This is a genomic window from Paenibacillus sp. JT22N1 (assembly GCF_059692155.1).
This window is the reverse complement of sequence record NZ_JCAUAW010000020.1, coordinates 57,672-115,342: the sequence shown is the minus strand read 5'-3', so window position 1 is coordinate 115,342 and position 57,671 is coordinate 57,672. Positions and strand designations below refer to the sequence as shown.

Annotated in this window: 50 protein-coding genes (1 of these 50 only partly in view); 28 read left to right on the top strand and 22 right to left on the bottom strand. The window is 46.6% G+C overall.

Translation table 11 applies throughout. From position 1 onward, the window contains the following. Positions 1-123 precede the first annotated feature (123 nt). From AC58UU_RS31035 to AC58UU_RS31005, 7 genes are all read left to right on the top strand, one after another. Positions 124-1,179, top strand: coding sequence for an ABC transporter substrate-binding protein (locus AC58UU_RS31035; protein ID WP_497321312.1), 1,056 nt, complete (start codon positions 124-126; stop codon positions 1,177-1,179). 70 nt (positions 1,180-1,249) lie between these two features. Further along, positions 1,250-2,164 (top strand): ABC transporter permease, encoded by a 915-nt coding sequence (locus AC58UU_RS31030; RefSeq protein WP_497321310.1) that lies wholly within the window; start codon positions 1,250-1,252, stop codon positions 2,162-2,164. Further along, the gene (locus tag AC58UU_RS31025; protein ID WP_497321309.1) at positions 2,164-2,958 is read left to right on the top strand and encodes an ABC transporter ATP-binding protein; all 795 of its coding nucleotides are present in this window, start codon (positions 2,164-2,166) and stop codon (positions 2,956-2,958) included. The genes AC58UU_RS31030 and AC58UU_RS31025 overlap by 1 nt, the downstream gene beginning before the upstream one ends. Positions 2,959-3,286: 328 nt before the next feature. Beyond that, the gene (locus AC58UU_RS31020) at positions 3,287-4,639 is read left to right on the top strand and encodes a response regulator (RefSeq protein ID WP_497321308.1); all 1,353 of its coding nucleotides are present in this window, start codon (positions 3,287-3,289) and stop codon (positions 4,637-4,639) included. A gap of 134 nt (positions 4,640-4,773) precedes the next feature. Then, complete coding sequence (locus AC58UU_RS31015) at positions 4,774-5,727, top strand: HEAT repeat domain-containing protein (protein ID WP_497321307.1); 954 nt, start codon at positions 4,774-4,776, stop codon at positions 5,725-5,727. After that, on the top strand, positions 5,720-7,165 hold the full coding sequence (locus AC58UU_RS31010; RefSeq protein ID WP_497321305.1) for a glycosyltransferase family 2 protein: 1,446 nt from the start codon (positions 5,720-5,722) through the stop codon (positions 7,163-7,165). Before AC58UU_RS31015 ends, AC58UU_RS31010 begins: the two co-directional genes overlap by 8 nt. Beyond that, on the top strand, positions 7,057-9,555 hold the full coding sequence (locus AC58UU_RS31005; RefSeq protein ID WP_497321303.1) for a hypothetical protein: 2,499 nt from the start codon (positions 7,057-7,059) through the stop codon (positions 9,553-9,555). The genes AC58UU_RS31010 and AC58UU_RS31005 overlap by 109 nt, the downstream gene beginning before the upstream one ends. A gap of 165 nt (positions 9,556-9,720) precedes the next feature. Here AC58UU_RS31005 and AC58UU_RS31000 read toward each other — a convergent pair whose 3' ends face one another. Beyond that, positions 9,721-11,121, bottom strand: coding sequence for a DUF4832 domain-containing protein (locus tag AC58UU_RS31000; protein ID WP_497321301.1), 1,401 nt, complete (start codon positions 11,119-11,121; stop codon positions 9,721-9,723). A gap of 83 nt (positions 11,122-11,204) precedes the next feature. On the opposite strand from AC58UU_RS31000, the gene AC58UU_RS30995 reads away from it, so the two are divergent. Next, positions 11,205-11,603 carry a hypothetical protein gene (locus tag AC58UU_RS30995; protein WP_497321300.1) on the top strand — a complete coding sequence of 133 codons (399 nt, stop codon included), beginning with the start codon at positions 11,205-11,207 and terminating at the stop codon, positions 11,601-11,603. Positions 11,604-11,633: 30 nt separating this feature from the next. Here the strand turns inward: AC58UU_RS30995 and AC58UU_RS30990 are convergent, their stop codons facing one another. After that, on the bottom strand, positions 11,634-12,617 hold the full coding sequence (locus AC58UU_RS30990) for a copper amine oxidase N-terminal domain-containing protein (RefSeq protein WP_497321298.1): 984 nt from the start codon (positions 12,615-12,617) through the stop codon (positions 11,634-11,636). Positions 12,618-13,062: 445 nt separating this feature from the next. Here AC58UU_RS30990 and AC58UU_RS30985 point away from each other — a divergent pair, with 445 nt between their 5' ends. From AC58UU_RS30985 to AC58UU_RS30960, 6 genes are all read left to right on the top strand, one after another. Continuing rightward, positions 13,063-14,067, top strand: a complete 1,005-nt coding sequence (locus AC58UU_RS30985; RefSeq protein WP_497321296.1) for an asparaginase — start codon at positions 13,063-13,065, stop codon at positions 14,065-14,067. 89 nt (positions 14,068-14,156) lie between these two features. Next, positions 14,157-15,506, top strand: a complete 1,350-nt coding sequence (locus tag AC58UU_RS30980; RefSeq protein WP_497321295.1) for an ABC transporter substrate-binding protein — start codon at positions 14,157-14,159, stop codon at positions 15,504-15,506. 81 nt (positions 15,507-15,587) lie between these two features. After that, on the top strand, positions 15,588-16,481 hold the full coding sequence (locus tag AC58UU_RS30975; RefSeq protein WP_497321294.1) for a carbohydrate ABC transporter permease: 894 nt from the start codon (positions 15,588-15,590) through the stop codon (positions 16,479-16,481). Continuing rightward, the gene (locus AC58UU_RS30970) at positions 16,481-17,320 is read left to right on the top strand and encodes a carbohydrate ABC transporter permease (protein WP_497321293.1); all 840 of its coding nucleotides are present in this window, start codon (positions 16,481-16,483) and stop codon (positions 17,318-17,320) included. The genes AC58UU_RS30975 and AC58UU_RS30970 overlap by 1 nt, the downstream gene beginning before the upstream one ends. A 68-nt stretch (positions 17,321-17,388) precedes the next feature. After that, the gene (locus AC58UU_RS30965; RefSeq protein ID WP_497321292.1) at positions 17,389-18,090 is read left to right on the top strand and encodes a copper homeostasis protein CutC; all 702 of its coding nucleotides are present in this window, start codon (positions 17,389-17,391) and stop codon (positions 18,088-18,090) included. Positions 18,091-18,160: 70 nt separating this feature from the next. Next, positions 18,161-19,327: an ROK family protein gene (locus AC58UU_RS30960; protein WP_497321291.1), complete on the top strand. Its 1,167-nt coding sequence runs from the start codon at positions 18,161-18,163 to the stop codon at positions 19,325-19,327. Between the two features lie 57 nt (positions 19,328-19,384). Here AC58UU_RS30960 and AC58UU_RS30955 read toward each other — a convergent pair whose 3' ends face one another. Both AC58UU_RS30955 and AC58UU_RS30950 read right to left on the bottom strand, forming a co-directional pair. Next, positions 19,385-19,828, bottom strand: a complete 444-nt coding sequence (locus tag AC58UU_RS30955) for a PepSY-associated TM helix domain-containing protein (RefSeq protein ID WP_497321290.1) — start codon at positions 19,826-19,828, stop codon at positions 19,385-19,387. A 186-nt stretch (positions 19,829-20,014) separates the two neighbouring features. Further along, entirely contained in the window at positions 20,015-21,499 is a 1,485-nt protein-coding gene (locus AC58UU_RS30950; RefSeq protein WP_497321289.1) for a DHA2 family efflux MFS transporter permease subunit, read from the bottom strand. Between the two features lie 118 nt (positions 21,500-21,617). Between AC58UU_RS30950 and AC58UU_RS30945 the strand changes: the two genes are divergently transcribed. Beyond that, on the top strand, positions 21,618-22,157 hold the full coding sequence (locus AC58UU_RS30945) for a PadR family transcriptional regulator (protein WP_497321287.1): 540 nt from the start codon (positions 21,618-21,620) through the stop codon (positions 22,155-22,157). A 101-nt stretch (positions 22,158-22,258) separates the two neighbouring features. Beyond that, entirely contained in the window at positions 22,259-22,897 is a 639-nt protein-coding gene (locus AC58UU_RS30940; protein WP_497321286.1) for a DUF2306 domain-containing protein, read from the top strand. A gap of 43 nt (positions 22,898-22,940) precedes the next feature. On the opposite strand, the gene AC58UU_RS30935 is transcribed toward AC58UU_RS30940, so the two are convergent. Both AC58UU_RS30935 and AC58UU_RS30930 read right to left on the bottom strand, forming a co-directional pair. Then, positions 22,941-23,468 (bottom strand): AAA family ATPase, encoded by a 528-nt coding sequence (locus AC58UU_RS30935; RefSeq protein ID WP_497321285.1) that lies wholly within the window; start codon positions 23,466-23,468, stop codon positions 22,941-22,943. Positions 23,469-23,489: 21 nt separating this feature from the next. Continuing rightward, positions 23,490-23,975 (bottom strand): hypothetical protein, encoded by a 486-nt coding sequence (locus AC58UU_RS30930; RefSeq protein ID WP_497321284.1) that lies wholly within the window; start codon positions 23,973-23,975, stop codon positions 23,490-23,492. A gap of 163 nt (positions 23,976-24,138) precedes the next feature. On the opposite strand from AC58UU_RS30930, the gene AC58UU_RS30925 reads away from it, so the two are divergent. From AC58UU_RS30925 to AC58UU_RS30915, 3 genes are all read left to right on the top strand, one after another. Then, a complete protein-coding gene (locus AC58UU_RS30925) occupies positions 24,139-25,731 on the top strand; it encodes an MDR family MFS transporter (protein ID WP_497321283.1) in 1,593 nt (530 codons plus the stop codon). A gap of 87 nt (positions 25,732-25,818) precedes the next feature. After that, positions 25,819-26,496, top strand: coding sequence for a response regulator transcription factor (locus tag AC58UU_RS30920; RefSeq protein WP_497321282.1), 678 nt, complete (start codon positions 25,819-25,821; stop codon positions 26,494-26,496). Beyond that, the gene (locus AC58UU_RS30915; protein ID WP_497321280.1) at positions 26,493-27,578 is read left to right on the top strand and encodes a sensor histidine kinase; all 1,086 of its coding nucleotides are present in this window, start codon (positions 26,493-26,495) and stop codon (positions 27,576-27,578) included. Before AC58UU_RS30920 ends, AC58UU_RS30915 begins: the two co-directional genes overlap by 4 nt. A gap of 1,321 nt (positions 27,579-28,899) precedes the next feature. On the opposite strand, the gene AC58UU_RS30910 is transcribed toward AC58UU_RS30915, so the two are convergent. The 4 genes from AC58UU_RS30910 to AC58UU_RS30895 all read right to left on the bottom strand — a co-directional run bounded on the left by AC58UU_RS30910 (position 28,900) and on the right by AC58UU_RS30895 (position 31,467). Beyond that, entirely contained in the window at positions 28,900-29,286 is a 387-nt protein-coding gene (locus tag AC58UU_RS30910; protein WP_497321278.1) for an MmcQ/YjbR family DNA-binding protein, read from the bottom strand. 20 nt (positions 29,287-29,306) lie between these two features. Beyond that, positions 29,307-29,690, bottom strand: coding sequence for a DUF2500 domain-containing protein (locus AC58UU_RS30905; protein ID WP_497321277.1), 384 nt, complete (start codon positions 29,688-29,690; stop codon positions 29,307-29,309). Between the two features lie 37 nt (positions 29,691-29,727). After that, on the bottom strand, positions 29,728-30,165 hold the full coding sequence (locus AC58UU_RS30900) for a GNAT family N-acetyltransferase (RefSeq protein ID WP_497321275.1): 438 nt from the start codon (positions 30,163-30,165) through the stop codon (positions 29,728-29,730). 225 nt (positions 30,166-30,390) lie between these two features. Further along, positions 30,391-31,467: a M42 family metallopeptidase gene (locus AC58UU_RS30895; protein WP_497321274.1), complete on the bottom strand. Its 1,077-nt coding sequence runs from the start codon at positions 31,465-31,467 to the stop codon at positions 30,391-30,393. Between the two features lie 157 nt (positions 31,468-31,624). Here AC58UU_RS30895 and AC58UU_RS30890 point away from each other — a divergent pair, with 157 nt between their 5' ends. Then, a complete protein-coding gene (locus AC58UU_RS30890; RefSeq protein WP_497321272.1) occupies positions 31,625-32,350 on the top strand; it encodes an MBL fold metallo-hydrolase in 726 nt (241 codons plus the stop codon). Positions 32,351-32,371: 21 nt separating this feature from the next. Further along, complete coding sequence (locus AC58UU_RS30885) at positions 32,372-32,941, top strand: TetR/AcrR family transcriptional regulator (RefSeq protein WP_497321270.1); 570 nt, start codon at positions 32,372-32,374, stop codon at positions 32,939-32,941. A 307-nt stretch (positions 32,942-33,248) separates the two neighbouring features. Here the strand turns inward: AC58UU_RS30885 and AC58UU_RS30880 are convergent, their stop codons facing one another. Further along, entirely contained in the window at positions 33,249-33,968 is a 720-nt protein-coding gene (locus AC58UU_RS30880) for a DNA-3-methyladenine glycosylase family protein (RefSeq protein WP_497321268.1), read from the bottom strand. 167 nt (positions 33,969-34,135) lie between these two features. Here AC58UU_RS30880 and AC58UU_RS30875 point away from each other — a divergent pair, with 167 nt between their 5' ends. From AC58UU_RS30875 to AC58UU_RS30855, 5 genes are all read left to right on the top strand, one after another. After that, a complete protein-coding gene (locus tag AC58UU_RS30875; protein WP_497321340.1) occupies positions 34,136-36,139 on the top strand; it encodes a GTP-binding protein in 2,004 nt (667 codons plus the stop codon). 216 nt (positions 36,140-36,355) lie between these two features. Next, positions 36,356-36,913: a glycerol-3-phosphate responsive antiterminator gene (locus AC58UU_RS30870; RefSeq protein ID WP_307437424.1), complete on the top strand. Its 558-nt coding sequence runs from the start codon at positions 36,356-36,358 to the stop codon at positions 36,911-36,913. A gap of 24 nt (positions 36,914-36,937) precedes the next feature. After that, positions 36,938-38,446: a glycerol kinase GlpK gene (glpK, locus tag AC58UU_RS30865; protein WP_497321266.1), complete on the top strand. Its 1,509-nt coding sequence runs from the start codon at positions 36,938-36,940 to the stop codon at positions 38,444-38,446. Positions 38,447-38,579: 133 nt separating this feature from the next. Then, entirely contained in the window at positions 38,580-40,292 is a 1,713-nt protein-coding gene (locus tag AC58UU_RS30860) for a glycerol-3-phosphate dehydrogenase/oxidase (protein WP_497321264.1), read from the top strand. Positions 40,293-41,019: 727 nt separating this feature from the next. Beyond that, positions 41,020-41,607 (top strand): TVP38/TMEM64 family protein, encoded by a 588-nt coding sequence (locus AC58UU_RS30855; protein ID WP_497321262.1) that lies wholly within the window; start codon positions 41,020-41,022, stop codon positions 41,605-41,607. A 53-nt stretch (positions 41,608-41,660) separates the two neighbouring features. Here the strand turns inward: AC58UU_RS30855 and AC58UU_RS30850 are convergent, their stop codons facing one another. Next, the gene (locus AC58UU_RS30850) at positions 41,661-42,542 is read right to left on the bottom strand and encodes a LysR family transcriptional regulator (protein WP_497321260.1); all 882 of its coding nucleotides are present in this window, start codon (positions 42,540-42,542) and stop codon (positions 41,661-41,663) included. A gap of 109 nt (positions 42,543-42,651) precedes the next feature. Between AC58UU_RS30850 and aroA the strand changes: the two genes are divergently transcribed. Continuing rightward, entirely contained in the window at positions 42,652-44,007 is a 1,356-nt protein-coding gene (gene aroA, locus AC58UU_RS30845; protein WP_497321259.1) for a 3-phosphoshikimate 1-carboxyvinyltransferase, read from the top strand. Here the strand turns inward: aroA and AC58UU_RS30840 are convergent. The 9 genes from AC58UU_RS30840 to AC58UU_RS30800 all read right to left on the bottom strand — a co-directional run bounded on the left by AC58UU_RS30840 (position 44,004) and on the right by AC58UU_RS30800 (position 55,346). After that, entirely contained in the window at positions 44,004-45,056 is a 1,053-nt protein-coding gene (locus tag AC58UU_RS30840; protein WP_497321338.1) for an ATP-binding protein, read from the bottom strand. The genes aroA and AC58UU_RS30840 overlap by 4 nt on opposite strands. A 133-nt stretch (positions 45,057-45,189) precedes the next feature. Beyond that, positions 45,190-46,065, bottom strand: coding sequence for a carbohydrate ABC transporter permease (locus tag AC58UU_RS30835; RefSeq protein ID WP_497321257.1), 876 nt, complete (start codon positions 46,063-46,065; stop codon positions 45,190-45,192). A gap of 19 nt (positions 46,066-46,084) precedes the next feature. Next, on the bottom strand, positions 46,085-47,053 hold the full coding sequence (locus tag AC58UU_RS30830) for an ABC transporter permease (RefSeq protein ID WP_497321337.1): 969 nt from the start codon (positions 47,051-47,053) through the stop codon (positions 46,085-46,087). Between the two features lie 85 nt (positions 47,054-47,138). Beyond that, a complete protein-coding gene (locus AC58UU_RS30825; protein WP_497321256.1) occupies positions 47,139-48,746 on the bottom strand; it encodes a type 2 periplasmic-binding domain-containing protein in 1,608 nt (535 codons plus the stop codon). A 306-nt stretch (positions 48,747-49,052) separates the two neighbouring features. Continuing rightward, positions 49,053-51,449 carry a helix-turn-helix domain-containing protein gene (locus tag AC58UU_RS30820; RefSeq protein WP_497321255.1) on the bottom strand — a complete coding sequence of 799 codons (2,397 nt, stop codon included), beginning with the start codon at positions 51,447-51,449 and terminating at the stop codon, positions 49,053-49,055. A 194-nt stretch (positions 51,450-51,643) separates the two neighbouring features. Next, the gene (locus tag AC58UU_RS30815) at positions 51,644-52,384 is read right to left on the bottom strand and encodes a DUF421 domain-containing protein (RefSeq protein WP_497321253.1); all 741 of its coding nucleotides are present in this window, start codon (positions 52,382-52,384) and stop codon (positions 51,644-51,646) included. Between the two features lie 113 nt (positions 52,385-52,497). After that, positions 52,498-53,352, bottom strand: coding sequence for an SDR family oxidoreductase (locus AC58UU_RS30810; protein ID WP_497321251.1), 855 nt, complete (start codon positions 53,350-53,352; stop codon positions 52,498-52,500). A 394-nt stretch (positions 53,353-53,746) separates the two neighbouring features. Beyond that, the gene (locus AC58UU_RS30805) at positions 53,747-54,247 is read right to left on the bottom strand and encodes a DinB family protein (RefSeq protein ID WP_497321249.1); all 501 of its coding nucleotides are present in this window, start codon (positions 54,245-54,247) and stop codon (positions 53,747-53,749) included. Positions 54,248-54,401: 154 nt separating this feature from the next. Next, on the bottom strand, positions 54,402-55,346 hold the full coding sequence (locus AC58UU_RS30800; protein WP_497321248.1) for a helix-turn-helix transcriptional regulator: 945 nt from the start codon (positions 55,344-55,346) through the stop codon (positions 54,402-54,404). A 178-nt stretch (positions 55,347-55,524) separates the two neighbouring features. Between AC58UU_RS30800 and AC58UU_RS30795 the strand changes: the two genes are divergently transcribed. Beyond that, on the top strand, positions 55,525-56,346 hold the full coding sequence (locus AC58UU_RS30795; protein WP_497321247.1) for a YybI family spore inner coat protein: 822 nt from the start codon (positions 55,525-55,527) through the stop codon (positions 56,344-56,346). A 162-nt stretch (positions 56,347-56,508) separates the two neighbouring features. On the opposite strand, the gene AC58UU_RS30790 is transcribed toward AC58UU_RS30795, so the two are convergent. Continuing rightward, positions 56,509-57,671 carry the 3' portion of an aminopeptidase gene (locus AC58UU_RS30790; RefSeq protein ID WP_497321245.1) on the bottom strand. It continues 67 nt past the right edge of the window, so the window shows 1,163 of its 1,230 coding nt (coding positions 68-1,230); its start codon lies off the right edge, out of view — the gene reads right to left on this strand; the stop codon is at positions 56,509-56,511.

Below are 57,671 nucleotides of genomic sequence, written 5' to 3'. Positions count from 1 at the left end.
CTATGGTTAATTAATATGGAGCCTTGGGTATTTCATATCCTCAAACTTTGTCCCGCAAAAGCGTTAAAGTGGTGAGTGAGCAATGAGTCCAAGCGATAAATGGGAACTTAGAGAGGGGTAATTATGTTGAAAAAGAAAGCACTCGTATCATTCGTATTATCAGCAGCTCTTATGGTCGTAGCAGGTTGTGGGCAGAAGGCAGCTCCGGCTCCAGCAGCAAGCGCTGTGGCTTCAGCAACTCCGGCAGCAACAGCAGCCGCGCAAAAGTCTTATAAAGTAGCGATTTCACAAATTGTCGAACATCCTTCTCTGGATGCAACACGTCAAGGTTTCCTAGCAGCTCTTAAAGACGGCGGTATCGTAGAAGGTACCAACTTGAAAGTCGATTTCAACAATGCGCAAGGCGATCAACCGAATAACTTATCCATTGCTCAAAAAATTGCTTCCGCTGAATACGATTTGGTACTTGGTATCGCAACACCATCTGCACAAGCTCTTGTACAGCAAGTGAAGAAATCTCCAATTCTTTTCGCAGCTGTTACAGACCCGCTTGCAGCCAAAATTGTCAACAATGTGGACAAGCCGGGCGGTAATGTTTCCGGAGCTTCGGACACGAACCCAATGGCGGTTGCGCAATTGATGGATTTCGTTGCTGCGAACATGCCTAAAGTGAAAACGGTTGGTCTTGTTATTAACGAAGGGGAGCCTAACGCTGTAATCATGGCCAAAAATGCCGAGCAAACCTTAACGAAACATGGTATTAAGCTCATTAAAGCGCCGGTTACCAATACGTCTGAGGTCAAACAAGCTGCGCAATCCCTCGTTGGCCGCGCGGATGCTTTCTTGATTACCCTTGATAACACGGTTGTTAGCGGTGTAGATGGTATCATTCAAATCGCGAATGAAAAGCATATTCCGTTCTTCTCTAGTGATCGCGATACGGTGGAAAAAGGTGCTTTTGCAACAGTTGGCTTCAAATATTATGATCATGGCTACCAAGTTGGCCAAATGGCTGTCGACATTCTCAAGAATGGTAAAAAACCAGCAGACATGAAAGTAACTGTTCCCGAAAAAATGGATCTGATATTAAACCTGAAGGCAGCAAAAGCCCAAGGAATTGATGTAACAGACGCTATGAAAAATGCAGTAAAAGATAAAGAGAAAAACATTATTCAGTAAGGATTAAGACACAAAAGGGGTGAACGTCGCTTTCGTTCACCCCTTTTTTTCAAAGTAGGAGGTTATTCACATGATGGATTCAATGACTGGTGCCGTCGAGCTAGGTCTTCTCTATGCGCTGATGGCGCTTGGTGTTTATATCACGTTTCGCATTCTCGATTTCCCCGATCTAACGGTGGACGGGAGTTTTACAACAGGCGGTGCTATTGCAGCTATCATGATTGCTCATGGCTATTCGCCGATGCTAGCTTGTTTGGCTGCTTTAGCAGGTGGGCTTGTGGCTGGAGCTTGTACGGGACTGCTCCATACGAAGGGTAAAATTAATGGACTTTTATCAGGGATTCTCATGATGATTGCCTTGTATTCCATTAATATGCGCATTATGGGCAAGCCGAACATTTCACTTCTTGGGGTGGATACGTTGTTCACCTCCATGTCGCCGATTGCTGTTGGGCTCATTATTGTCATCGTCTTCAAATTACTGCTGGATGCGTTCCTGCATACCGACTTGGGGCTTGCTCTGCGAGCAACAGGCGATAATGCGCGAATGATTCGCAGCTTCGGAGCGAACACGGACAGAACCACGATTCTAGGCATTAGCTTATCGAACGGATTGGTAGCACTATCCGGAGCTCTCATCGCGCAGCAGTCAGGCTTTGCCGACATCACGATGGGGATCGGGATGATCGTCATTGGACTAGCTTCCGTTATTATCGGGGAAGCGATTTTTGGCGCTCGGACGGTTTTTCAAGCGACATTGGCTGCTGTACTCGGTTCCATCGTGTACCGTATTGTTGTCGCATTGGCCCTGCGAGTCGAATGGCTAAAAGCATCAGACTTGAAGCTCATTACCGCGATTATCGTTATTATCGCGCTCGTTCTTCCTTCCGTGCAGCGAGCCATTAAGCAAAAAGCAACAGCTAAAAGGCGTTCGGCTGAACTCATCGCCCTTGCTGTGAAAATGAACAAGGGAGGTGATCGTTAATGCTTCAGCTCACGAACGTTTCTAAGCTATTTAACCCCGGTTCAGCGGATGAGAAAATCGCGCTGATCGGTATTAACTTGAACCTCAAGCCCGGTGACTTCGTCACGGTCATTGGCAGTAACGGCGCCGGTAAATCGACGCTGATGAACATCATCTCCGGCGTCATGACGCCGGATGCTGGCGAAGTGCGCATAGGTGGCGAGGTGATCCACCACCTGCCGGAGTACGAGCGCAGCCGCTGGATCGGCCGCGTTTTTCAAGACCCCATGGCGGGGACCGCTCCTCGAATGACCATCGAGGAGAATCTCGCCATGGCGTATGCCCGCGGCAAGAAGCGCGGGCTAAGCTTCGGCGTCACCGCGCGTAAGCGCGCGCTGTTCCTGGAACAGCTGCAGCGCCTCGGCATCGGCCTGGAGGGCCGTCTGCGCGCGAAGGTGGGCCTGCTCTCCGGCGGAGAGCGTCAAGCCCTCAGCTTGCTGATGGCGACGTTCACCAAGCCGCAGATTCTGCTGCTTGATGAGCACACCGCCGCGCTGGATCCTTCGCGCGCGGAGCTCATCACACGATTGACCGAGGACATCGTGCGCGAAATGAAGCTGACCACCTTGATGGTCACGCACAACATGGAGCAGGCGATTCGTCTCGGCAACCGCCTGATCATGATGGATAAAGGCCGCATCATCCTTGATGTGAGCGAGGAACGGAAGAAGGACCTCACCGTGGAGCAGCTGCTCGGTGAGTTCGAACACATCAGCGGCAACAAGCTGTCGGATGACCGCGTGGTGCTGGGTTAAAGATAGAAAGCCTTCGGCGAAAGGGATGGATTCCCTGGGCCGAAGGCTTTTTCTTATGAAAAATCGAATCATACTGGTGGAAGGAACTTTCAGCACAGCAAATTTCTTTAACGTCATTTTTTTTTGCGAGACTTACGCAAAATTCACTATTTTTCGACATTTCTATAGGTTATACTAGTTCTAAAGGACTATGTTTGGGTTGACCGTGAACGAGTAGCAGCGTCGGAGAAATTTACCGCTTACCAAATTTAATTTAAAGGCATAAATTTATCGTACAGTACTTCGTATTTAGGAGAAAATTATGAGCCAGTCAAGGAGTCAATGAAACATGAATGATGTCAACCTAAATTATGAAGCAAACGACCGTAGTCATTCAACATTTGAAAACCAGCCTCTTTTACTAGTTCTTAATGATGACCCAGAATTTCTTTCCTTTTACAAAGAACATCTGGAGAAAGAAAACGGGATGGTTATTTTCGAATCGGATAACCAGCCGAAAGCTGCGGAACTCTTCTATCAGTTATACCCTGATTATGTCATTATTAACGCAAGCCTTATAGCAGATGATAGCGTTCATGTATTAAATGGATTCGTTCAACTGTGTCAAGATAACCATGTTCCGATCCTGATATCTTTGGATAAGGAAGATTTGAAGCTGCGTTACGCATGTATGGCCTTGGCAGATGATGTTATAGGTTCCCGCGTTGAACCCGTTGAATTAGTCACAAGGGTGATCAGAAACTTGAGGAAACGAAACCGAATCTTAGATCAGATTCTTATTGATCCGATGACCGGAATAAAAAATTACAATAATCTTCAACAAGAAGTCGAGCATCAACTTAATGATTTGAAACGCTCCCATGAGCCGTTCGCAATGGTCTATGTACAGGTGGATGATCTCCCTATCGTTCAGGAAACGTATGGGTATGCTATAGGGCATCAGTTGGTGAAGGAACTAGGGAAATTTATCCAAAATAGCATCCGACCTGCGGATTCCTTATATCGATTTCATAGAGAAGGATTTGTTCTTGTTCTTCCGAAAACCGTCAAAGAAGATGCTATGAAATTAATGCACCGGTTGATCGAAAGATTTGCTCAGCTCCGTTTCCTGTCAACAGCAGGAGAGATCAGCGGTACCTTCTCGGCTAGGGTGTTGGACTTTATGGATCCCTTACAGACCATAGAACAATGTTTAACACTTATGCCTTTTCCGAAGGATAAGGCTGTTGCCGACAGGAAAGCGTGGGTTATGGACGGGATGGCGACTTTCGCCTCCATCACATTGAGGAAGCTGAAAGTCGGAATTATTGATGACGACAGGTTAATTCGTGAAATGTTGAAGCATCAATTAGAGGATATCGCGGATCAAGATTTTGAGGTAGAGATTAGAGCGTATCCGGACGGAGAGGAATTTTTCAACGACCCTTGGCATCGCCAGAATGAACGATTTCTTCTCATTATTGACAGAATCATGCCTAAGATGGATGGTTTGGAGGTTCTGGAGAAGATCCGCACGCAATACGACCGACGAAGGTATTTGTGCATGATGCTAACCAGCAGGGATTCCGAAGAGGAAATCTCAATGGCGATTCAAAGAGGCGCCAATGATTATATGGTCAAGCCATTCAGCATTAAAGAGCTGCGCGCCCGAATAAGACGATTAATCCGGGGGACGCGATGATTAATCTCTTCACTGTCATGGTACTCACGGTCGTTTTCTTTCTGCTGCTATGCTTTGTTTATATATATTTGGTTTTGAGAAAAATAAGGACCAACCTGTTTCAGAAACGGAAAAAGGCATGGCTGGAACAGATCATGAACGAGCTCCAAGAATACTTTGTCGCTGGGAAGAGGAATTATTCCTTAATAAGCCGTCGGTGTCGCCCAATTGAACTTTATCAGTTTGAAGCCCTTGAAGACTTTTTCGGCGATTATCTGAGTAATTTCAAAATCGAGCCTAGTTTTAATCCGGTAAAACCGTTTGTAGAGGAATATTTTGTTCCATGGTACAGAAAAAGGCTTTTTCATTCCAAATGGAGTACCCGAATGAATACGCTGTATTTCATCGATCTTTTTAAGATTGATAGGATGCAGGACGACTTATTGAAGCTGTTGGAGAGCAAGAAGTGTTCATCGGAAGAGAGATATCAGATTTATCTCCTTTTGGCCGATTTCGGATACGTCCATCTTCAGGACCTGTTCAAGGAATCGAAGGGGCTTCCTCCTTTTCTGTTAAACGAGATGATTAGCCTGGTTATTACTACAGATAATTTCGAGAGCTATGTAGACATTTTTTATGATCTCCCTTATGAATGGCAGTTAAGTATGATAGACGTACTTAGAGATAAAAATTTCCGCTCGTTGAAACTTCAAGAATTGTTGGAAAGCTTGTTGAATGCAACCGATCAGGAGAAGAGGGTGCGGGCAACCAAAACAATTGCGAGCCTTGGTTATATTAGCTCTCCTGACGTAATTACGCAGATTATTGATGAGCAGTCCCAAAGGGGAGAATGGCAGAACCCGCAGTACACGGGGGAAAAACTGATGTATGTCAGGCTCATGGGGAATATCAAAACAGAACGTTTTTTGCAGTACCTAGAGCAGTTCATCAGCGATAGAAGCTATGTCATAAGATCAGAGGCTGCTAAAGCCATTCGAAAATACAAGAATGGAAGAGATATCCTTCTCTCTATTACCACGACACACCCTGACAGTTATGCCAGAAACATTGCTAAGGAATGGTTAGAGAGGAGCATAGATTATGAATAATTATTGGGATCTTGCTGTTTTTCTCTTCCAGATCGTGAATCAAGTGATCTTTTTTTATCTTGTATTCGTTTGTTTGTTTTATTTCATCCTTTTCTTTCTGGCTTTCAGCCGGTTAAAGCGAGAACGTGGCCTTCATAATGTGGAGCCTTATAAGAAAGTCAAAAAATCTGCGTTCACTCCCCCCTTATCAGTTCTGGTTCCGGCTTACAATGAAGAGATGGGAATTATCGGTACTGTGCTGTCACTAGTCACAGGAAGCGGACGATTGGATTATCCCGAATATGAGGTCATTGTGGTCAATGATGGATCTAAGGACCAAACTCTGCAAAAAATGATTGAACGGTTTAAAATGGTACCATTGAAAGATAAAGTATTTCAAAAACGCAACGGAATCGAAACCAAACCGATCAAAGCGGTCTATAAGTCGGAAATTTATCCTCAATTATTGCTTGTTGACAAAGCAAATGGCGGAAAGTCGGATGCGTTGAACGCGGGTATTAATCTATCTAAATATCCGTATTTTGCTTCTATTGACGGAGATACCGTATTGGAACCGGATTCTTTCCTCAAGATTATGAAGCCGATCATAGAAAATACCGAACAGGAAATTCTCGCTGCGGGAGGCAATGTGCTGATTGCGAACGGAAGCACGATCGTTCATGGGCAGATGAAGGAAATGAGGCTGTCCAGGAATCCTTGGGTCATTATGCAAACAATCGAATATATGCGCGCTTTCCTTATGGGGAGAATCGGATTGAGCAAAAATAATCTCCTTCTCATCATTTCCGGCGCATTCGGGGTATTCAAAACAGCAAGAGTCATTCAAGCGGGCGGCTATAAGCTGGGAACAGTTGGCGAGGATATGGAGCTTGTTGTTCGTCTTCACAGAATGAACATCGAGAATAAATGGGGAGCCAAAATTGAATACGTCGCGGATCCAGTGTGTTATACCGAAGCGCCTGAGGAAATAAAAATATTGAGAAACCAGCGGGTAAGGTGGCACCGGGGGTTATTCGAAAGCTTGTGGATTCACCGAAAAATGGCCCTTAATCCAAAATATGGGAGAATCGGATTAATCGCCATTCCGTATTTCCTTTTTGTAGAATTATTCGGTCCTATCATTGAAATGATAGGTTATCTTGTCGTATTAATCGGTTGGATCTTGGGGGAAGTCAATATTCAATATTCGTTGGCTTTACTTCTGTTCATGGTTATGTACGGGTCATTCCTGTCCATGGGCTCCGTGCTTCTTGAGGAGTGGAGGCTAGGAAAACATAAGCGGGTATACGAACTCAATCGCTTATTTTTCTTTGCTTTGTCGGAGGCGTTTTGGTATCGGCCGATTATGACATATTGGCGGGTAAAAGCACTCATGTCAGCGATAATGGGGAAAAAACAGAGTTGGGGCGAGATGAAGCGAAAGGGCGTTTCATCATAGTATCTGGACTTGTTGAACGATCGAAAGAGAAAGTAGGGGGAAGTTTAGGTATGGGGTTGTTTAAAGGGAAAAATGCACTGGTAGGCATCATGTGGGTTCTTGTGCTGGGGGTTCTTGCTTATATTGTGCTGCGAGGAGATAAAGATGTAGGATCAATAGTACCTGAAACATCTGTTCAGCCAATATCGACGATAGCACCAGTAACCATAGATGGAGTTAAAGTTCCCGCTAAAGTCGGGGGTTCCTACATACAGATTAACCATAATGGCGAGTGGCAGGATATGCTGATTAAAGGTGTGAACTTAGGGGCTACTAAACCGGGATTATTCCCTGGGGAAATGGGGATTGCCAAGGCTGATTACTTGCGGTGGTTCAAACAAATGGGGGATATGAATGTAAATTCTATAAGGATTTATACCTTGCATCCACCAGCATTTTACGAGGCTTTGCTAGAGTACAATTCGAAAGCGAGCCAGCCCATTTATTTGTTTCATGGCATATGGGTCGATGAAGAGGATATGGTTGCGTCGAATGATGTATTTATCGGTCATACAGCGGATGACTTTAAGAAAGAAATGCAGAATGTAGTGGATGTCATTCATGGACAAGTCAATCTGCCTGAACGGGCGGGGCATGCCGCCGGTGCATACAAAGCCGATGTCTCCCCTTATGTCGTAGGCTGGATCTTGGGTGTTGAGTGGGACCCAACAGTAGTCGACTCCACCAACAACAAGCATAAGGGCATGGAGAATTATAACGGACAATATTTTAGGACAGAAAATGCACAACCTTTTGAGATCTGGCTCGCGGATAAAATGGAGTCAATCGCCGTCTATGAATCAGATCGTTATCAGTGGCAAAGACCAATCAGCTTCACTAACTGGGTAACAACCGATTTGATGCAACACCCCACGGAACCTTTGGAAACAGAAGATATGGCTGTCATAAACCCGAATCTCATTAAAGAAAATCCGAGTTATAAAGGGGGATATTTCGCATCCTATCACGTGTATCCCTATTACCCCGATTTTCTTAATTATGAACCTAAATATACAAATTACATCGATTTTCGCGGTGAGAAGAATAATTATTCCGGTTATTTAAACGATCTGAAACAAAATCACCAAATGCCTGTTTTAATCGCAGAATTTGGGGTACCCTCTTCCAGGGGAATGGCCCACCGAAATGTAGCCGGATGGAATCAGGGGCATCATGATGAAACGGAACAAGGGAATATCGATGCGAGACTGTTTGAGGATATAAACCACGAAGGTTTGGCTGGTGGATTGCTCTTCAGTTGGCAGAATGAATGGTTTAAGCGAACATGGAATACGCAAGAACTGGATAATAGCGACCGTCGTCCATTCTGGTCAAATATGCAAACCGGAGAGCAGCATTTTGGATTGCTAAGTTTTGACCCGGGTCCAGCTGATAAGTCGATTTATGTGGATGGTGAGACTTCTGACTGGGACTCCAAGAAAATAAATCCGATCCAATTAAATGGCTCTTCCGCTAGTTCCACTAAACAAGTCGATGGGCAAGCGTCCCTGAAGCAATTTTTTGTCACAAGCGACGAAGGCTATGTTTATTTCCGCTTGGATTTCAATAGAACTGAACAACCGTTAGATTGGTCACAAATAAATACGATGCTACTGCTCAGTACAATTCCAAATCAAGGGCAGCACCGTGTTCCGGGGGATTCAGATCTCACGACGGAAGAGGGTATAGATTTCGTGATTGATTTGAAGGGAGATAAAACTTCAAGAATCTGGGTAGACAGCTACTATGATACGGATTATTTTACCTACGGACATACTTTAGGTATGATGCCTAAACTGGACTATCCCAAGAATAAGGACAATGGCATTTTCCATACCATGCGGCTGGTCTTAAACAAACCGCTGACGATTCCTAATGTAAAAGGGAAGTCTATTGTGTTGCCGTTGGAAAGCTACGAAACCGGTTTGTTGCGTTCAGGGGATGGGAATCCAAATCATCCAGGCTTTAATTCGTTAACGGATGTAGCTTTGAATGCCAAGGATCATGTGTTAGAATTACGAATTCCATGGCAATTGCTTAATTTTAGAGATCCAAGCAAACACGAGACAATCGGGGACATCTGGGGTAAAGGACTGGGTGCTTCGGAAATCATAAAAGAAATTAAGATGGCGGTAGTAACCTATAAGCAAGATGGGACGCAACAAAAAGAAAGTCCTGGAAGCGGAGCATCTGTCTATACATATCCTCAAGCAAGAGATAGTAAGATCAGTTCCTCCGATATGTATCGTTATCAATGGGCAGACTGGGATATCCCACAATATCATGAGAGATTAAAGAAATCGTACTATATTATGAAAGACCTTTTTGGGAGAATCTCTATAAAACATTAGTTATGGATCAAGCATCTGAATGAGCAGGGAGGGAGAATGGTTGAAGCAGTTAGCATTCAAGATCATGCTTCCGTCTCTCCCAACTCAAATAGTGAAAGGCGAGGCGTTGAGTATTGGAGACAGGAAATCTGCAGCTAAGCAACAGATTATTTTCTATGAATGCAATTAATCAAGTACCCTGACTGTTCCAAGCGAATAACGGCCGTCACTTCTCCTGCCGTCGTTAGCGAAGTCCACTTCCGGTTTGCCAGTTTGCAGGTTGAGGATCGCAGCGTTGACCTTGTAGTTTCCAGGCGCAAGGTTCGTAGGAATTGGCAATGTGCCTGATACCTCTTTTTCTCCTGGAAGCCATTCGCGAATATCTATTGCTGACCGCATTTGGGAGACAATGGCTCCCTGTTCATCAGTTAGTGATAGCTCCAAGGGCCAAGCAAAGTAAAAGGGGGCTACCCCTCTGTTGATCATGTTAAGTTTGATATGCAGCGAGTTTCCCGCATGAATTTCCTTTTCGTGAGACTCCTTTGCAATAACAAACCGATAACCAATGGTTTTCAAAAATCGGTCAATATTCGACTGAAGGCTGCCGCCGGGTGGCTCTTGAGAAGGAGCGCTGGGACCGATCCAGCTTACATGAGTCAGCTTCGACTGTAACAGGGTTTCCTCAATATGAGCGTCATTGAAGTAGTTTTCACCAGACGCAAACTCTCCGCCGCTGGGCGCCGATTTCCAGAAGTCCGGCATGGCTGGCTGATTATTTTGAGTAAGCCAAGACTTATAGCCGTAGGTATACCATTTCAGGAATTCGTCTATCGTTGAGCTATGTGAGCCGAAAGTGTCATTAAATAAACCAAGCCCGTTGTTCAATGCAATTTCATGAGGTCTTCTCATCATCAAACGTTTTTGTTTGAAATTTTGCAAATAATGCTCAACATATTGATCAGTAACTTCTTCTTTAGGAAATTCGATTGATGAGTTTCCTTCATTGTTGGTATGCCACTCGCCCCAGTGTCCTACGCTGCCTAGCTCGATAAAGGCAATTTGGGGATCATTATTGTATCGATTACCTAATGCTTGGATCAGGCGCTCGTGATTTTTGATCAGAACAAGATCATTATAGTCGGGACTAAATCCCTTCCCGTAGTCAGAATCGTACTGAACCCCCTTTTCGCCGATTTCTTTATATAGCCAGTCCGGAATATCTTTATGCGGTGTATGACTCGGATAATCGAGAACCACTCTGAGAATAAGGGATACTCCCTTGTCCTTCCATAATGCAAATTTAAACTTTTTTTCAATTGCATCAAATGCATACTTCCCTTTTTCTGGTTCCAGGTCAGCCCATGTCAAATTTGCATAAGCAAGCCGAAAGGGCTGCTTGGCTTCATTATTTCTTGCATCTATGACAAACCCCATAAAAGGGTTATTCAGAACTTGATTCGTTTCCGCGGGAAAGTAAGATACTCGGTTTATAACTTCAGTTGCCATAAGTTTCCGATAGCCGAATACGTAAAATATCCCCAGAATAAGGCTTATAGCAATGAGCACATGATGAAGACGGAAATGCATGAGATATACCTCCTCCATGATCTATCTTTGAAATATTATCAGACAGGGAATGACGTTACAATACAGATATTGGCAGCGCATCTGTGCGGTTCCGAACGGCGGTGAAAGACCCGCTAGATATCGTCTACATGTTCTGGGCCATATCGGTGGGTATTGCAACTGGGGCGAAGCTCTACCCGGTTTCACTACTAGGCTCTCTCGCTGTGGGGGCAGCCCTTCTGTTCCTGTCCAGGCGCAAAATAAGAGAGCAGCCCTACCTATTGATTATTCGTCATTCGGACGAATCCATAGGAGAGCTGCGCATACGATTAAGACAAATGAACTATTCAGTGAAATCGAAAACGGTCCGTAAAAACTTCACAGAATTGACCCTGGAGATGCGTCTGCGGGATGATAATACAGCTTTTGTGAATGAGCTATCTAGAATTGAAGGGGTGCAGGATGTGTCTCTAATTAACTATACAGGAGACTATGCACAATAACTTTTTGAGGCCCCTGCCTCGCATGTGTGATTAGCTGATAATCTGGATGGTTCGAGTTGCATTCTCCCATATCACGGTCGCGCCAATCGCTTCTCCAACGAAGCGCAGCGGTACGTACGTGCTTCCCTGATAGAGGACCGGAGGAGCATCAAGTTGAACCTTCTTGCCGTTTAATAGAGCCTTCTCGCTATCCAGAGTCAGGCTGATTGTCCGGTTTCCTTTTACTGCTGTTACAGTTTGAGTCTCCTGATTCCAGACTACCTTTGCATTCATAGCCTCGAAGATAGAACGAAGTGGAACGAATGTGCGATCGTTAATAATTTCTGGACGTTGTGGGAAAAAGCGCTCCTTGCCATCTATGATGAGGCGAGGGGCGTTTATTTTTTCGCGAACGGCAAGAATGCCGAGGCTTGGTGACGTGCAAAAAGCGTCTCCTGAAGGTGCCGCCTTGCAAGTAAGCTGGTTGTCCGGAGCCTGCAGAAGCAGCTTGTAGCGCTCTTTCCCGTTCCGGTCAAGCGAATACCAACTGCCGTTGTTATCCTGAAAGTATATATGCTCGGCAGCATCATATTGAAGGGTACTTGGACGAATCTGATTGGCTTCAGGAAGTGAGTAGGTCCAGAGCGCTTTTTGATCATCGATCAGGGTAAGGCTGCGCTCGGTTTCTTTCAAACTCAGCGAAACCTGTGGTTTCACGGCCTCGGGGAGCTTAGCGTTTTGCTTAACCGGCAGCCATTCTCCGCTTGGAAGGACAGATTTCCACAAACCATCGGACTGGTAATAGGCCGTGCTGTCATTAGCAATAAATAGCTTTTGAGGAGAAGAGTCCTGCAATCTCCATGTGACCTCAAATTGGTCTGCACCCTGAAGAGAGGCGTTAATAGGCTCCATGTTTGAAGTAATTTGCGAACGGAATTGCAGTAATTCTATATCTGGATTATGGGTTTCTGAAGGGGAGTCAGCCCCTAGCAGGAAAATGATAGGTAGGGATGCAATAAAGGGAATCCACCGCATGTTCTCATCCTCTTCGAAGTAAAATTGAAACGGTGGCAAAAGGTTACACCGGATTTCTACTTCTAATATAGCAAGAATCCTAGTTGATTTAAATTAATTTCACAAACTAGGCTTACTCTTATCAACACTAGAGTTAACTTAGTTGACATGAGCAGATTTTGAAATTGTCTCTCACTCTGTGAAACTTCACTACGAAAGCGCTACCTGTTAGTTTACTTAACAAAAAAGCAAAAAATGTTTGACAACAGATAGGGTGAGTTGTTAATATTTAATTATTAACATCACTGGAATAAATAAAAGATAAATAACGTGTTATTAATCATTTTTATCTGGGAATATGTTCATTTCATTGGTTTATTTCGAAAATTAATAACATCCGTGGAATAATTAGCCTCATATAACAACATTAGACCATGAAATTAAACGTAAAAGAGGGGAAGACAAAATGGATAAAACATTAGTTGAAGAATATCGTGGAGGTGCGCTGGAATGCGTGCATAGCGGGCATATTTGCGGAGTCTCCATCTCGGGTGCTGTTAAGTACGCAGTAGGGGATGTAGAATCATTAACCTATTTAAGGTCATCCGGAAAACCATTTCAAGCTATTCCTGTTATTAGGCATGGCGCGGATAGAAAGTTTGGCCTTTCTGATAAAGAAACGGCTATTATGATCGGGTCCCATCGTGCGGAGACCTTCCATGTTGAAGCATTGGAATCCATGCTTACCAAGATTGGAGTGGGAGAGGAAGCACTTGTTTGTCACCCCACTTACCCCTTAAGTGTACCTGCTTCAGAAGCCATGCTTAGAGCGCAGAAGCCTAAACGTTCAATTTATCATAATTGTTCTGGAAAGCATCTTGGCATTCTTGCTTTGTGCAAAACAATGGGATATCCGACCGAAGGCTACTTTGAACCTGATCATCCGGCTCAAATCGAGATCGTAGACACGCTCGCTTACTTATCTGAATGTCCTAGAGAACACATCCACTTAGGTACAGATGGTTGCGGATTTCCGGTGTTCGCTATTCCTCTTAAGCATTTAGCAACTGCTTTCCTGAAGTTGGCCTGTCCTGAGGTGATTGAAGATCTTGAAATTCGATCCGCTGTGATCCGAATAACCGCCCTTATGAACGAGCATTATGAGATGATTGCCGGTTCAGATAGAATTTGCTCAAGCCTACTTATGGATCCCAATATTGTTGCTAAGGGCGGTGCTAAAGGCGTGTACTGCTTTGGATTGAAAAAAGAAAAGCTAGCTTTCGCGCTTAAAGTGATGGATGGTTCTGAGGACGAGTGGCCTATCATTACGGCATCCATCCTTGAGCAGATTGGTTATAGCAACCAAGAGACGATTGATCGAATGTATCAACTTACACCAACTGACATTACTAATGATAATAAAAAGGTTATCGGAACAAACAAAGCGGTTTTCACCTTAGAAATCATATAGATACTCAGGCTTAGTTACTAAATTATGTTGAGGAAACTATCTTCAGCAAGATTTTATAACATAGATCAAATTACAGGAGGGGTTATAAAATGAAGAAAAAAGCTACGATTCTAGCCTTATGCACCAGTCTTGTACTTACTTTTGCCTTAGCAGGCTGTTCTACAAATGGCGGGCAGAATGAAGCGGCAAAAGCCACTGGAGCCGCAGGGGCCAAAGAAGCCACAGGCAAGAAAGCAAAAATCTCGTATCTCGATCCGCTTCCAAGCCCGGAAAGAACAGCGCTTATGCAGGGGCTTTTGAAGAAATTCCAAGAGAAAAACCCGAATATCGAAGTTGAATATACGTCTGTCCCTTGGGATGATGCGAATAAGAAATGGATGACCATGGGTGCAGCTGGCATTCTTCCTGACGTATTGAGTATTGATGATACTTCTTTAGTAGCCATGGCTTCAGCTGGTTATATCGAGAACTTGCAGCCCTTTTATGACAAATGGGATCAATTAAATAATTTGACGGAAGCAACCAAACAAGCGAGAAACAAATTCAAAGGTAAAGTTTATGCGATTCCAGATGGATTCTTGCTGCAGGGCTTATTCATTAGAAGTGATTGGTTTAAAGAACTGAATATGCCAGAGACAATCGCGACATGGGATGACTACTTTAATCTAGCGCAAAAATTCACAGACTCAGCGAAAAATAGATACGGTATTTCCTTTAGGGGAGGAGCTAACGGCGTTATTCGAGCAATGGAATATGTGATGGCGGCGGTTCACTCCGACAGTTGGTTTGATAAGGATGGTAAATCGATTTTGTATAAACCTGAAGGCGCTGCGGCCTTTAAGAAATTTTATGATGTTTACTTAAACGGAAATGCTCCTAAAGAGTCTGTCAATTGGGGCTTCAACGAAATGGTTCAAGGATTCTTAAACGGTCAAACGGCTATTTTAAATCAAACGCCTGAAGTCATTATTACAGCTCAGAAAAATATGAAAGAAGGCACATGGAATGTAGTTCCAATGCCAAAAGCTGATGACGGAAAACGTTATATTTTCTGGGGTTACACAGCCGCTTACGCCATGTCCTCCAAATCACAAAATAAAGAGGCTTCTTGGAAGCTAATCGAATTCTTAAGCTCTCCTGAGAACAACCTAGCATACAGCATTAAAAACTCTACGATTCCTATTTACAAAGAAAACCTGAAAGATCCGTTCTTCAGTAAAGGTGCTATTGCTGGGTATGCGGGTTCCATGGCGGATTCCAACATTGTGTTTGCAGGCCCTCCGAGCCATTTAACGAAGCTTGGTCAATTCACGGGAACGTTCGCAGTGGAAGAGACGCAAAAATATTTGACAAAAGCGCAATCGCTCGAGGATACTGTTAAGCATCTTGCAGATTTTCTAACCAAAGAACAACAAGCTTATATGAAGGAAAATCCATAAAAAAGAAGGCAGATAACCGGGGACACGAATGAATCCCCGGTTATCTATTCTGAAAGTATTGAAAAGGCGGGGAGAGAAAACATGCTAAAAGCAATTCGATGGAAATCATTCGAGCCCTATTTATTAATCACTCCTGCTGTTCTAATTATTCTAGCTTTTTTTGCTTATCCTTTACTATCAGGACTTAAGCTTGCTTTTATGCATTATGTCTTATTTGAGCCAGGTAATATCCACTTTTCAGGTTTTGAAAATTTCAGATCTTTGCTGGCAGATAAGAATCTCCCTCAAATATTAGGTAATTCTGTACTTTGGGTCATCTTAACGGTAGGTTTGCAATTCGTTCTTGGATTTATTTTAGCACTAGCGCTAAATAAACAGTTTAAAGGAAAAAACATCTACCAATCTATTGTTTTTCTTCCTTGGGCCGTGTCTGCTTTTTTAATCGGGATGATTTTTAAATGGTTGTTTAATGAACAGAATGGGCTTATTAATTACTTATTGGTGAAACTCGGAATTCTGGAAAAAGGCATCCCCTTTTTGGCTATTCCACATGTCTCTATTTTCCCAGTCATCGCTGCTATGGTTTGGTATGGAGTGCCTTTTTTCGGGATTATGATTCTTGCTGCTCTACAAAACGTACCTAAAGACATCTATGAATCAGCTGATATTGATGGGGCAGGCCGAATGACCAAGCTGTTTAAGGTTACGATTCCTTATATCAAACCGACGATTATTATTACATTGCTGCTTCGAGTGATTTGGGTATTCAATTCAGCCGATTTGATCTATATCATGACCAATGGGGGTCCAGCGAATACTTCTCATAACTTGCCATCTTATATATTTAATAAAATCTTTTATACAACGGACTATGGGCAAGCCTCTGCTTTGGGAATTATGATGTTAGTGATACTTATTCTTTATACGTTAATTTTCTTGAAAACGACTAAATATGATGATGCAGGTGATTTCTAATGGTCTCCTATGTGCGGAATGTAACCCCGACAGTTTCTCGAGTCATTGCGTTAACCTTGTTCCTTATCGGTGCTTTGTTTCCTTTTTACTGGATGCTAGTCACTTCTCTAAAGGATAGACAGGAAATTTATAGCGGGAAGCTAACGCTTTGGCCCAAAAATTTAACGTTTGCGAACTATATAGACACTTTCCAGAATTCTAACTTTCCGCAATATTTTATGAACAGCTTTATTGTAAGTATAAGTAGTTCAATCCTGGTGTTGTTTGTATCCATTCTAGGTGGCTATAGTATGGCCAGATATTCATTTCGAGGCAAGAAGCTATTTCTAATATCCTTTTTAGCTACTCAGATGATTCCTGTGATGGTCATTCTAGTTCCGCTCTTCATTACATTCAGCCAAATACACTTGTTAAATAAACTGCCTTCGTTGATCATTACCTATACCGCTATGAATATTCCTTTTTGCTTACTGACGATGTCCAGTTTCTTTCAAAGAATTCCCGTATCTCTCGAGGAAGCGGCTCTTATCGACGGGTGTAACAAATTTCAAACGATGATTAAAATTATTCTGCCCATTATGCGGCCGGGAATTGTTGCTACCCTTGTATTCGCATTTACAGGCGCTTGGAATGATTTGTTTTTCGGGGTTATGTTTACGAATAGCGAAAGCACCAAAACCGTCCCTGTAGGACTAAGCAGTTTTGTGCAAAAATTTGATATTAACTGGGGACAAATGAGCGCTGCGGGTATTTTATCTTTGATTCCGGTTGTGATTATGTTCGCTTTTGCCCAAAAATACATTGTATCAGGTCTTACAGAGGGCGCAGTCAAAGGATAACGACTTCAATTGGTGAGTCGGAGAGACTTTGAGCTACGCTCAAAGATCCCTATATTAGGAGGAGAATCATGCTGCTGGAAGTTATTGCAACAACAGTGAGGGATGCATTATTGGCCGAGCAGAGCGGTGCGGATCGTATCGAACTCATAACAGGGATTCTAGAGGGTGGGTTAACGCCTAGTTACGGCTTAATTGATGAGGTTGTGCATAGCACGAACATCCCTGTTCAAGTGATGATTCGCCCGCATAGCCAATCTTTTTGCTATGAAGAGAGAGATCTCAATGTGATGATTAAAGACATACAGACAGTGAAACGGATTGGCGCTCGTGGCATTGTGCTTGGGGCGCTTACCTCAGACCGTACGATTGATCACGAGACGCTGCGCCGATTGTTAGATGAGGCGGAAGGGTTATCTGTGACTTTTCATCGTGCATTTGACGAAGTAAGCAATCTGGAGAAGGCTCTAGAGGAACTTTTATCTTATAGCCAAATTGATCGGGTGCTCACATCTGGAGGAAAGCCAAACGTGCTTGACGCGCAAGAAGAGATAAGCCGGCTTGTTAAACAAACGGAACATTCTCACCTGCAAATTTTAGCCGGAAGTGGATTGACGGTCAGTGCAATCCCCTCCTTCCTTCAATCGACAGGTGTTAAAGAGATTCATTTCGGTAGAGGGGTACGAGTGGATAATAATCCGATAAATGAGATTGATACGGAAAAAATTAAAGATATTAAAAATATAGGTAGGGATCATGTTGCTAATGGTTGACTGCGGTGTATAGGATGGTTAACATTAGATTTATTAACATGGGTGGAATAAAGAAGAGGAATCCAAGTAAATGAAAAAAATTGAGAAGCATGACCAAGATGTGATCAGACTGCACAATAAGCAGATGATTTTGGAAATCATTAAAAAGAGTCGACCCATCTCCCGTGCGGAAATCACCAAAATCACCAAGTTGAGTCCTACATCCGTTGGGCGTATCGTAGGTGAGTTATGTGAACAAGGCTTGGTGAGGGAAACCGCGTTAACCTCGGTGGGCGTTGGACGTAAGGCGATTATGTTAGATATCGATCCCCAGGCGGTTTATACAATTGGGGTGGACATTGGTAAAAAGGCGATTAAGTTCGGCGTCATGGAGTTCAGCGGCGAACTTCTCCATGAGGAGCGAGTTGAGCATATCGCTCTGCAAACAACCCCTGAAGCTACGGCCGCCATTATCTCCGAAACGATCAACTTGATGATTGCGCATAAAAATCTCGACAAGTCGAAAATCATTGGCATCGGCATCGGCGTGCCTGGTGTGATCGACCATGAACGGGGAATCGTCCAATATTCGTCGACATTGGGTTGGAGAAATACCCCTTTCGCCCAGTTCATCCAGGACAAGCTGCATATTCTTACGGTCATTGACAATGACTTGAAAGTGAAAATCCTTGCTGAGTATTTACTAGGCTCCGCCCGTGGTTCGAGAAAGACAGCATTGATTGAGTTGGGCACCGGAGTCGGCTCCTCTTTGATCATTGATGGCGACATTTTTCGTGGGGGTTCAAACAGTGCCGGGGAGTTAGGACATACAACGCTGGATCCGAATGGCAACATGTGCGAATGTGGTAAAAGAGGATGTCTACAAACGTATATCGACGAGTCAGCTATTCTGCATGAAGCAAACCGAATCAAGGAGACCGCCGATATCCAGCAGCTGTTTGCGGCTGCAAATAACGAAGAGAACTGGGCTCAAGATATTATTTCCAGAACTTCGCTTTACATCGGCATAACCATTAATAATATCGTGTGCATGTACAATCCCGATGCCGTCATTTTGTGTGGTGACTTGGTGGAAAACTACAGTGATATTGTGCCTTTAATCGAAGAACAGTGTGGGCAGGTGGTATGGGAACCTTTCCGTGACACGTTTAAAATCCTGACTTCCGAGTTGAAGAGCAAATCGATCGTTGTAGGCGCAGCCATGTTAGTAATGAATAACTACGTCGATAAAACTTGATTAAATAAAAGCGTTACGAACGTTTGAGGCGGCAGCCCCACGTCCGTAACGCTTTTTTTAGGCTTCTAAAACCCGGCGCTTCTTCCTTTGAATTCCTTGTGCACGAAGCGTCTTGATCGATAAAATAATGCCCGTAATCGTTAGGAAGATCATACTAATCGCTGCTAAATCGACAAGCCATTTCACATTCGTACTCCCGATTTTTCCCTCATGAAGTCCCTTGATGAACCCTGTCAGACTGTTAGCTCCTTCCTGACCGGGGCCGGGGCCATTAAATGCAGGTCTATTTCCCTGCATAGCTCCAGATGTTCCTTGATCCCCTGAGGTAGAAGGAGTCATCGAATTGGAGGATTGAGACATGGCCCCTTGAGGTCGCATCTCTGCTCCTCCTGAGCCTGTCAGCCACTTCTCGGATAAGAGAAGCCCCGTAATCGATTGGATCAAAATAAAAACCGAGCAAATCAGGCCAATCCATAAATGCAGTTGACGTGTTCTTTTCATGTGAAACCCACCTTTTCCAAATTTGTTGATATAGGTGTAAGTATAGAGGCTTATCCTGAAAAGAATCTGAGGCCTAGCTGAGGGATTGCTGAGTATAGATAGCGCAAAAAAACCTACTGATGCATGATGCATACAGTAGGTTTTTTCAGTGTGTTGCTAGGCAGCCTGTGTCAGCCACAGACCTTCTTATTCAGCTGGTTTGGGTTGAATAACGACGGGAGTCGAAGCAGCAGTAGACTTCTCTGTAGGCGCAGTCTGTTTGCCAATGAACAAGCTGAGCGGCAGCGCGGCTAGCACGATGAATGTGGCTAGCAAGTAAACATCATTCACACTCATGGTGAATGACTGCATCCCGATCTGTACCTTATCTGTCAAGCCGCTGCTGGCCAAATTCTTGGCATGCGTAGCGGTTTGCGTTGAAAGGACAGAAGTGAACAGTGCAATCGCAAAGGAGCCGAACACATTGCGCACCCAGTTGCTGATCGAGGTCGCATGACCGGACAGCGTTCTCGGAATTTGCTCCATCCCAGCATTACTTGATGGCATGGTGGCAAAGGCGATCCCGAGGTTCCGAACGATCATCCAGAACACGATATAACCGCGAGATACATCGACACTTAGCCAGCTAAGCGTTAATGTCCCTATTGCGATTAAGGAAATACCGATGAATATGAGAATACGCGGGCCTATAATACTATATAGTTTACCCACAATTGGCATGCTTAATGCCATCACAAGTGAGGCAGGTAGCAGGATTAAGCCCGTATCAAGCGGCGTCACATGCTGAATATTTTGCAGAAATATAGGAGTCAAAAAAGTGCCTGAGTACAAACTAATCGTAACAATACTAGAAATAATTAGTGTTAGTGTATAACGTGAATTAGATAATACACGAATATTCAACAGCGGTGTCTCTGCACGCAGCTCTCTCCAAATGAAGAGCAGAAGTACGAGGATACCGAGTGCGAACAAGCCAACAACTTTACCTGACGTCCATCCCCAAGCATGACCTTGAGAGAAAGCGACGAGTAAGGAAAGACTGCTCACGATGACTGTTAATAAGCCAAGGAGATCAAATTTTTTCGGTACAGAAAGACGATAATAAGGAATCAACTTAAATACGAGAACAATGGCAATGACACCGACAGGTACGTTCATGAGGAACAACCAATGCCAGCTCCAATTTTGCAAAAGCCATCCGGCCAAGGTAGGCCCAATAGCAGGAGCCATCATGGCAGACAAGGACCAAAGGGAGATCGCAATCGGCTGTTTATCCCGCGGTATCACTTGGTACACAATAGTCATAGTCGCCGGCATGATGAGTCCGCTGAAGGCGCCTTGCGCAATACGGAAGGCAATGAGAGAAGGAGCGTCCCAAGCGACCGCGCATAAAAAGGAAAACACCGTAAAGCCCGCGAGTGCCGTGGCATACAGAAGCTTATAGCTGAACCGCTCACCCAAATAGCCTGTAATTGGGGCGATCGTACCGCTAGCGAGCATGAAGCCTGTAATCGTCCATTGAATTTTGCTTAAATCAGTATGAAAATGATCACTTAAAATCGGTATCGCAATATTAATTGTACTCATACTCAGGATCGCAACGAACGACCCGAAGAAAATAGCAATCATGATCGGCCAGAAACGCACTTGCTGTAATTCATCCTTGCTCAAAGTAATACCTCCACTCTATCCATTGATCTTATCTGTAGTATTCTCTATAATTTGAATGAAAATTATCATACTACCAAATAAGTGTATATGTCAATAATGACATAACAAAGGAGTGGCTATGAATACCCTTTCATATGGCTTACTAAGCCTTTTAACCAGAAATTCCCGAACTGGCTATGAACTAACGCAAAATATTCAGCCATTTTGGCAAGCGAAGCATAGTCAAATCTACCCTCTCCTCGCCCAATTAGAACAGAAGGGGTACGTTGAATTTGTGCATGTTCCTCAGTCGGATAAACCGGATAAAAAGGTCTATTCCTTAACGGATAATGGCAGGGAGGCACTCAAGCAATGGATTGCAGAGCCTACAGATGAGCCCGTCGTAAGGGATGAGTTGTCACTGAAAGTATTCTGTATTGGCCTAGTTGATAAAGAACAAGCACGGAAAGTACTTCATGAGCGTGAGGTATACTACCAGAAGAAGAAAGAGAAGTTCGTACAATCTTATGAACGAATTAAACAAGATAGTGTTAAACCGGTCGAGGAACTGGAGATCCATGATCCGTTATTCGGGATCTATGTGCTGGTCCAGAAGGCAACGCTGAAAGTAGACGCAGATCTGGCCTGGTGCGAGTGGATGAAGTCTAAGCTGAAATAATTGCTAACGAGTTTAGATTTATTTAAGTATTAATTTAGCAGGGTTTTAGACTAGAGAGGTAAGATAGATGAAGGAGTGATGAACATAAACGGGGGCTGTATATGAGTAAAAAGTTAGGGATTTTCTTTGTGATCATCATCATAGGCGTGGCGATTGCCGCGGTATTTCCCTACGTCACTTTGAATCCGGCCGACAGCCGAGTCAAGCTAAATACGGCATTTTCCCTACACTATACCGTACTTGTTCTACATATTGGATTCGCATTTGTTGCGCTGGTTAGTGGTTTATTTCAATTTCATAAACGCTTCCGCACCAACTATCCGACATGGCATAGGGCTTTGGGACGCGTGTATGTCGTCAGCGTTATGCTGGGCGGTCTCTTGGGACTCGTCATGACCTTGTATATCGAAAGCTTTACGAAGGCCATGGCATTTCTAGCACTGAGTCTACTTTGGCTATTTACAACCTGGAAAGGCTTTCGCTACGCTGTCCAAAGGCAATTTGATGAGCATCGTGTATGGATGATTCGCAGCTATGCCATCACACTCGTCGCCACATCGGCAAGATTGATTGTCCCGATCTGTATTTTGCTGTATATCGCTAAAATGGGGTTCCATCTTCCAGCAGGCGGTCGTGAGCAAATGGTCGCTGATATTTTAGAAATAAACATCTGGATTGGTTTACTTATCAATCTGATTGTTGTGGAATGGTTCCTGTTAAGACGTCGGAAAGATAAGTGACCACTGAGATAACTCCCATTTTGAGGTTCGCATAAGTAAGATGTTAGTAGGATATTTTCTTTAAAATCATGCGAATGATATCTCCCGTTTCCAATTCATCCGTCATAAAATGATCCTCAAAAACAGGGTCCTTTAACGCGGCTACACACTTGTCCACTTGTTGAAATTGCCATCCCCCCGGCTCATCACCACGTTTGGTCAAACGGTTATTCAGTGTCTCCGCGGAAGCACTAAGGCAGAAATGAAAGACATCCTTGTCTATACTTTTGAATCCATCATAGATATAGTCGAAATTCTGGCGTTTATAAATGGTCATCGGCACAATGAGATGCTTGTTGTACGTCGATTTCAACTCAGCAGCAGCTTTGACCGTGAGAACCCTCCACAGCTCCATATCTTGAAAATCATCCGTTCGCTCATGAACGAGTCGATCCTCTACACTAATTAGCTTTCTAAGCATATAACCGATTTCTTCCGGGTCAAAAATCATGCTGCCTGGAACTTGAGGTTGTAGCCTATTGGCGGCTGTCGTTTTTCCTGCTCCGAAAGCTCCATTGATCATGATAATCATGGTATCACTCCTTATGTTAGATCAACCGCCAACCTCCTGAATGACCGTTTGGATCTTCTGCAGCCGGATATACTCGGACTTTTCCAGCTGAGGCCGAAAGTAGGCGTACAGATAGGCAGCGTCATGGAATTCCAGACCGGGGTAGCAAACAACCTCTTGTACGACTTGAGGGTTATCCATAATAACCTGCCACTCGCCTTTGCGGTCTGTTGGAGATATGGAAGATAAGACATGCTTTTTCGCTGCTAAGGTAGCATTAAGTTCAGGCCAAATGCATTCCCATGAGGGGCTGAAGATAACCGGCTCAGGGAACAGGCGGCTTGCTTTGGCGATGGTATGCTCAATGCCTTCAATGTCAGTATCCCCGGCTGTTTTGATCGCCTCCGTCATGCCATCTAACAGTCGGCGGAATCCGGAGTATCCCTCGGAGAGGACTTCATTTTGAAACGCTATTTCTGCTTCGCCGGTGGGAAGCGTTTTGAAATCTGCATATGTATGATTGGCCATATAGGTATGTACCCCCAAACAGTTCCTTTTTCCAAAATGTATCACAAAAATTTTTCCAATAAAAGCCTTTACATATTAAATTACCCTCTTTGGTTTAAATTCAGTTTATAAATGTCCCTTATGCTAATTCCATTCGAAGGAAATGGCAAAGGAGCGATTAGCAATGAGTAGTGAACCAAAGAAAGTAGCGTGGATTATAGTAGGACTAATGCTCGGGATGCTGCTTGGAGCCCTAGATCAGACGATCATCTCGACGGCGATGCCAACCGTTATTCGAGATTTGGGCGGGATTGCGATGTACAGCTGGGTGTTCTCCATCTACATGTTAACCTCGACGACGAGTATGCCCATCTTTGGGAAATTGGCGGATCTATATGGTAGGAAGCGTATTTACCTCGTAGGGATTGGTATTTTCGTAATAGGCTCTGCGCTATGCGGGCTGGCGACGAACATGACGGAGCTAATCATCTACCGCGGTCTGCAAGGTATTGGCGCCGGTGCATTAATGCCGATTGCAATGACGATTATTGGCGATATTATGCCCGTAGAGAAACGCGGGAAAATGCAAGGTTTGTTCGGCGGTGTAATGGCTTTGTCTAGCATAATTGGGCCAGCGATCGGCGGCTTTATCGTGGAACACTTGAACTGGAGCTGGATTTTCTATGTGAATCTTCCGTTTGGTATCGCAGCAATGGTGATTATCGGTTCAGCACTTAAAGAAAGCCGTACCAATGAGAAACGCTCCATAGATTGGTTAGGTGCACTCACATTAAGCGGAGCTATTGTTTCAGGTTTACTCGGTCTGGTGTTAGGTGGGGATCCAGAGGCAGCGGGAAGCCTACATTATGCGTGGGGCTCTCCACAAATTATCGGTCTTTTCTCAGCGTGTGCCATTCTTCTGGGGTTGTTCCTCTGGGTTGAAACCAAAGCCAAAGAGCCAATGATCCCCCTGCATTTGTTCAAAAATAAAGTCATTTCCGTCACCAGCATGATTGCCGTTTTGATGAGCGTAGGCATGTTCGGAGCTATTACTTACATTCCTTTATTCGTGCAAGGCGTCATTGGCGTCAGCCCTTCGATTGCTGGTTATATCTTGACGCCTCTTATGTTATCCGTTGTGGCATCAGCCATTATTGGCGGAAGGATGTCGAGCAAAGTGTCCTATCGGACCTTAATAGGTACGGGGATGATTCTCATAGGTATCGGTTTCACCTTCATGTCGACCATGGATGCTGGTACTTCCAAGCTCTTTATCATCCTCTATATGATCGTGGCTGGGCTAGGTATGGGTCTTATTATGCCAACGCTAAACATTGCGGTGCAAGGTGAAGTTGGGCCGACTAGTCGCGGTATTGTAACATCGCTAGTACAATTTTTTCGTTCCATCGGGGCAACGGTGGGGGTGAGCATCATGGGCGTCATGATGACGAATCGGATGGCAGAAGGCCTTACCGGTATGGGCGAAAAGTTCCGCCAAATCCCTGCGGAGCAGCTCAAACAATTCGCCAATCCACAGCTGCTGCTGGATGCGAATGCGCGATTGAAGCTGCCTGCCGACATTTTGACAGAGCTGCAGCAGGTGTTTGTTCATGGTTTGAGCGGCATATTCTTGGCAGGGAGTCTCATTGTTTTTGCCGGAGTTATCATCACTTTCTTCTTAGGTAAGGCAAGGATGCTGCCGCAAGAGACAAAGCCTTCCGATAACGATTTACGACCGAATAAAGACTCGGTGCTGCAGCAATCTGAATTCGTCTAAACCGGTTTGCTGTTGTATGCTAGAAGGAATAAGAATGAAACAAGGCTTGAAAAAAAGGAAACAAGACTTAAAAAGCGAGGCTACATTATGGCACCCATTATGATCGTAGATGATGATCCTTATATACGCGAACTGGTCCGCGTCTTCATGCTGAAAGAAGGCTTCGATGTCATCGAAGCCTTGGACGGCGCAGATGCGCTCAAACAACTCGAAACCGTCCAAGTCGACATGGTGATCATGGATATCATGATGCCGAATATGGACGGGTGGGAGCTGTGCAAAGAGCTGAGGGAGCATTATGATATCCCTCTGCTCATGCTCACCGCCAAAGGCGAAACCTCGCAGAAGGTCAAAGGCTTCGAGCTGGGCACCGACGATTACCTCGTCAAGCCATTCGAGCCTGTGGAGCTGGCGATGCGAGTGAAGGCGCTGCTGAAGCGTTACAAAATTGCTTCTTCCCAAACGGTTCAGGTCGGAGACCTGAGCATGAACCGCAAAACCTACGAAGTAACCGTAGGCTCCGAGAGCGTCACCTTACCGCTCAAAGAATTCGAGCTGCTCTATAAGTTGGCGAGCTACCCAGGCAAAACCTTCTCGCGTGACCAGTTGATCGAGCAGATTTGGGGCTTCGATTACGAAGGTAACGAACGCACCGTAGATGTGCACATTAATCGGCTTCGCGAGCGCTTTCCCGAGGAGCTGCATGCTTTTCGGATCGCAACAATCCGTGGATTAGGTTATCGGATGGAGGTGCTGCGAACATGAGAATGAAGAAGCGAAAGAGGTTAGTAAAGAGCAAAATGACTAAAGCTCAGCGGGTCCGCGGCTTTTTGTCTGCTGTAAGCATTTTTGTGCTTATTATTCTTTATTGGTTGGCAGCCTTTTACGGGACAGAATGGCTATTTGCGTCTATCAACAAGCGCCCTTCAGCGGTCGTTGTCCAATTGATCAACTCGCTCGGCGGCATGTTTCTTTGGGGAATAACCATGGCCTTCCTAGGCAGGTTTTTCCGCAGTAAGCAAATGCTCTTTTTTAAAACGATGGTTCAGGCGATTCAAAGTATGTCTAGAGGGGATTTCAACGTGTCCGTCGATAATAATCCACATGGTGGTCCTTTCGTGGAGTTGGTGGATTCGATCAATAACATGGCCGTTGAATTAGGGCAGTTAGAGAAAATGAGGCAGGAATTCATCTCCAACGTATCCCACGAAATACAGTCGCCTTTGACCTCGATTAGCGGCTTCTCCCGCGCTTTACAGAATGAACAGATTACAGCTGCGGAGCGTAAGCATTATCTAGAAATCATTGAAGCTGAGAGTACACGGCTATCTAAACTTAGCGATAACTTACTGAAACTATCTTCGTTAGAATCGCAGCACCACCCATTTGAGCCGAAAAGTTACCGGCTGGATAAGCAAATACGCAATCATATTCTGGCCTGCGAACCACAATGGGTGGATAAAGACATAGAGATGGATGTTGAACTAGAGGAGGTTACACTAATTGCGGACGAAGACCTACTGAGCCAGGTATGGACCAATCTGATTCATAACGCAATCAAATTCACGCCTAATGGCGGAACGATCGGTGTTCATCTCACAGGGAGCGGGGAAGAAGCGATTATCCGAATTTCGAATAATGGGGCGGGCATTTCGGAGGAGGATCGAGCGCATATTTTTGAACGTTTTTATAAAGCGGATAAATCCAGAAATCGAACGTCTGGCGGCAATGGACTTGGCTTATCTATCGTGAAGAAAATTACCGAAATGCATCAGGGAACTATTTCCGTAGTCAGTGCGCCGGAAGAGAAGACCACATTTACAGTTCGGCTTCCGCTGCCAAAGTAGAAGTGAACGCAAATAGAGACCCCCGCTTATCTATGATAACCGGAGGTCCCTAAGGATCAATAATGGTATTCAATTGTACCTATACAACTCCAATCAATCAACTAACGTTGCAAATTACGACTTTACTTACGAACGGATCCTTTCCTCGAATAAACGCTATTCACATTTACCGTGTTGGATTCCCACATGCCCGATGAACGAAGAATCGTTCCCGCACCTCTTCTTCCGTCGTTTGAAGTAAAAGTGGGCATGTTTCGCTAACGTTGTCCATTGGACTATCCCCTTCCTAAGTTGAGAATATCCTGGCTCCTATCAGGGTGCCGTACCGTCTGTGCGGCTTGTCCTTCAAGTGGGCCTGCTCTTATAATAGCCCATTATTAAAATATTGTAAATATTCAGATTATTCGATAAAATCCAATTTTTGCCGACAAATTTAGCTTATTCGTTGAATTTCTTCCGTTTACTTTGTTTTAGGCGAAATTTTGATTTCTTGTTTATGACCGTTAAGTGAACCGGTAATCTAGGGAGGAACTCGAACTCACTTATTCAACACAATCAACCTTCCTCTTGAGGGTGATCTATCAACTACCTTCCTCCAGCATACGACATTCTTTGGACTGCTCGAACGCCATTTGATGCATAACATGCAGTTAATTTCGCTTCAGTAGGCTTTGCGGTTCAATTTGCTGCATTTCCTGCAGCAAATTTCCCTGAAACAGACCTTTTGGGCCCATTCGGGAGAAATTAGCTGCACATTTTGCAGCAAATTCCTCCAACAAACGTTCGGGCGCGTAACTTTGATGCACAAAATGCATGTAGTGTGGTTTTCACGATCTACCAAACTGACTTACATAACCTTTCCCCAGCCGCAGCACGATCCATCACGCCATTCCCAACTAGTCGGTGCCCTAATGTGAATTCTTCAGCTACTAAGCGTGTTTTTCATCGTTAAAGTCGGGATATCGCTCAATATCGTCACCTTAACGATGAAAATCATCGTTATACTTCTAACTGAAGGGCTTGTATGTGAATTCTTCTGCTCGTAAGAGTGTTTTTTATCGTTAAAGTCGGGATATCGCTCAATATCATCACCTTAACGATGAAAATCATCGTTATAATTCTAACTGAAGGGCTTGTATGTGAATACTCCAGCTCGTAAAAACGTATTTCATCGTTAAAGTCGGGCTACTGCTCAATATCATCACTTTAACGATGAAACTCGTCGAATAATGGACTAAGCATCTAGACTACTTGGAGAGGCAACTCTGTGTAACTTGCCCCGAAAAGGGATTAATGGCAAGAAACCTCCCGAAACATGCAGCTATTTCCGATTTGCTTGCAGCTGGCTGAGAAGCTTTTTCGGAGCTGTCCGTGCATATCCTTCCATCATCAGGTCTTCGATTTCACTCCAAGGTACCTTGTCTGTATCTAGAATCGAAACCCAGCCATGCTGTCCAATGTAGGGCGTTTTGTGGTAGGGTGTACCCTCTTGATGAAGGAGGAACTCTTGTGTTGTCAGGTTCGTTTTGATAGCTGTAGATGGTTGACCATCCGTCTCGCCCATCATTACGAAAGGTTTATCTTTCACACGGAACGTGATATGACCGAAGCCATCCACCTTCTCTTCTGCTTCTGGCAGTTCCATGCAGAAAGCTCTAACTTTAGCGACCAACTCTAAGCCCTTAACGCTTACAAACTGATGTGTCATATGAAACACTCCTTATGAATTTATAAAAGAGAACGAGTGAATTCCTTGAACCTTGTGCCTTGATACATTAGTGTTCCCTGATCACCCTCTACGATATAACCAAACTGCTCCCGTCCCACCATTAACTCGAGCCTACTTCGATCTTCAAATTCAAAGGTAGCATAATAACTCGTACTTGCACTTGAATCTCCAGAACCACCGCTGACATGCATTCTTTTGGCTACGACCTTACAGTTCCGACTTTGGATGGGGGAGGCATTATTGGATGACCATGTCATAAGTGATTTAATAATTAAAATGATAATAGTGCCAATGATGAGAACGAATACACTCGCAAAGATAATTAGAAAAAGATTTCCGCCGCTTCCACCAGGGAAAGGCCCCATGTTAAACCCAGATGACATGTCTTTCACTCCTTAACGTAAGGATATTCCCGAATTTCTAGAGAAATCGTTTAACGAACCGGTAACCCGTCTCATGAAAGCCTAATGGCTCATTGGCGGCCCGTGATTCGTCGTTCTTCTCTGATCCGGTGATCCACCACATACCCGAGCAGGCGTGCTTACTGGTTAGCTGCTCGGCATAGTTTTTTAGTTTATCTGCGGCTGCTAGGCGGCTCTTCGTTTCATCCACAGAAATGACGGAGATTTCACTGAATTTCAAAATCTTATCGGAGCCATGGCGAATGCGAAAGCCTAATGTACCGAGAATTTGATTCTTCTCCTCATATACATAGAGTGATTCATCCGGGTTCTCACGCATAAAATGCAGCCTATTTTCAATGTGTAAAGGTGAAATGGCCTTGCCGGTACGCTCTGAAACAAAGCGGCTAATTTGATTGGTATCTTGGGATGTAGCCTCACGAATGGTATACGTCATAGTCGTCCTTCTTTCTATAATCCAATGATTCTGCTAATTATACCATATATTGGAACATAAGTTCTATATTTGCTTGAAAATCTGCTTTTTCAATCGTACTTCATCAACGATTTGCAAAGGAAAGTAGCGATCTGCAAAAAACAAAAAAGCAGTTGAGCAGGAAATACATTCTGCTCAACTACTTTTCGTGCTGAAACTTATTGGAAAGCTTAATAAAGAATGCGATTACGCTTGAGCGTGGATCGTATTCAATGTTGTGCGATCGCTCGCTTGCACGAGCTTGATCAGCAGTTCCTTCGCGGCGGCATAGTCATCCACGTGAAGAATGGACGCGGATGTATGAATATAACGCGCGCAGACACCGATGACGGCAGAGGGAATGCCGCTGCCTTGCACGTGGACCTGTCCGGCGTCTGTCCCGCCCGCCGAGATGAAGTACTGATACGGAATCTTATGCGTCTCGGCCGTATCCAGAATGAACTCGACCATCCCACGGTGGGTGATCATCGTGGGATCAAAGATACGCAGCAGCGCACCGCGCCCTAGCTGCCCAAAGGCATTGCGGTCGCCGGTCATATCCCCGGCGGCGCTGGCATCCAGCGCGTAGAACAAGTCCGGCTGGATGAGATTCGCAGCCGTGCGTCCGCCGCGCACGCCAACTTCTTCCTGTACGGTTGCACCGGCGTACAGGACATTCGGGAGCTTCGGCCCGCCGTGAAGCTCCTTCATCAGCTCAATCGCCAGGCCGACGCCGTAGCGATTGTCCCAAGCCTTGGCCATAATCCGTTTCGGATTGGCCAGGGGTGTGAATGGGCAGATGGGAACAATCTGCTGCCCGAGACGAACGCCGATGCGCTGCGCATCGGCTTTATCTTCAGCGCCGATGTCAACATACATCGTCTTGATGTCTGCAGGCTTGCTGCGTGCCGCTTCGTCCAGCAAGTGCACGGGCACCGAGCCGATTACGCCGATGATCGGCCCTTGATCCGTCATAATTTGCACGCGCTGCGCGGGCAGTACTTGACTGAACCAGCCGCCGAGCGGCTGGAACTTGATTGTGCCATGCTCCGTAATGCCGCTCACGATGAAGCCGACCTCGTCGAAATGGCCGGCCACCATGATCTTAGGGCCTGTTTCGTCGCCGAGCAGGATACCGAACAAGCTGCCGAGTCCATCCTGAACGAACTCGTCTGTATATTTCTCCAATTCACCGCGAACAAACTTGCGGATTTCTCGTTCAAAACCGGGCGCTGCTTGCATTTCCGTCAGCGTCCGAAAAAGCTCTAACGTTTCTGTATTCATGTGGGGTTCCTCACTTTATCGAAATAGGCTTTAGTACAAATATGAGATCTATTTTACCATAATGGAGAAAAAAATGGATTTAAGGCAATTCCCCTCTTTACAAAACTAATGATATTAGTTATTATACTAATATAAATAGTAAACGGGAGGCGTTATTATGAAAATGACACGTATCGGTTCTTTGTATCAACTGGCTTTTATGCCGAGAATTTTTCCGGTGAATTGCTATTTGGTGGAGGAAGAGAATGAATTAACGCTTATTGATGCGGCGCTGCCATTCAGTGTCAAAGGCATTCTTCAAGCAGCAGAACAGATTGGAAAGCCGATCACTCGCATCGTCCTTACACATGCACATGGAGACCATATTGGGGCACTTGACGGTTTGAAAAAGGCGCTGCCGAATGTTAAAGTCTATATCTCTAGAAGAGATGCTAAGCTGCTGGCGGGCAGCAAAGAATTAGAAGCTGGCGAACCGAATTCGCCGATTAAGGGAGATGTTCCTAAGTCTGTGCAGACGAAGCCGGATGTACTGCTGGAGGATGGCGACCGCGTAGGATCGCTGCAAGCTGTATCAGCTCCTGGGCATACACCAGGAATGATGGCTTTCCTAGATGTGCGCAGCCGAGTGTTGGTTGCTGGGGATGCTTTTCAAGTTCGTGGCGGTGCAGCGGTCTCGGGTGTTATGAAATTCTGGTTTCCTTTCCCGGCGATGGCGACATGGAATAAAGACGTATCGTTGGAGAGCGCACGCAAGCTGAGACAGCTAGAGCCGAGCCTCCTGGCCGTCGGACACGGACGGATGATCGAGCAGCCGATTCCAATTATGGATCGCATTTTGGAAGAAGCAGCCAAAAAGTTTCATACAGATGCAGCAACAATTTAGAGACAGAAAAGAGGAACTTTCGTGGCATACAGACAGGGGTTAGACGCAGAGACTGTACTCCAAGCAGCAATTGAGATGGCTGATTTACAAGGTGTTGAGCAGCTGACACTAGCTGCATTAGCAGCTAAATTAAACGTAAAAACACCGTCACTATACAATCATATTAAAGGGTTGCCTGATCTTAGAAAGCAGCTTTCCCGGCGCGGCCTCGTACTCATTAAAGAAGCGATGGTCGAGGCTGTTATTGGCAAAGCCGAAGATGACGCACTGTTGGCAGCAGGCTTCGCTTACGTCATGTTTGCTAGGAAGCAGCCGGGATTATACGAGGCGATCTCCTCATTGCCTGACTACGAGGATCCTGAGTTGAAGGAGGCTGGCAGCCAAGTTGTTCTCTTCATACTGCGCATTTTAGCGCCTTATGGACTCAGTGAAGAAGATGCACTGCACGTGGTACGCGGATTTCGGAGCATGGTGCATGGCTTTGCCTCACTCGAACATAGAAACGGCTTCCGAATGGAGCTGGAAAGAGACGAGAGCCTGCGGCGTTTGCTTCAGACATATTTAAGAGGATTACGAGTAGCGGTGAAATGAGAATAAGCGCGAGGGGCCGTGGTGGCTTCTTGCGCTTTTTTAGATTGTATGTTTTGGGATGGGGATAAGCGAGGCTTAGCCTCTATTCAGCTTGGTTAGCTATGTATTTTGCTGGATGATATTTGGTAAGTATAGTTTAATTGAGGAGTAATATGTTTGTTTTTCTGGTTTGGGACAAGTGGACTGTCAATTGGATCTCAGTTCGATTTTAGAGTCGTTTCAGCAGCCAGAGAATGTGAATTTCGGCGTAACTTGCGAAGAATCAACTATGACAAACTCGCTCGTCCAAAAGGATAGCTTAAGTCGGTTATCCTTGCTCCAAGTTGGGTTTCGTGCAAGCCTCCACCTGTAGGCCTGAATCCACAAACCCCATATCAATCGCACGCCATAAATATAACGAGGCAAAGCTGCGATAAGGCGCCCAATTCGGTGCGATTTCGCCTAAGTAGTTACCATCCTTGCGATCAGCTAGGGTATGCAGCCATTTGGCCGCGCGTTGGAGGCCGGCATCGCCAATTGACATGACATCGGGTCTGCCTAATGTGAAAATGAGGAACATTTCCGCTGTCCAGGCGCCGATGCCTTTGACACTTGTGAGCTGTTTGAGCAGCTCTGTGTTATCTAAATCTTGTAGATTGTCGAGTGCCACCTCGCCGGTTATCACCTTTGTGCTGAGGTCCCGGATGTAGCGGATTTTGGGATAGGAGACCCCGCATTCCCTGATTGCCTCCTCTTCCACAGCGAGTACAAGCTCAGGCGTGACGTTCGGTATGACGAGCTTCACTCTGGCTTTAATCGTTGCGGCCGCTTTTGCCGAGAGTTGTTGGGAAATAATCGACATTACTAGCGACTCAAAGGGCTTGTAGCTGGGTGTGAGTGTAAGATCACCGATCAGTTCAATGAGACTAGCAAGTTTGCTGTCTGCTTGGGACAAGGCAATTATCGCAGGATGCATTTTAGTCAATAGTATTGTAGTTACCTCAGGTTGGATAGACTGGTTTGACTCTTCAAATTCCGTAGTTTCCATGGCGAGAAAACCTCCTTAGGTTCAGTATTTCCATCATAATGGTCATCAGGCTATTCGGCCTAGTTAAATTTGCAAAAAAACCTATTGGTGATACGCAAACTTATCCAATTGTACGCGCTTTTAGTATAATAAAAGTAAGATAGTGATAGAAGGAGAACCGAGCTTTGATGAGGGATGATAATCGAGCAATATCCAGAAGAAATGTGGGCATTTTTGCGCACGTGGATGCGGGTAAGACGACGACGACAGAGCATATTCTTTATCATAGTGGGCGAATTCGTGCGCTTGGTAGTGTAGATAACGGGACTGCACAGACCGATTCTATGGATGTGGAAAGAGAGCGGGGGATTTCGGTTCGCAGCGCGACGACCTCCTTTTCATGGAAGGATACGTTGATTAATCTTGTAGATACGCCAGGGCACGTCGATTTCTTGTCGGAAGTGGAGCGTTCACTTCGGGTAATGGACGGGGCTATTCTTATTGTTTCAGCGGTAGAAGGCGTGCAGTCACAGACGGAAATGATCTGGCACACGCTGAAATCCCTCAAGATACCAACCTTGCTATATATGAATAAAATGGACCGCATTGGTGCGGATCCCGAGCGGGTGCTGCGCGACATTCACAAGCAGCTCACGGAGATGGCGGTGCCGATCTATGCACCGCTTGGTCAAGAGGACTCGTTCCGCGGTGCGGCGAACGTGTTGGGTGCGGCGGATGCGGACGCCGCGGATGGGGTACGCGGATTCGACTTGGCATCCGCGGTGGAGAAGTTATCGGAGCTCGACGAGCGGATGCTCACGAGCTACATCGAAGGTGCGCCCGTCGAGGCGAGCGAGGTGAAGGTAACCCTGCAGCGGTATGCGCGGCAGGGGGAGGCTTTTCCTTTGCTGGTGGGCGCCTCCAGCAAGGGGCTCGGTATCAAGGAGCTGATGGAAGCGATCCTTGATTATTTGCCTGGGCCGAGTGGCTCTGCGGAGCAGCCGCTTTCGGCCGTGGTGTTCAAGGTCGAGCGGGACAAGACCATGGGGAGAATGGCGTACGTCCGCCTCTACGAGGGGACGATCCGCAACCGGGACACCGTCGTTAATGTCACGCAGGGCGTGGAGGAGAAGGTGACCCAGATTCGCAAAATCGACGGCCGCAAAGCCGAAGATATCGGGTTTGTCACGGCCGGCGACATTGCGGCTGTCTGCGGTTTGACGCAGGTACGGATCGGCGATGTGCTGGGCCGGGCAGATAGCGTGCCGCCTGCGCCTCAGATGGCGGTTCCACTCCTGACTGTGCAGGTTCATGCCGAGAGTGAGGCGCAGTATCCGGCGCTCGTCGCAGCGCTGCAGGAGCTGACGGACGAGGATCCGCTGCTCGATCTGCAGTGGCTGCAGGAGGAGCGCGAGCTGCATGTGAAAGTTATGGGCGCGATTCAGCTCGAGATTCTCACGAGTCTCTTGAGCTCGCGCTTTGGACTCCAAGTAAGGTTCGACCAACCTTCCGTGATCTACAAAGAAACGCCTTCGCAAGTGGGCGAAGGCTTCATTGCCTATACGATGCCCAAGCCGTGCTGGGCGATCTTACGTTTTCGCATCGAGCCAGGGGCGCCGGGCAGCGGGCTCGTGTATGAGTCATTGGTACGCGGCGAGCATCTGCTCGTGCAGTACCAGAACGAGGTGGAGCGCCGCGTGCCGGAGGCGCTCCAGCAAGGGCTGCTCGGTTGGGAAGTCACCGACTTGAGGGTGACGCTAGTTGAGGGCGAGCACCACGTATGGCACACTCACCCGCTCGACTTCGCTGTCGCTACGCCGATGGGCATCATGCAAGGCCTTGCGCAGACGGGTACGACGCTGCTCGAACCGATGCTTCAGGTTCGTATCACCGTGCCTGAAGAGTTCGGCGGCAAGGTGCTTAGTGACCTTGTGCAGATGAGAGCGGCTTTTGATCCGCCGCAAATTACCGGAGGCAGATTCGTAGTCGAGGGTCGTCTGCCCGTGGCTACGTCACTGGAATATCCAGTGAAGCTGAGTGCAATGTCAGGCGGACGAGGTGTGATAACCTCATCATTCGCAGGCTATCAGCCAAGTCCACCGGACGTTCATGCGGAGCGTAAGCGGCGTGGAGTCAATCCGCTGGATCAGTCGAAGTATATTTTAGCTGTGCGTAAGGCATTGTCGAGCTAAGTTAGCTGGATGATCATTGTCATTGACATGAGGAACTTGCCTCAGTACAATGAAGGTAAGTTAATAACATGTGACGGAGCACAGGAGACTCACTTGGATTGCCCATTGAATATCATTGGCAATACTTGGTGAGTTTTTTTGCTGTCATTTCCGTTCATTTCCGTTCATTCAGGGATAGGCACAGATGTTCATTTTATAGAAACGGGGGCGATGGTTATGTCTTTACAAGAGCAGTGTATTTTACCAGCCATTCGCAAAATGAGAGACCTAGAGAAGCTATTTAAGTCTAATTATACGTATATTGTTCTGTTGGATTGTCATATTGGGCAGTTGAAAAGCATCGTAGATCTGGGCAAAGCAAACGGAAAGAAGCTGCTGCTGCACGCTGATTTAATAGAAGGGCTCAAAAACGACGATTATGCAGCGGAATTTCTGTGTCAGAGTATTCGTCCTGCCGGCATCATTTCGACGCGGGGGAATGTGATTATGAAGACGAAACAGAATGGCTTGATCGCCATTCAGCGGCTTTTTCTCCTAGATAGCAGTGCCTTGGATAAAAGCTACACGCTTTTGGAGAGGACGAAACCAGATTTCATTGAGGTGCTTCCCGGTATTATTCCGCACATTATCACGGAAGTGAAGGAGCGATCGGGTATTCCTATTTTTGCAGGAGGACTCATTCGTACAGTGGAGGATGTGGAGCTTGCCCTAGGAGCTGGAGCAACGGCTGTCACTACATCGAATACGGAGCTGTGGCAGCATTATCATCAATGATCCTGAACATTTGGAGGTAAGGCAATGGCAATTACGGGGACAAAACCTTCTTATATCCTTTCCCTTGATCAGGGAACAACAAGCTCTAGAGCTATTTTATTTAATCAAAAAGGGAGTATCGTGCACGTAGCCCAGAAGGAATTTAAGCAGTATTTTCCGAAGCCGGGTTGGGTGGAGCATGATGCGAACGAGATTTGGCTGTCGATTCAGGGCGTCATTGCTGCGGTTCTATCGGAGTCCGGGGGGCAGCCTGCGGAGATCGCGGGAATTGGCATCACAAACCAACGGGAAACAGCGGTTGTCTGGGATCGGCACACAGGGATGCCTGTGTATCATGCGATTGTGTGGCAGTCGAGGCAGACGGCAGATATTTGTGAAGCGCTGAAAGCGAAGGGGCTAAGTGACCTTTTTCGGAAGCGTACGGGGCTGCTGATTGATGCGTATTTTTCGGGGACCAAAATCAAGTGGATTCTCGATCACGTTGACGGTGCCAGAGAGAAAGCGGAACGTGGGGATTTGCTTTTTGGCACGATGGATACGTGGTTGATCTGGAAGCTGACAGGCGGGAAAGCGCATGTGACGGATTATTCGAACGCTTCGCGCACGCTCATCTATAACATTCACGAGTTGAAGTGGGATGAAGAGCTGTTGGGGCATTTGGACATACCAGCTTCCATGCTGCCGGAAGTTCGCTCCTCTTCTGAGGTGTATGGTTATACGCAGGAAAGCTTCTTTTTCGGTTCGGCGATTCCAATTGCGGGTGCTGCAGGGGATCAGCAGGCGGCTTTGTTCGGGCAAGCTTGTTTTGAAAAAGGGATGGCCAAAAATACGTATGGCACCGGATGTTTTATGTTGATGAATACGGGCAATCACGCGATTCCATCGCGCAGCGGGCTTTTGACCACCATTGCTTGGGGGTTGAACGGGAAAGTGGAGTACGCACTGGAAGGCAGTATTTTCGTGGCGGGATCGGCGATTCAGTGGCTGCGGGACGGGCTGCGGATGATTAAATCGGCGAAGGATAGTGAAGAGTATGCGAAACGCGTTGCTTCAACGGATGGTGTGTATGTGGTACCAGCGTTTGTCGGACTAGGTACGCCATATTGGGACAGCGACGTTCGGGGCGCGGTATTCGGGCTCACTAGGGGGACATCGAAGGAGCATTTCATTCGGGCAACGCTCGAATCACTCGCTTATCAGACAAAGGATGTGCTGCAAGCGATGGAGGATGATTCCGGCATTCAGCTCACGAAGCTGCGGGTTGATGGTGGTGCTGTGAAGAACGACTTCCTTATGCAGTTCCAAAGCGACATGCTGGGTGTCACGGTGGAACGTCCGATGATTAGTGAGACAACAGCGCTTGGCGCGGCTTTTCTGGCGGGTCTGGCTGTAGGTTTTTGGAAGGATCAAGCGGAGATTGCGGCTCAGTGGCAGGTGGATGAGGCTTTTGAACGGGAAATGGAAGCTGAGCTTCAAGAGAGTCTGTATGACGGTTGGAAAAAAGCAGTAAATGCAGCAATGGCTTTCAAATAAGCGTGTGCAATGATATACTTATAACAAGTTAATATTCGGTTGGAGACTAGGAGAAGCCACAGCGGCCTATACGTGTAAACGTGTTAGGTATGTTGTGGTTTTTTTATTTTATATCCGCGAGGGAGAGATTGAGATGACGAAGGAACTTAAGCAAACCAATAAAATAGGGCAAGAACAGGGGTTCAATGCGCTGAAAAGAACAGAAATGCTGCAGGCTATGTCAGAGCAAAAGCTTGATCTGATCGTAATTGGTGGGGGGATTACAGGAGCAGGCATTGCTTTGGATGCACAAAGCAGAGGGCTTCGCACCGCGTTGATTGATATGCAGGACTTCGCTGCGGGGACGTCGAGCCGTTCGACTAAGCTGGTTCACGGCGGGCTGCGCTATCTCAAACAGCTGGATGTGAAGGTTGTTGCTGAGGTCGGTAAAGAGCGTGCGATTGTGTATGAAAATGGGCCGCATGTGACGACGCCGGAGTGGATGCTGCTGCCTTTCTATAAAGGGGGCACGTTCGGGAAGCTGTCCACCTCGCTGGGTCTGCGGGTTTATGATTTCTTGGCAGGTGTCAAAAGATCAGAGCGCCGCAAGATGTTTCGCCCAGAGGAAACCCTCGCTCATGAGCCTCTTTTGAAGAAGAAGGATCTTAAAGGTGGCGGCTACTATGTGGAATATCGCACTGATGATGCGCGTTTAACCATTGAGGTCATGAAAAAGGCTGTTGAGCTAGGGGCTCTGGCGGTGAATTATGCTAAGGTTGAAGAACTGCTGGTGGAGAATGGCAAGCTGGTGGGTGTACGTGTGGTGGACCAGATTGCTGGCGAAAAGAAGTCATACTCGCTGTACGCAAGTAAGATTGTTAATGCGGCCGGGCCGTGGGTCGATACGCTGCGCGAGATGGACCGCTCCAAGCATGGCAAGACGCTGCACCTGACCAAAGGGGTGCATCTGGTCTTCGATCAGAGCAAGTTCCCGCTGCGGCAGGCGATTTATTTTGATACGCCGGACGGGCGGATGGTGTTTGCCATTCCGCGGGAAGGCAAAACCTACATCGGGACGACGGACACGAATTACAAAGGGGATATCGCGAATCCCCGTATTACAGAAGCGGATCGCGCTTATGTGCTGCGTGCCGCGAACGAGATGTTTCCGTCCCTCGGGTTGACGGAAGCGGACGTCGAATCGAGCTGGACCGGGCTGCGCCCTCTGATCCATCAAGAGGGCAAAGATCCTTCTGAGATTTCGCGCCGCGACGAAATCTTCGTGTCGAACTCCGGCCTCATCTCGATGGCCGGGGGCAAGCTGACCGGCTACCGCAAAATGGCGGAGTCGGTCGTGGACAAGATCGCCGCCATGCTGCTGGCGGAGGGCGAGGTCTCGGCGGCGCTGCCGGCGAGCCGCACCCGGACGCTGCCGATCTCCGGCGGCGATGTGGGCGGCTCCGCGAAGCTGGCGCCGTTCTTGCGGGGCAAGGTCAGCCAAGGCCTGCGGCTTAGGCTGACCGAGGCAGAGGCTGCTCTGCTCGCGCGCAGATACGGCTCCAACGTGGACGCCGTATTCGAGCTGCTGGAGCAGCACCGGGCTGAGGCAGCGCAGCGGGGCATGCCCGCCGACGTGCTCGCTGCGCTCGTGTACGCGATCGAGCGCGAGATGGTCGTGAAGCCGGCGGATTTCTTCATCCGCCGCACGGGCGCCCTCTTCTTCGACATCGCGTGGGCAAAGCAGTGGAAGGCGCCTGCGATCGCCTTCATGGCTGAGCGCTTCGACTGGGACGAAGCGCAAACCGCAGCCTACACCGCTGAGCTGGAGCAGTTGCTCCATGAAGCGGTGAACCCGCTGGAGGCGTAAAGCTCCAGCGGCACCAAGTATTCCAGCTGTTCAGATATTCCAGCTTTCCAGCTATTCAGCTTTTCAGCTATTCCAGGTATTCCAGCTTTTCAGCTTTTCAGCTTTTCAGCTTTTCCAGCCGTTCAGCTTTTCAGCCATTTTGCGCCACTACTACTTTTCCCGCCAATAATTCATTGTTCTATGGGTCGGCCAAAGCCCACCAATGGGCACGGGCAAGTAATGCTGTATTTTGCACAACATTTTGGAGCAATATTGGCCGAATTAGGTGTATTGTTGCAAAAAATACAACAATTTTTCCGTTTTCCGGGAGAAATGTGCGTTCTCAGCTGAAACTGTTGTACGAAATACAACATTGTAGACTAAGTTAGGGAGAAAGAGTGTGTAATGTTGCATAAAATACAACTCGGACGACGGTTAGCCAGTGAGCGCAGCAAACAAACAGTAGATTTTGCATAAATAAGCATCCCCAGGCGAAATCATTCATGTGTCAATTTAGTGTTTTTAACTTAAAAATAAGCAACCAGAACCTCCATGTGCTATTATGCCTAAGAGGTTCTTTTTTTCTTTGATTCGAATTTATAAGTTTGCAACTTCGCTTGCTTCGCATCAGCTTTGACAAACGAGCTCGTCCTTTTGGACAGCGTCAGCCTTATCCTTCGTAAATTCGTTAATTCGAAAGTTTATCCTTATCTTCAACTAATTGTTAAGCGAGTAGGTGTACATACATATGGGAATAACAGAACTCTTGTCCTACCTCACGGAAGAAAATTTGGCGATGATCCTGGACAAGTATCGATCACTCGGCCCCTTGCCCGGTCTTCTTCTACCTTTCATGAAATCATTCATTCCGCCGCTTCCTACACTTGTCATTATTAGTGTAAATGCAGCTGTATATGGGCTATGGCTCGGTTTTCTTTACTCTTGGATAGGTATTGTGTGTGGGTGCTTGGTGACTTTTGCAATCGTCAAAAAAGTAGCCGGCCATCCTTATCTAGAGCGCTGGGCTCAAAAGCCCAAGGTCCAAAAAAGTCTCCTTTGGGCGCGCCGTCAGGCCTTCAACTATGTGTTTATACTCAGTCTTTTTCCGGTAGGACCTTTCGTTGTGATTAATATGGCTGCTGGGCTGGTCGGCATGAGGTTTCGTTCTTTTTTGGTTGCAGTTGCGGCGGGAAAAGCGGTCATGGTGCTGTCGGTTAGCTTCATCGGGCACGATCCTAAGCGATTCATTGAGAATCCATATGAGTTGATCTATGTGGCCTTATTTATTGTGATCTCACTTATGATTAGCAAAAAAATAGAGAAGCGTTTCATGTAGTGTAGGTGTACGCGTACGTGTCGTCTGAAATCTCCGTGTATGTGTTAGCAGTTTTAAGAAGAAAGCATCTCAAGAAATTTAGCAGCCGCCACAGACGAAGTTATATCTCGACGGGTGGTGATTCCGATGCTGCGGGCAGGAATGGCTTTGTCAGGCTTCAGCTCATGCAGTACCCCTTCATCCAATTCTTTGACGACATAAGACCGAGGGACGAAAGCAACGCCGAAGCCGAGTTTTGCAAATTCGATAAGCAGATCAATACTGCCGAGCTCAATATCGGCTTCGATTGTGACATCCTGGGCAGCAAACCATTGCTCAATGAAGCGCCTTGTGCTGCTACCGGGAGATAGAAGCAGTAAGGGGAATTGGCTGATATCCTGCGCGGAAAGTGAGTAGTCATCTCGATCACGGTAGGCTTCACCGCCTACGAAGCAGTCTTGGAGGGTCATAATCGCTTGGACATCGAGATGAGGATCATCGGCAATTGGCAAATGAATAAGTCCGAAATCGATGCTGCCCTCTTTGACTCGAGAAGTAATCTCGGATGTTTTGCCGTGTGAAAGCCGGATGCGGACGTCGGGATATTGTGTATGATAGGTATCCAAATAAGGGAATAAGAAGTGCTTGAATAACGAATCACTCGCTCCGACACGAAGTTCGCCTCCTGTGAGGTGCTTGAGTGCGGACATTTTTTTCTCCCCAGCCTCCAAAAGCGCAAAAGATTGCTCCACATAAAGCAGTAATTGCTTCCCCTCAGTTGTTAGCTCCACACCCTTGGACTGTCGATGAAAAAGCTTCATGGATAAGGCTTGCTCCATTTGTTTAATCGCATAGCTGACGGATGGTTGGGTAATGTAAAGCTCCCCAGCTGCTTTGGTTAGATTACCCGCTTTGGCGGCATGTAGGAATATTCGGTACCATTCTAAATGGATCATGAGATAGAGCTCCTTTATGGGAAGGTGCTTATTTGGTGATTTCATCTATGTCTATATCTCCCATTATAATTGGCTTACACGATACGCACAATTGGAGAGGGTGGATGAGATGCAGGATTCAATCAAGCACGAGCCAGACCGGAGAGCTAGATCTCCATGGTCACAACATCTGGAGGGACAGGAGGTACGGCTGTCGCCGCTTCATGGAGCGGTAGATGCGACTATCACGATACCGGGCAGCAAAAGCTTCACTAATCGCGCACTCCTTATTGCTGCACTTGCGAAGGGGACTACAAGGCTGCAGGGTATTTTACAAAGTGATGATTCCTATTGGTGTATGAATGCTCTCAGAGAGCTAGGAATTGAAATTGAGATGGATGGGAATACAGTTACAATCCAAGGAAACGAAGGACAATGGTCAGTCGCGAAAGCAGATTTGTACGTGGGAGCCGCTGGTACGGTTGCACGCTTTTTACCCGGGGCACTTGCAGTTGGTCATGGTGAGTGGACACTTGATGGCAGTAAGCGTATGGCTGAAAGGCCTCTTGCACCTTTGTTGGATGCGTTATCCAGTTTGGGGGCGAATATCCGATATAAGGGCAATCCTGGATGTGTACCGCTGACGCTTCATGCTGACAGTCTTAACGGAGGAGAAGTAACGGTATCCGGAGCGGTTTCCAGTCAGTTTATTAGTGGCTTGCTGCTCGCAGCTCCTTATGCAAAAGATACTCTTACTATTCGGATTGCTGATCAAATTGTGCAGCGGGACTACGTCGAGATGACATTGGATATGATGTGGGCGTTCGGTGTGAGGCCTGAGGTTCATGAGGATGGGCAAGCGATTACGATTCGGCCGAGCGCTTATGAAGCGCGTACATTCATGCTGGAACCTGATGTATCAACTTGCAGTTATTTCTGGGCACTTGCAGCTCTGACGAATGGACGTGTCCGTATTGAGGGTATTTCCGCACAGACACGACAACCGGATATAGAGCTATTGTCTGTTTTGGAGAAAATGGGCTGTTCGGTGACGCATGGTGAACATTACATTGAAGTTCGGGGTACAAAGCGTCTTAAAGGCGGCTTCACGGTGAGTATGCAGCGTTGGTCGGACCAGACGCTTACACTAGCTGCGCTGGCCCCCTTCGCGGATGGTCCCATTACACTGACGGATGCTGCACATATCAGGCATCATGAGTGCGACCGCATTGCGGCGATGTGTGAGGAACTTGGGAAGCTTGGGATTCAGGTGGAGGAACATGAGGATGGGTTAACGGTGTATCCAGGGCAGCCGCAACCAGCGCTGCTAGACCCCCACGACGACCATCGAATGGCGATGGCGCTTTCACTGATCGGCGCAAGGGTAGATGGCGTTAGAATTGCTGATCCGGGTTGTGTTTCGAAGACATGCCCAGACTTCTTTGATCGTTGGCGAGAGTTGGGTGTAGGGGTGGAGGTTACTTAAGAAAGATCACTCCATACCTGAATATGCAGCTTCGGATACAAAACGGCAAAGTCCTCGGCTTGCTTCTCAAGCATGCTTAGCTCAAACGATTTGTTAAAAATATCGCGATCTGGCAGGAAGGTAACACTCGTTCCGGTTTCCTTGGTCACGCCTACGGTTTGGAGCTCGCTTTGCGGAATTCCATGCTTATAATGCTGTTGGAACACTCGACCGTCACGCCTGATCTCAACGGAAAGCTTGAGTGACAGTGCGTTGACGACGGGCATGCTGATACCTTTTTCACTGCCTGGTGCTAGGAAGTTAGCACTAGCGTTAAGACGGCTCATGTCTGTAAGAACAGTTTGAACACGTGGGTGTTCACTGCCTGGAAGTGCTTGAATGGGGATGCCACGGCCATTATCTGCAACTGTGATGCTGCCATCCGCATGCAGAAAGAGGCTAACCTCACTGCAGGTGCCATGTAGATGCTCCAGAATGCAGTTCTCGACAACTGCCCACAGCAGTAAGTGTGGATCATATACTTCTTGTGCTCCGCCCAAATAAGCATGCGCATTCGTTCTAGCCTCTGTCATAGCTAAATAGTCACTAGTGTCCATGAGATCGGAAGCCGCCGCCAGCAGCAATAAAAGTGGAAGTGCACGGGGGCCTGGAATGATATACTTGCCGCCTCTCTCTTCTTGAACGAGAAGGTCTGCTCCTACTAATGCCTTGATGTGATGGTAGAGTTGTCCCGTTGTCCCCATATTTAGTCGTTCTACCAGATCAGGTCCGGTAAGAGGTTCTTGCAAGACTGATCTTAAAATATCAAGTCGCTGCTTATGAGCAAGAGCACCCAAGATTTTGGCTGCTTTATCGCCGTCCAGTTGGATTAACTGACGGACATGCTTTTCTTGAGGCTCCCACCGGAAGCTAGCCTGATCTCCCTGATATTGCCCGGAGTAAAAGACACTCCCCAGCTCAGCTGCTAAATTCTTTTGCTCAGTAAACACTTTGTTATTCTCATCTTGGTTAGGAATCAATTGTCTGACAAGCTGCTGAAGATTATTCATTTGTGCCTGTAACGCATCTAGCTCGGTGCCATAATCCCGTGTTGTGGTCAAAAGGATCACCTCATCTAAATTATTTATTTACGTAATTACGTAAATAAATAATAACATAAATTATGGTAATCGTATAGGGCTGTTACTCCTTAATCGCCCCAATCATAACGCCTTTGACGAAATACTTTTGCAGGAATGGATATAGGCAAATAATGGGTAACGTCGAGATAATAATCGTCGCATATTTAATCGTTTCACCAATTGCGTATTTGTCATCGTTGGCTGCACCCGTCATCATCGAATCGGTATTGTTTGCAATTAAAATTTCACGGAGTACGAGCTGGAGTGGGTAGTCTTCACGGCTCCGCAAATAGACTAGCGCGCTGAAGTAGGAATTCCAATGTCCTACCGCGTACCACAAAATCATGACAGCAATAACAGGCATCGAAAGCGGGATTATAATGAGGAACAAAATCTTCCAATCGCTAGCGCCGTCCATTCTTGCGGATTCTTCCAAACTAACTGGAATGCCTTGAAAAGAGGTGCGCATGATGATCATATTGAACGTATTTATCGCACCGGGAATGAGAAGTGCCCACATCGTGTTCATCATCCCGAGATCGTTCACAAGCAGGTAAGTCGGAATCAAGCCACCGTGAAATACCATGGTTATGACGATGAAAAACATGATGATATTTTTGAAATATAAATTAGGTCTGGACAATACGTATGCGCCGATCGCTGTCATGACGAGATTAATTGCGGTACCAAGCACCACATAGAGCAACGTATTCTGGTACCCTTTGACAATCATTGGGTTATCGAACACTGCTTTGTAAGCGCCGAGATCGAAGCCAGCCGGGCTGAACATCAGTCCGCGATGCTGTAGGAAAGACGTTGCATTGCTAAACGAAGCAAACAGAACGTATAAGAATGGGTACAAAGTAACTATGCAAAGGCCGATCATAAGGAGTGCATTCAAATATCCAAACGATCGTTCACCTGTTGTTGGTTTCATCAACGAATCTCCCTTCTGACTACCAAAGTTTGTTCTCGGTGAGCCGCTTGCTGATGCTGTTGGCGGACACAATCAGAATGAAGCTTACAATGGAGTTAAAAAGCCCCACCGCTGCCGTAAAGCTGTAGCTTGCCTCCAGAACCCCTTTACGATAGACGTAGGTCGAAATGACATCCCCTGTCTCGTAAGTGAGCGGATTGTACAGAAGGAGTACTTTTTCACTGCCAACGGACAGCATGTTTCCCATATTCAAAATGAACAAAATAACAATCGTGGGCATAATACCGGGAATTGTGATGTGCAGCGTCTGCTTCCAACGGTTCGCGCCATCCATGCGGGCGGCCTCATACAGGGTCGGGTCGATGGTGGCCATCGCCGCCAAATAGATAATGGAGCCCCAACCGATTCCTTGCCAAATACCGGATGAAACAAACAGGAAACGGAACCAGCTCGCTTCTTTCAAAAAGTCGATCGGTTCGATTCCGAAGGTGGCGATGATTTGGTTAATGAGACCAGTACGGCCTAAAAAGTCGACCATCATCCCAGCCACGACGACGATTGAAATGAAGTGGGGCAAATACGAGATTGTCTGCACAACACGTTTGAACATGCTATTGCGAATCTCATTGAGCAGCAACGCTAATACAATAGCCGCCGGAAAGCCAAATAACAGCTCGTATACGTTAATTAAAATGGTGTTCTTAATTAATCGCCAGAAATAAATACCGTTAAAAAAGCTTTCAAAATGCCTGAAGCCGACCCATGGACTTCCCCAGATTCCTTTTACTGTTGAAAAGTCTTTGAATGCGATTTGTAAACCGTACATCGGCCCGTAATGAAACAGGAGGTAATAAGCGATAACAGGAAGGGCCATCACATAAATGGCCCAATGCCGCTTAAGATCTGAGCGAATGACCTGAAGTAATGTCGGATCGCGATAAATCTTGGTTGCTGTGCCTGCCTGTACGTTTCCAGAGCTTTGCGCCATCGTTTCTCCCTGCCTTTCTGCATGGTTTCGATATAAAAGCTGGGAGATGAATCCGATCATCTCCCAGTCCGATCTTTCGATTCATTTAACTGCGTTTATTAAATCGTTCGAGCGCCGCTTGCTGAATTTTGGTGGCGTCTTCGATGCCCATGCTTTGAATCTTCTTAACGTATTTGTCGAAGTTCTCGATCGGCTCCACGCCCATAATGAACTTGAGCAGCATTTCGTCACGATACGTCTCGACATCTGTCATGACGGAAGCATACTTGCTACTTTCATCTTTCGTCGGCGTCACGAGCGGCATTTTGCGTTCAGCCGTCGGCTTCGACCAGATGGCAAGCGCATCTTTCTGCTGCGGGAGCGCGAGATACTGCAATTGAAAATTATCGCTAAGCACGAACGGTGCGCTCCACGTCGAACGGTTATGCTTCGAAAACGATTGCGCAAGGCTGACTCCGCTCGGCGGGTTGAGTACTTCCGGGAGGAATACGGCTTTGCCGTTCTCCATTTTGTAGCTGACGCCTTCTTTGCCATAGTTAAAGAGCAGATCGCCTTTTTCACCGTAAGCATAATCAAGCCATTTGACAGTTTCAATCGGATTTTTGTTGCTCGTCGTGATAGCAGCGCCAATACCGTTGGTTACGAAATCTTTCTGGCCCCAAATTGGTTTATCTCCCTCTTTTAATAGCGGATAAGGAGCGGCGACTAACTTGAAATTCGGGTCTTTGTCCTTCATCAGGTTGGCGTATTTGCCGATGCCCCCGCCGTTATAGAACACGGATGCTCCCAATAGGTTCGTCGTCATTTTATTGTCGTACAATTTATCGTTCGGGGCTGCGAAGTCTTTGTCAAGCAGACCCTCCTTGTACCATTTGTTCATCGTTGCAAGGAAATCTTTGAACTCCGGCTGGATAGGACCGTACTTCACTTTGCCGCTGTCTTGGTAGAAACTGTAATTGATACCCCATGCGCCGAGGAACGGAGCGTCGGTAGCGAATAACGCTTTATCGAGGTAAATCGGGATTTCGTCCGCTTTGCCGTTGCCGTTCGGATCTTTCTCTTTAAACGCCTTCAACACGTTGTACCATTCGTCGATCGTTGTTGGCATTTTCAAACCTAGTTTTTCCAGCCAATCCTGACGTACACCTGGGCCGAAGAACACTCTGACCTTGTCACCGCCTCGCAGGAACGGGAACGAGTAGACACTGCCATCGTCCGTCATGATTTGCTTTTTCCAGTCCGGATGATCCGTCAACAGTTTTTTTAGGTTCGGCGCGTATTTGTCGATCAAATCGTTCAGCTTAATAATTTTGTTGTCTTGAATCGCTTTCTCTGGTCCACCTGGATACCCCGTCCAGCTGGTTTCAATAACGTCCGGCAGTTGGTTGGAGGCGAGCATTAGATTGAACTGTTCTTTTGCCTGTTGGGCATCAGTCGGAGGATGCTGGAATTCAACCTTCACGCCGGATACTTTTTCTAGTTCCTTATATAATTCCATTTCTGCGTATGTCTTCATCTGTGAAGCGGCTGAGGGCTGGTTAGTTACCCAGTACGTCAGATTGGTCAGCTTCGGCGGTTGCGATTCTTTGCCAGGCTGCGGTGACGACGACTTGTCGCCTCCGCCATTACTGCTGCATGCGGCAACTGAAGCTGCGAGCAAAGAAATCAGCATGACGGAACTTATATGTTTCATTTTTTTCTTCAATGAAAACGCCTCCCTTTTCATAATGAGTGAATGCATTTGCTTGTGAAACGGGATCGTTGTTGTCCCGTCTTCTAGTTCCGAGTGTAGCTTCTGCCCGCGAGAAGGGATACTTTCTTCTTTTCATTTGCGTTGTATTTTCGTAAGAAATGCGGGCTAGTAGAAAACAAATCAGTGAGATATTAAAAAACGTCAGTGTACAACTTATTGCTCCGTTTCCTTCAAGGAGCACTGATATCCTGCCTAAATGCCACATTCAGCTTATCAAAATAAGGGCAGCCCCTTAGAGGCTGCCCTTTATGCGTCGGATCCGGTTTTGTCCGGCCTCATCGCCTCGCGGTATTTTCCAGGTGGAATACCTTCCTGCTTTTTGAAAGCACGAATGAACACAACGTCGTTATTATAACCGACCATTTGCGCAATTTGTGCGTTCGTCAGCTCCTTTTTGTCCATCAACACCTTCGCTTTTTCAATCCGTTTGCGTGTGACGTAATCTAACAGGTTTTGCCCCTGATTTTTTTTGAAGAAGGTGGAAATATATGGTGGCGTCATCTTGAGATGGTCGGCGACAAGCGCCAGCCCCAAGTTCTGATCATCGAGATTTTGATCCACGAAATGGACGATCTCCTGCAGTAATTGCGTGCTGTGATCGGACCGTTCGACTTTAAACAAGCGGGTGAGCGTTGCGTACAATTCCTTCGTTTTCTGGTACATACCATCCGCCGTCGGATAGCTGAAAACCGCTTTGATCGGATCGAAATTCGCACCAAGCACTTCTTCCGGGTTCGTATTTGTGGCGTTCACAATTTTCAAAAATGTGCTCATTACATTGAAGAACAAGCACTTACCAAGTTCCGGCGTGATGTGGCTAGAATCGAAATTCATTGAATATATCGTAGAGAGCAGCTTTTCCACATTATCGGAATCGCCACTCCGAACGAAATTGATAAGCTGTATTTCGATTTCAAGCGGGTAATAATAGTGCTGTGTGGCATCTATGATATCTTGGAAGTGGATGACTGCGTTTTTCCCTTTAATGAGTCTATATTCAAGTGCTGAAAGTGCTTCCGGGTATGAGTCACGAATCGCCTTTGGCCCCTGATGGATCTCTCCAACGGCTACAGTAATGTTGATTTTGAATCTTTGTGAGATCATGCTGTTAAGCGATTCTGCGAATTCTCGTATATCGACAGCAGCTCGTTCCCCTCGCCGTTCCTCCAGGTTGATGAGAAATGCAAGACGATCACGATCGAGCTCAACCGAATATCCATTATGGTTCAGTTGAATGAGATCGACACCTATATTCGATACGATAAACCTTGCATGTGCCCAGCCCTGTTCGGATTGTTCTTCGCTGAAATCATCGATGTCCTCGATCTTGACAAGGAGTATGGCAAAACGATCGCTTACGAACGATAGATCCATGAACCGAAGTGTTTCTTCGTTTTCTGAGAAAACGTCCACGTCCATATAACCGCGTATGAGGCGGGATAAATAGTTGGTTCGAATTAACGGGATTTGTTGGGCTAGCATGTTGCGCAAGTTTTTTTCTTCATGAATCGAGCCTTCGAACGTCTGTTGGATAAACTCGTATTCGTTGGAGGCGGGGCGCCCGATCATGTCTTTCCCGCGCATAATCGCGTTCACTGTCTTCTGAAGCGGCTTGTAATTGCGGTATACCCCGGCGTAGACGGCTAGCAGCCCAATGATCAAGCATATAACGAAAAGCCCTAATGACCACGTTTGAATTTGATTGACCTGCTGCATAAACACGTTATTCGGCGTTACCGACACATACTTCCAGCCCGCCTTTTGCGAGGAAGTAACCGATACCATTTGATTGACGCCAGCGATCCGGTAATCGAATGGACTGCTATTGGTTTCAATGCGATTGAGAAGGTCGGGCGAAAACGGTATATCGCTCGTGCTCATAATTGTTTTTCCTGTATGGTCAATGATATAAATCGCGCTATCGCTAGCTGTTTCCAACTGCTTTAACATTTGTTTGATTTGGTCGACATCGATCAGAACGATAAAATTACCAAGAATATCGGATTGCGAACGAAGGGGAAGCGATTGTTCATAGACGACGACCTCCTTCGGAACGTATTCGGTGTTAGTGGATATTTCGTTCCCGCGAGAGAGGGAGGCCGCTGGCAAGTAAGACATGCTGTGCGCGCTTGTCAAAATCTCCTTGTGCCACTGCTCATACGTCATGTCCTTAAAAGTATAGTAGGTGGAATAGTACGTACGAGAATCGGTCAATAAATCTGCTTTGACGATTGTATCGCTGCTGGCAAAATAAACGTAATAGTCAAAAATGAAACTGCTAACCATACTGCGGTACCTGCTTAATTGGTTGCGCATGAATTCCACGAAACGGTATTTATCGGCGCTATCCGCATCTTTAGGAATTTTCAACATATAATCCAATTTCGGATCGAGCGCGACCTGGCGCATTAAATTATCTACTTCCGATAATTTATAGTCCAGCGACAGCTTCAGTTGCTCTAGCATCGCCGTATTGGAACGGTTGGCGTTTGTTTCCAGACTCTGCTCCACTTTGGCATACAAAAAGAGTCCCATTGCAAGCGGAATCAACAGGATGAATAAATTAGAGGCGATCATCGTCGTCAGCGCACTTTTGCGACTGCCAATTTGAAACCAAAACTGCGGCATTTTCAATAAGGTCACCTCATTCCTCAAATTGCTTGTTTGAGTCGAACACCTTTACCCAAACGTTATCCTGATAAAAAAAGAATGGCTCCAAACAATTCCATAACAATGTTAGTTATATTTTAGCTGTAATTCCAAATATATTAAAGCGCTTTCTTAAATGACAGATCCAACGCTTTCTCATCTAAAATCAAAAAGACGAACGGACGCTATCAGAACAGCGTTTGCTCGTCTTTTTGATTGGTGTCTAAATTGGTATCCGTATAAACACGTATATGATCTTGATCATCTATGGTAGCTAGTTCAACATCCTTCATATCGAGATGTTTTGCCTGAATCTGAGCTTCCAGCCATGCGTGGTCTTTTCCCAGCTGAGCAAGCATTTTATCTTCGCTGGAACCTTCAACAATAATCGGCTTCACGAGAGAGAACGACGATGTTGGTATGTTCATATCTTTAGCGGTGACAGGTTGATACTGAGGCTCAAGGAACATGGAAATGATTCCTCCTGGCTCCCACAGCGCAAGTGCGACTTTGGCTATATCCTCAATTTGCTGCTTGCGTAGTTCAGAGAATAGGTGATCAACGGAAATTTTGGCTTTGCGCAGATTTTTCATTTGAATCTGTCCATTATTAATTAACCTAAGAGGAGGCGGGTCTAAATAATGCATAAGGAATTTCCACTTTAGACTTAGCCAAGAGGTTGTCAAATATAGGACTATGAGTACAATGGTGGTGATCATGGAACCGGTCAACGCCAATTTTTCGTCCGAAAGCGGATGGGCTAGAATATTTCCTAATATGAGAGCAATAATGAAATCCAGAAACCGTAGTTGGGAGATCGAACGTTGTCCCAATGCTTTGCAAGCGATTAGTAAGAAGAGATAGCCTACGACGGCGCGCAGAATCCACTGGATCGTGGTTAGAGATTCTTGGCTATGAAAGAAGTCCAATTCACGTCACACTCCGAAAATGAGGATAAATGCTCGTATAATATTTCCTCGTTTTCCAGTTTTCATCCATGGTGGATGGTGAGAGAGATGGGATTCTTGGGGGATACCTACACCTACTCTTTTGCTAGTGTTAATCCTACTTGGCGTTCGCTCCAAGTCCAAAACTGACGAGCTAGCTCCTCGTCTTGGGCTCTGGTAGAGACAGGCGCGATCTTACGTCTGTAGTAGTATTCGCCGCTGACCGTCCGCACGTCCGGGCTCGTGGCCAAATAAATCGCCGTCTCGGCGCCTTGCGCCGGCGTCAAGAAGAACGGCCGCAGCATCGCATACACGGCCTTGCCGAATCCGGTGTCACGATCGACACCGAGGTTCGTGCCCACGGCCCCGGGATGCAGCGAATTGGCCGTGGCGGAAGTGCCCGCGAGCCGCTTCGCCAGCTCGCGGGTAAACAGGATATTCGCCAGCTTCGACTGGGCGTATCCGCTCCAGACACGATACCCTCGGGTGAGGTGAGGGTTGGTTAGGTCAATGCGCCCGATCTTATGGGCGCCAGAGGAGACGTTCACGATCCGCCCCTGCGGGGAGCGGACGATGGCGTCCAGCAGCAGGTTGGTCAGCAGGAAATGGCCGAGATGGTTGACACCCATCATCGCCTCGAAGCCGTCTGCTGTAGTCTGCCGCTTCACGGTGACGACCCCCGCGTTGTTCACAAGCACATCCAGCACATTGTGCTTGGCTTGGAACTCCGCGGCGAAGGAGCGGATGCTCGCAAGGGAACCGAGGTCGCACAGCATAAGCTCGATGCGCTCCGAGCCGCTTTGCTTTCGCGCCTCGATCAGTGCCTGCTCGCCTCTTTGGCGGCTGCGACACAGCATGATGACGTTGGCGCCTTGGCTGGCTAGCGCCACGGTAGTGGCGAGGCCCATTCCTGAGTTAGCGCCTGTTACGATAACCGTTTGATTTTGCATAGGTTCGCCTCCTTTTTTGGAGATAACTGATATAGCTTTACGCCTTGTATGTTTGATGGGTTATCATTAAATTCCGTTGTAACATATAAAGTGGTATCCGAGAGATAGAAGTTGCAGGAGCCTCTGTTGTAAAGTATACAATGGAAATTACGATTTATTGAGTAAAATTGGAGTTTTAGGAAATTTCATTGTAGAAAATGCAATGGAATCGACTCTTATGCTTCGAAAAGCGCAATTTTATTGGATTTATTCCAATGGAATGGGCATCCAGGCTTCGAATTCACAAATTGGTAGCTGAATATTTCAGATATGATTTTGGGGCTGTCCCCAAAATATATTCCCTAAAAAGCCAAAAAAGAGCACATGGATGTGCTCTTTCATACGTCTACTTAAATCACACCAACGGCTGCATGCCGCGCTCCAACCAATCCTCGCGAGTCGGACCGTAAATGTCCGGAACGCGTAGTCCGGCTTGACGCATCAAGACAATCATTTCACCGCGATGGTGAATTTCATGCGAAATGAGGATGCGCAGTGTTAAGCCATTGAGCCACTGCTCGCCATACATGTCAGTACTTTCAGCAAGCTTAGCATCCGTCCACTGGGACTGGATAGCTTCGGCTAGCCCGACTGAGGAGGAGCGGTAGGTGTCAGCAATGGTCTTGGCGGATGCTGGCGCGAGCTCTTCACCCTCGGGAGCGTCGAATTTGAGACCCGTACGTGAAGTCATTTCGTGTACAGTTGTAGCGATATGCCAACCCAATTGTCCTAGCGAGCGGAAGTCAGGTGCGATTTGCTGTTTAAGTGAAGCGTCTGTCAAAGTGTCCAACACGCGCTGGGTAGCTTTTGCTTCATTGTTCCATTCATTTACAAAATCTTCGATTGTTCTAAACATGGGTGAGCCTCCTTAGAGTTTTTCGCCAGAAAAACTGGCATCGTAAGCATTAACTTGAGTTTTTCGCCAGAAAAACTGGCATCGTAAGCAGTCATCTATTGGTTTCGCCTACTTCATAACCTCATTATAGACAACCACCACTGACAACGTCCTGTCAGTGTTCATTTGCGTATAGTTGAACAATTTTTTCGGCTTTATCTTTGATGATGGCTGCAATATGGGCCGGCTCGAGAATACGCAGGTTAGGACCGTAGCTAAGAAGCATGCCATGAAGCCACGATTCATCCGGTTGAGTGGCGGTAATGATCAAAGTGCCGTCAGCTTGAACGGTAATTTGCTCAGGACGGAAATAATCCTCTACTTGAGCGCGAACGTTCGGCTGCGCATGCAGCACGAGTTTGATGAGCGAGGAGGGGTCTCTTTTGCCCCAGGTATGATCTAGCTGTTCTAAGGTTCCTTCTTTACGTTCAAAGGTTCTCTGAAGCACTTCAATCTCTTTCATACGAGATAATCGGAAGACGCGAAAATCTTGACGCAGCAGGCAGTATCCGTACAAATACCAGCCAAAGCCTTTGACCACAATGCCCATAGGTTCTACTGTTCGCACAGACTGCTCACTTTGGGAAGTAATATATTGAAAGGAAATCAGTTTGGATTCCTTAATTGAAGTGCGCAGAGTGCTCAGCTTCTCTTTGTCCTGATTGCTGCCACGCCAAGGATTCATATCAATAATAAGTTGATTGTTTAGGTTAGCGACGGTGTTCTGTTCCGATTTCGCCACGAGAGCGCCGACTTTATCAAGAAGGTTGCTGATCTCTTGGTCGCCGACAGTAGAACGGATTCCTTTGAGGCCGACAATAATAGATTGGAGCTCATCGAGGGACAGAAATTGGCGATCCAGCCGATATTGGTCCATAATTTCGTAGCCACCGCTCATCCCTGCATATGAAACGACAGGAACGCCAGCTTGGTTAATGGCCTCAACGTCTCGGTAAACCGTACGTAAAGACACTTCAAAACGCTCCGAAAGCTCTTTAGCGCTAATTCTTCTTCGATTTAGAAGCAGCATGGTAATGGCAAGTAGACGATCAATTTTCAAGAATAGCACCTCATCGATTCATATATGTAACTTTAACATTCGATTCCAGAGAAAGAATTCCCTTTGTGGAGTTCCGCATACCCGATGGAAAATTTTGAAATAATAAGCCGAATTCAAATCTCAAAGGGGAGAGACTTTGAGCTACGCTCAAAGATCCCTATATTAGGAGTCGGATGACATGTTTAGAAAATGCGTTAAAATCGCCCTATACACAGCGATAATTAGTTTACTATTGAGCAGCTCATCCTTATGGAGAGGGGGACTCGTGTCTGCTGAAGAGTTACCGCCATCACCGCCGCCGCAAACTGCTCAGCAAGGCGAGCTCATACAAACGCGTGAGATTGATGTCACTGGTGATGGCAAACCAGATACGGTATCCCTGATAGGGATGAAGTCGGATAATAGCAGTCCGTACTATGATAAGCTATTAATTACTGTCGTAGGACCGGCTCAGACCCATGTTGTCATCCCGCTTGAGGGTGGGTATAATCCGCAGATGGATTTCTGTGATTTTATACAGGACAAGCTGCCTCAAATCTATGTATCCGCGGAAACAGGTGGCAGTGGGGGGCTATCCAACTACTATATTTACTCACTGAAAAATAATGTTCCGACTGCTATCCCGCTGCCTAGTCCACTTCATGTAAAGGCCACCTTCAAGAAAAATTATGTGGTAAAAATGAAGATTGAAGAGACAGGGAAGTCCTTCAAAATTGATATTAAAGACCGCAAGGACGATTACGAGAAATTCGGTGTTTACAAAAATGGCATGGTAGTGAAGCCGATTATTGTGGATGTTCATGGTTACGGCGCCCTGAAGCCGATGGATGTAGATCGGGATGGGTACTGTGAGCTGAGGGGTGTTCAGCGAATCACCGGCATTGCGAATGCAGATACACTTGGATACGCCCTCTCCGTTTGGAAATGGAAAAAAGGGAAATGGATTTTGAAAGACTCCTCGATTGTCAAAACGTTGCCTGGCAAGTTACGTCAAGGATAAACGACTCCGTCGTCCTTCTGGGACGAGCGCGTTTGTCAAGGTAGATGCGAAGCAAAAGTATAAAACTTATACTTTCTTATCTACTAAAAAAAGACCGCCATCTCACGGAGAGCAATTATTCCATGATGTGGCGGTCTTACTATTACGTCCTGCTTGCCGTTCTTATGCCCAGTTACCTTTGCGGAACAAAGCTTCACGGCTTCCATCTGCCAGAATGCCATCGATCTCCATATCAGCGGATCCGATCATGAAGTCAACGTGGATTAGGCTTTTATTGTAGCCATTCTGGGCTAATTCCTCGGGGCTCATCGTCGTTCCGCCTTCAATTGTGAACGGATATGAATTACCGAGCGCTACGTGACAGGAAGCATTTTCGTCGAATAAGGTGTTGTAGTAAATAAGCCCTGATTGTGAAATGGGGGAGTCATAAGGCACGAGTGCCACTTCACCCAAGTAACGAGCGCCCTCATCCATGTCCAGCATCTTATTCAGTACTTCTTGACCCACCTCAGCGGTCGCTTCGACAACTCGGCCATTTTCGAATTTCAGGCTGAAGCCATCGATTAGGGAGCCTTGATGACTAAGTGGCAAGGTGCTGCGAACGGTTCCGTTCGTGCCATTTCGTGCAGGCATCGTAAATACTTCTTCCGTTGGGATGTTCGGCACGAAGAAAATGCCTCGCTCCGACTCGCTCCCTGCGGCAACCCATTGATGCTTAGGGGCAAGCTCTATGTATAAATCTGTACCAGGAGCTTTGAAATGAAGCTGCTTGTACTTCTTATTGTTCAGTAAGTTCTGTTTGTCAGTCAGCGTCTCGATATGCTGTTTCCATGCTGCAACCGGATCATCTTTATCCACACGAGTTAGCTTGAAAATCTGCTCCCACAGCTTCTTGATGCGCTCGGCTTCGCTCAAATCCGGGAATACCTTAGCCGACCATTCCGCTGTCGGGAAGGAGACCATCAGCCAGTTCACCTGATTGCTGCGCAAATATTTCAAGAACCCTTCACGCGCTGTAGCCGTAGTTTTGCTGGCGATGGCGATCCGCTCAGGGTCTACATCTTTGAGCAAATCGGAGTTAGGCGCGTAGATTTGGAGGAAGGCTGCACCTTCCTTCGCCATCTCTTCCAGGCCGCTTGCTCGCCACATAGGGTACTCGTGTAGTGTGGATTCTGGGGCGTGCTTGAGGCGCAGCGCCTTCACTTCATCGTCGTCCCAATCGATGACGACATCTTTGGCGCCAGCGTCGTAAGCCTTTTTCGTTAGCTTGCGCACAAAGTCAGCACAGGCGATCGGCGTCATGATGACGACGGTCTGGTCCTTTT

Bases quoted from the DNA above. Each gene is read 5' to 3' on its own strand.
- AC58UU_RS31035 (WP_497321312.1), top strand. From the start codon at position 124: ATGTTGAAAAAGAAAGCACTCGTATCATTCGTATTATCAGCAGCTCTT.
- AC58UU_RS31030 (WP_497321310.1), top strand. From the start codon at position 1,250: ATGATGGATTCAATGACTGGTGCCGTCGAGCTAGGTCTTCTCTATGCG.
- AC58UU_RS31025 (WP_497321309.1), top strand. From the start codon at position 2,164: ATGCTTCAGCTCACGAACGTTTCTAAGCTATTTAACCCCGGTTCAGCG.
- AC58UU_RS31020 (WP_497321308.1), top strand. From the start codon at position 3,287: ATGAATGATGTCAACCTAAATTATGAAGCAAACGACCGTAGTCATTCA.
- AC58UU_RS31015 (WP_497321307.1), top strand. From the start codon at position 4,774: ATGAACGAGCTCCAAGAATACTTTGTCGCTGGGAAGAGGAATTATTCC.
- AC58UU_RS31010 (WP_497321305.1), top strand. From the start codon at position 5,720: ATGAATAATTATTGGGATCTTGCTGTTTTTCTCTTCCAGATCGTGAAT.
- AC58UU_RS31000 (WP_497321301.1), bottom strand. From the start codon at position 11,121: ATGCATTTCCGTCTTCATCATGTGCTCATTGCTATAAGCCTTATTCTG.
- AC58UU_RS30990 (WP_497321298.1), bottom strand. From the start codon at position 12,617: ATGCGGTGGATTCCCTTTATTGCATCCCTACCTATCATTTTCCTGCTA.
- AC58UU_RS30985 (WP_497321296.1), top strand. From the start codon at position 13,063: ATGGATAAAACATTAGTTGAAGAATATCGTGGAGGTGCGCTGGAATGC.
- AC58UU_RS30980 (WP_497321295.1), top strand. From the start codon at position 14,157: ATGAAGAAAAAAGCTACGATTCTAGCCTTATGCACCAGTCTTGTACTT.
- AC58UU_RS30975 (WP_497321294.1), top strand. From the start codon at position 15,588: ATGCTAAAAGCAATTCGATGGAAATCATTCGAGCCCTATTTATTAATC.
- AC58UU_RS30970 (WP_497321293.1), top strand. From the start codon at position 16,481: ATGGTCTCCTATGTGCGGAATGTAACCCCGACAGTTTCTCGAGTCATT.
- AC58UU_RS30965 (WP_497321292.1), top strand. From the start codon at position 17,389: ATGCTGCTGGAAGTTATTGCAACAACAGTGAGGGATGCATTATTGGCC.
- AC58UU_RS30960 (WP_497321291.1), top strand. From the start codon at position 18,161: ATGAAAAAAATTGAGAAGCATGACCAAGATGTGATCAGACTGCACAAT.
- AC58UU_RS30955 (WP_497321290.1), bottom strand. From the start codon at position 19,828: ATGAAAAGAACACGTCAACTGCATTTATGGATTGGCCTGATTTGCTCG.
- AC58UU_RS30945 (WP_497321287.1), top strand. From the start codon at position 21,618: ATGAATACCCTTTCATATGGCTTACTAAGCCTTTTAACCAGAAATTCC.
- AC58UU_RS30940 (WP_497321286.1), top strand. From the start codon at position 22,259: ATGAGTAAAAAGTTAGGGATTTTCTTTGTGATCATCATCATAGGCGTG.
- AC58UU_RS30935 (WP_497321285.1), bottom strand. From the start codon at position 23,468: ATGATTATCATGATCAATGGAGCTTTCGGAGCAGGAAAAACGACAGCC.
- AC58UU_RS30930 (WP_497321284.1), bottom strand. From the start codon at position 23,975: ATGGCCAATCATACATATGCAGATTTCAAAACGCTTCCCACCGGCGAA.
- AC58UU_RS30925 (WP_497321283.1), top strand. From the start codon at position 24,139: ATGAGTAGTGAACCAAAGAAAGTAGCGTGGATTATAGTAGGACTAATG.
- AC58UU_RS30920 (WP_497321282.1), top strand. From the start codon at position 25,819: ATGGCACCCATTATGATCGTAGATGATGATCCTTATATACGCGAACTG.
- AC58UU_RS30915 (WP_497321280.1), top strand. From the start codon at position 26,493: ATGAGAATGAAGAAGCGAAAGAGGTTAGTAAAGAGCAAAATGACTAAA.
- AC58UU_RS30910 (WP_497321278.1), bottom strand. From the start codon at position 29,286: ATGACACATCAGTTTGTAAGCGTTAAGGGCTTAGAGTTGGTCGCTAAA.
- AC58UU_RS30905 (WP_497321277.1), bottom strand. From the start codon at position 29,690: ATGTCATCTGGGTTTAACATGGGGCCTTTCCCTGGTGGAAGCGGCGGA.
- AC58UU_RS30900 (WP_497321275.1), bottom strand. From the start codon at position 30,165: ATGACGTATACCATTCGTGAGGCTACATCCCAAGATACCAATCAAATT.
- AC58UU_RS30895 (WP_497321274.1), bottom strand. From the start codon at position 31,467: ATGAATACAGAAACGTTAGAGCTTTTTCGGACGCTGACGGAAATGCAA.
- AC58UU_RS30890 (WP_497321272.1), top strand. From the start codon at position 31,625: ATGAAAATGACACGTATCGGTTCTTTGTATCAACTGGCTTTTATGCCG.
- AC58UU_RS30880 (WP_497321268.1), bottom strand. From the start codon at position 33,968: ATGGAAACTACGGAATTTGAAGAGTCAAACCAGTCTATCCAACCTGAG.
- AC58UU_RS30875 (WP_497321340.1), top strand. From the start codon at position 34,136: ATGAGGGATGATAATCGAGCAATATCCAGAAGAAATGTGGGCATTTTT.
- AC58UU_RS30870 (WP_307437424.1), top strand. From the start codon at position 36,356: ATGTCTTTACAAGAGCAGTGTATTTTACCAGCCATTCGCAAAATGAGA.
- glpK (WP_497321266.1), top strand. From the start codon at position 36,938: ATGGCAATTACGGGGACAAAACCTTCTTATATCCTTTCCCTTGATCAG.
- AC58UU_RS30860 (WP_497321264.1), top strand. From the start codon at position 38,580: ATGACGAAGGAACTTAAGCAAACCAATAAAATAGGGCAAGAACAGGGG.
- AC58UU_RS30855 (WP_497321262.1), top strand. From the start codon at position 41,020: ATGGGAATAACAGAACTCTTGTCCTACCTCACGGAAGAAAATTTGGCG.
- AC58UU_RS30850 (WP_497321260.1), bottom strand. From the start codon at position 42,542: ATGATCCATTTAGAATGGTACCGAATATTCCTACATGCCGCCAAAGCG.
- aroA (WP_497321259.1), top strand. From the start codon at position 42,652: ATGCAGGATTCAATCAAGCACGAGCCAGACCGGAGAGCTAGATCTCCA.
- AC58UU_RS30840 (WP_497321338.1), bottom strand. From the start codon at position 45,056: ATGAATAATCTTCAGCAGCTTGTCAGACAATTGATTCCTAACCAAGAT.
- AC58UU_RS30835 (WP_497321257.1), bottom strand. From the start codon at position 46,065: ATGAAACCAACAACAGGTGAACGATCGTTTGGATATTTGAATGCACTC.
- AC58UU_RS30830 (WP_497321337.1), bottom strand. From the start codon at position 47,053: ATGGCGCAAAGCTCTGGAAACGTACAGGCAGGCACAGCAACCAAGATT.
- AC58UU_RS30825 (WP_497321256.1), bottom strand. From the start codon at position 48,746: ATGAAACATATAAGTTCCGTCATGCTGATTTCTTTGCTCGCAGCTTCA.
- AC58UU_RS30810 (WP_497321251.1), bottom strand. From the start codon at position 53,352: ATGCAAAATCAAACGGTTATCGTAACAGGCGCTAACTCAGGAATGGGC.
- AC58UU_RS30805 (WP_497321249.1), bottom strand. From the start codon at position 54,247: ATGTTTAGAACAATCGAAGATTTTGTAAATGAATGGAACAATGAAGCA.
- AC58UU_RS30795 (WP_497321247.1), top strand. From the start codon at position 55,525: ATGTTTAGAAAATGCGTTAAAATCGCCCTATACACAGCGATAATTAGT.